The organism is Parahaliea aestuarii (assembly GCF_008064635.1).
GTDB classification, from domain to species: domain Bacteria; phylum Pseudomonadota; class Gammaproteobacteria; order Pseudomonadales; family Halieaceae; genus Parahaliea; species Parahaliea aestuarii.
In genome coordinates this window covers 173,015-230,080 of sequence record NZ_VRYZ01000008.1, presented here as the reverse complement: position 1 = coordinate 230,080, position 57,066 = coordinate 173,015, and the positions used below count along the sequence as shown (strand labels likewise).

Annotated in this window: 52 protein-coding genes (1 of these 52 running past the window's edge); 26 read left to right on the top strand and 26 right to left on the bottom strand. The window is 63.5% G+C overall.

Annotated features, from left to right (window positions below; genetic code table 11):
• Positions 1-1,289: the 5' portion of an ATP translocase gene (locus FVW59_RS17250; protein ID WP_148065608.1), read on the bottom strand. Its footprint begins 352 nt before the window's first position; only the first 1,289 of its 1,641 coding nucleotides appear in the window; its start codon is at positions 1,287-1,289; its stop codon lies off the left edge, out of view.
• An 84-nt stretch (positions 1,290-1,373) separates the two neighbouring features.
• On the opposite strand from FVW59_RS17250, the gene FVW59_RS17245 reads away from it, so the two are divergent.
• Complete coding sequence (locus tag FVW59_RS17245) at positions 1,374-2,345, top strand: quinone oxidoreductase family protein (RefSeq protein ID WP_148065607.1); 972 nt, start codon at positions 1,374-1,376, stop codon at positions 2,343-2,345.
• Positions 2,342-2,938 (top strand): GNAT family N-acetyltransferase, encoded by a 597-nt coding sequence (locus FVW59_RS17240; RefSeq protein ID WP_148065606.1) that lies wholly within the window; start codon positions 2,342-2,344, stop codon positions 2,936-2,938. Before FVW59_RS17245 ends, FVW59_RS17240 begins: the two co-directional genes overlap by 4 nt.
• A 3-nt stretch (positions 2,939-2,941) precedes the next feature.
• Here the strand turns inward: FVW59_RS17240 and cysK are convergent, their stop codons facing one another.
• The 3 genes from cysK to FVW59_RS17225 form a co-directional block, all read right to left on the bottom strand.
• Positions 2,942-3,910, bottom strand: coding sequence for a cysteine synthase A (gene cysK / locus FVW59_RS17235; protein WP_148065605.1), 969 nt, complete (start codon positions 3,908-3,910; stop codon positions 2,942-2,944).
• A gap of 270 nt (positions 3,911-4,180) precedes the next feature.
• The gene (locus tag FVW59_RS17230) at positions 4,181-4,621 is read right to left on the bottom strand and encodes a TlpA family protein disulfide reductase (RefSeq protein WP_148065604.1); all 441 of its coding nucleotides are present in this window, start codon (positions 4,619-4,621) and stop codon (positions 4,181-4,183) included.
• Positions 4,618-5,847 carry a YihY family inner membrane protein gene (locus FVW59_RS17225; protein ID WP_148065603.1) on the bottom strand — a complete coding sequence of 410 codons (1,230 nt, stop codon included), beginning with the start codon at positions 5,845-5,847 and terminating at the stop codon, positions 4,618-4,620. The genes FVW59_RS17230 and FVW59_RS17225 overlap by 4 nt, the downstream gene beginning before the upstream one ends.
• Positions 5,848-5,961: 114 nt before the next feature.
• Here FVW59_RS17225 and arsC point away from each other — a divergent pair, with 114 nt between their 5' ends.
• Genes arsC through sppA form a run of 4 tightly spaced genes read left to right on the top strand, consistent with a single transcriptional unit; the run spans position 5,962 to position 9,198 of the window.
• The gene (gene arsC, locus FVW59_RS17220) at positions 5,962-6,312 is read left to right on the top strand and encodes an arsenate reductase (glutaredoxin) (protein ID WP_148065602.1); all 351 of its coding nucleotides are present in this window, start codon (positions 5,962-5,964) and stop codon (positions 6,310-6,312) included.
• Positions 6,313-6,318: 6 nt separating this feature from the next.
• Complete coding sequence (gene wrbA, locus FVW59_RS17215) at positions 6,319-6,918, top strand: NAD(P)H:quinone oxidoreductase (RefSeq protein ID WP_148065601.1); 600 nt, start codon at positions 6,319-6,321, stop codon at positions 6,916-6,918.
• Positions 6,915-7,289, top strand: a complete 375-nt coding sequence (locus tag FVW59_RS17210) for a DUF2069 domain-containing protein (protein WP_148065600.1) — start codon at positions 6,915-6,917, stop codon at positions 7,287-7,289. The genes wrbA and FVW59_RS17210 overlap by 4 nt, the downstream gene beginning before the upstream one ends.
• A 43-nt stretch (positions 7,290-7,332) precedes the next feature.
• Complete coding sequence (gene sppA, locus FVW59_RS17205) at positions 7,333-9,198, top strand: signal peptide peptidase SppA (protein ID WP_148065599.1); 1,866 nt, start codon at positions 7,333-7,335, stop codon at positions 9,196-9,198.
• A gap of 60 nt (positions 9,199-9,258) precedes the next feature.
• On the opposite strand, the gene FVW59_RS17200 is transcribed toward sppA, so the two are convergent.
• The 8 genes from FVW59_RS17200 to FVW59_RS17165 form a co-directional block, all read right to left on the bottom strand.
• On the bottom strand, positions 9,259-9,975 hold the full coding sequence (locus FVW59_RS17200; RefSeq protein ID WP_148065598.1) for a hypothetical protein: 717 nt from the start codon (positions 9,973-9,975) through the stop codon (positions 9,259-9,261).
• Positions 9,975-10,994: a 5'/3'-nucleotidase SurE gene (gene surE / locus FVW59_RS17195; protein ID WP_148065597.1), complete on the bottom strand. Its 1,020-nt coding sequence runs from the start codon at positions 10,992-10,994 to the stop codon at positions 9,975-9,977. The genes FVW59_RS17200 and surE overlap by 1 nt, the downstream gene beginning before the upstream one ends.
• Before the next feature lie 153 nt (positions 10,995-11,147).
• Positions 11,148-12,224 (bottom strand): helix-turn-helix domain-containing protein, encoded by a 1,077-nt coding sequence (locus FVW59_RS17190; protein WP_148065596.1) that lies wholly within the window; start codon positions 12,222-12,224, stop codon positions 11,148-11,150.
• Between the two features lie 6 nt (positions 12,225-12,230).
• Entirely contained in the window at positions 12,231-15,377 is a 3,147-nt protein-coding gene (locus tag FVW59_RS17185) for an efflux RND transporter permease subunit (protein WP_148065595.1), read from the bottom strand.
• Positions 15,377-16,669, bottom strand: a complete 1,293-nt coding sequence (locus tag FVW59_RS17180) for an efflux RND transporter periplasmic adaptor subunit (RefSeq protein ID WP_148065594.1) — start codon at positions 16,667-16,669, stop codon at positions 15,377-15,379. Before FVW59_RS17180 ends, FVW59_RS17185 begins: the two co-directional genes overlap by 1 nt.
• A 124-nt stretch (positions 16,670-16,793) precedes the next feature.
• On the bottom strand, positions 16,794-17,630 hold the full coding sequence (locus FVW59_RS17175) for a mechanosensitive ion channel family protein (protein ID WP_148065593.1): 837 nt from the start codon (positions 17,628-17,630) through the stop codon (positions 16,794-16,796).
• A gap of 153 nt (positions 17,631-17,783) precedes the next feature.
• Positions 17,784-19,082, bottom strand: a complete 1,299-nt coding sequence (locus FVW59_RS17170) for an efflux RND transporter periplasmic adaptor subunit (protein ID WP_148065592.1) — start codon at positions 19,080-19,082, stop codon at positions 17,784-17,786.
• The gene (locus FVW59_RS17165; RefSeq protein WP_148065591.1) at positions 19,079-22,234 is read right to left on the bottom strand and encodes an efflux RND transporter permease subunit; all 3,156 of its coding nucleotides are present in this window, start codon (positions 22,232-22,234) and stop codon (positions 19,079-19,081) included. Before FVW59_RS17165 ends, FVW59_RS17170 begins: the two co-directional genes overlap by 4 nt.
• A gap of 719 nt (positions 22,235-22,953) precedes the next feature.
• Here FVW59_RS17165 and FVW59_RS17160 point away from each other — a divergent pair.
• From FVW59_RS17160 to FVW59_RS17120, 9 genes are all read left to right on the top strand, one after another.
• Entirely contained in the window at positions 22,954-23,619 is a 666-nt protein-coding gene (locus FVW59_RS17160; RefSeq protein WP_148065590.1) for a hypothetical protein, read from the top strand.
• Positions 23,620-23,693: 74 nt separating this feature from the next.
• The gene (locus tag FVW59_RS17155) at positions 23,694-25,244 is read left to right on the top strand and encodes a hypothetical protein (RefSeq protein WP_148065589.1); all 1,551 of its coding nucleotides are present in this window, start codon (positions 23,694-23,696) and stop codon (positions 25,242-25,244) included.
• A gap of 358 nt (positions 25,245-25,602) precedes the next feature.
• The gene (locus tag FVW59_RS17150) at positions 25,603-27,090 is read left to right on the top strand and encodes a SulP family inorganic anion transporter (RefSeq protein WP_148065588.1); all 1,488 of its coding nucleotides are present in this window, start codon (positions 25,603-25,605) and stop codon (positions 27,088-27,090) included.
• A 19-nt stretch (positions 27,091-27,109) separates the two neighbouring features.
• Positions 27,110-27,964, top strand: a complete 855-nt coding sequence (locus FVW59_RS17145) for a universal stress protein (protein ID WP_148065587.1) — start codon at positions 27,110-27,112, stop codon at positions 27,962-27,964.
• Positions 27,965-28,080: 116 nt separating this feature from the next.
• Positions 28,081-28,533: a MaoC family dehydratase gene (locus FVW59_RS17140; protein ID WP_148065586.1), complete on the top strand. Its 453-nt coding sequence runs from the start codon at positions 28,081-28,083 to the stop codon at positions 28,531-28,533.
• An 18-nt stretch (positions 28,534-28,551) separates the two neighbouring features.
• On the top strand, positions 28,552-29,247 hold the full coding sequence (locus FVW59_RS17135) for an NUDIX hydrolase (RefSeq protein ID WP_148065585.1): 696 nt from the start codon (positions 28,552-28,554) through the stop codon (positions 29,245-29,247).
• A 44-nt stretch (positions 29,248-29,291) separates the two neighbouring features.
• Positions 29,292-30,845 (top strand): FAD-dependent oxidoreductase, encoded by a 1,554-nt coding sequence (locus FVW59_RS17130; RefSeq protein ID WP_148065584.1) that lies wholly within the window; start codon positions 29,292-29,294, stop codon positions 30,843-30,845.
• A complete protein-coding gene (locus FVW59_RS17125; protein WP_187275953.1) occupies positions 30,842-31,318 on the top strand; it encodes a c-type cytochrome in 477 nt (158 codons plus the stop codon). Before FVW59_RS17130 ends, FVW59_RS17125 begins: the two co-directional genes overlap by 4 nt.
• Positions 31,311-32,174 (top strand): HpcH/HpaI aldolase/citrate lyase family protein, encoded by an 864-nt coding sequence (locus FVW59_RS17120; RefSeq protein WP_246139783.1) that lies wholly within the window; start codon positions 31,311-31,313, stop codon positions 32,172-32,174. Before FVW59_RS17125 ends, FVW59_RS17120 begins: the two co-directional genes overlap by 8 nt.
• Before the next feature lie 44 nt (positions 32,175-32,218).
• Here the strand turns inward: FVW59_RS17120 and FVW59_RS17115 are convergent, their stop codons facing one another.
• Together FVW59_RS17115 and FVW59_RS17110 are read right to left on the bottom strand one after the other, a co-directional pair.
• On the bottom strand, positions 32,219-33,406 hold the full coding sequence (locus tag FVW59_RS17115) for a lipid-transfer protein (RefSeq protein WP_148065583.1): 1,188 nt from the start codon (positions 33,404-33,406) through the stop codon (positions 32,219-32,221).
• Between the two features lie 24 nt (positions 33,407-33,430).
• Positions 33,431-33,862: a Zn-ribbon domain-containing OB-fold protein gene (locus tag FVW59_RS17110; protein ID WP_148065582.1), complete on the bottom strand. Its 432-nt coding sequence runs from the start codon at positions 33,860-33,862 to the stop codon at positions 33,431-33,433.
• A 159-nt stretch (positions 33,863-34,021) separates the two neighbouring features.
• Between FVW59_RS17110 and FVW59_RS17105 the strand changes: the two genes are divergently transcribed.
• The 3 genes from FVW59_RS17105 to FVW59_RS17095 all read left to right on the top strand — a co-directional run bounded on the left by FVW59_RS17105 (position 34,022) and on the right by FVW59_RS17095 (position 38,513).
• On the top strand, positions 34,022-34,711 hold the full coding sequence (locus tag FVW59_RS17105; protein ID WP_148065581.1) for a TetR/AcrR family transcriptional regulator: 690 nt from the start codon (positions 34,022-34,024) through the stop codon (positions 34,709-34,711).
• A gap of 151 nt (positions 34,712-34,862) precedes the next feature.
• Positions 34,863-37,367, top strand: a complete 2,505-nt coding sequence (locus FVW59_RS17100) for a TonB-dependent receptor (protein ID WP_148065580.1) — start codon at positions 34,863-34,865, stop codon at positions 37,365-37,367.
• 381 nt (positions 37,368-37,748) lie between these two features.
• A complete protein-coding gene (locus FVW59_RS17095; protein ID WP_148065579.1) occupies positions 37,749-38,513 on the top strand; it encodes an SDR family oxidoreductase in 765 nt (254 codons plus the stop codon).
• On the opposite strand, the gene FVW59_RS17090 is transcribed toward FVW59_RS17095, so the two are convergent.
• From FVW59_RS17090 to FVW59_RS17070, 5 genes are all read right to left on the bottom strand, one after another.
• A complete protein-coding gene (locus tag FVW59_RS17090) occupies positions 38,510-39,097 on the bottom strand; it encodes a PqiC family protein (RefSeq protein WP_148065578.1) in 588 nt (195 codons plus the stop codon). The two genes, FVW59_RS17095 and FVW59_RS17090, sit on opposite strands and share 4 nt — an antisense overlap.
• Positions 39,094-40,062: an MlaD family protein gene (locus FVW59_RS17085; RefSeq protein ID WP_148065577.1), complete on the bottom strand. Its 969-nt coding sequence runs from the start codon at positions 40,060-40,062 to the stop codon at positions 39,094-39,096. The genes FVW59_RS17090 and FVW59_RS17085 overlap by 4 nt, the downstream gene beginning before the upstream one ends.
• On the bottom strand, positions 40,059-40,832 hold the full coding sequence (locus FVW59_RS17080; protein ID WP_246139782.1) for an ABC transporter ATP-binding protein: 774 nt from the start codon (positions 40,830-40,832) through the stop codon (positions 40,059-40,061). Before FVW59_RS17080 ends, FVW59_RS17085 begins: the two co-directional genes overlap by 4 nt.
• Before the next feature lies 1 nt (position 40,833).
• On the bottom strand, positions 40,834-41,964 hold the full coding sequence (locus FVW59_RS17075; RefSeq protein WP_148065576.1) for an MlaE family ABC transporter permease: 1,131 nt from the start codon (positions 41,962-41,964) through the stop codon (positions 40,834-40,836).
• A 67-nt stretch (positions 41,965-42,031) separates the two neighbouring features.
• Complete coding sequence (locus tag FVW59_RS17070) at positions 42,032-42,535, bottom strand: DUF3806 domain-containing protein (RefSeq protein ID WP_148065575.1); 504 nt, start codon at positions 42,533-42,535, stop codon at positions 42,032-42,034.
• A gap of 208 nt (positions 42,536-42,743) precedes the next feature.
• Here FVW59_RS17070 and dapA point away from each other — a divergent pair, with 208 nt between their 5' ends.
• The 3 genes from dapA to FVW59_RS17055 are packed head-to-tail and all read left to right on the top strand — an operon-like array spanning position 42,744 to position 45,437.
• Entirely contained in the window at positions 42,744-43,616 is an 873-nt protein-coding gene (dapA, locus tag FVW59_RS17065) for a 4-hydroxy-tetrahydrodipicolinate synthase (protein WP_148065574.1), read from the top strand.
• A complete protein-coding gene (gene bamC, locus FVW59_RS17060; protein WP_148065573.1) occupies positions 43,617-44,678 on the top strand; it encodes an outer membrane protein assembly factor BamC in 1,062 nt (353 codons plus the stop codon).
• Positions 44,679-45,437 carry an MBL fold metallo-hydrolase gene (locus tag FVW59_RS17055; RefSeq protein ID WP_148065572.1) on the top strand — a complete coding sequence of 253 codons (759 nt, stop codon included), beginning with the start codon at positions 44,679-44,681 and terminating at the stop codon, positions 45,435-45,437.
• A 1-nt stretch (position 45,438) separates the two neighbouring features.
• On the opposite strand, the gene FVW59_RS17050 is transcribed toward FVW59_RS17055, so the two are convergent.
• Both FVW59_RS17050 and FVW59_RS17045 read right to left on the bottom strand, forming a co-directional pair.
• Positions 45,439-46,320 (bottom strand): lysophospholipid acyltransferase family protein, encoded by an 882-nt coding sequence (locus FVW59_RS17050; protein ID WP_148065571.1) that lies wholly within the window; start codon positions 46,318-46,320, stop codon positions 45,439-45,441.
• A 9-nt stretch (positions 46,321-46,329) separates the two neighbouring features.
• Positions 46,330-46,833 (bottom strand): leucine-rich repeat domain-containing protein, encoded by a 504-nt coding sequence (locus FVW59_RS17045; protein ID WP_148065570.1) that lies wholly within the window; start codon positions 46,831-46,833, stop codon positions 46,330-46,332.
• Between the two features lie 134 nt (positions 46,834-46,967).
• Between FVW59_RS17045 and FVW59_RS17040 the strand changes: the two genes are divergently transcribed.
• From FVW59_RS17040 to FVW59_RS17025, 4 genes are read left to right on the top strand one after another with little or no spacing between them, the layout of a single operon-like run.
• Entirely contained in the window at positions 46,968-48,302 is a 1,335-nt protein-coding gene (locus tag FVW59_RS17040) for a hypothetical protein (protein WP_187275952.1), read from the top strand.
• A gap of 1 nt (position 48,303) precedes the next feature.
• The gene (locus FVW59_RS17035) at positions 48,304-49,200 is read left to right on the top strand and encodes a hypothetical protein (RefSeq protein ID WP_148065569.1); all 897 of its coding nucleotides are present in this window, start codon (positions 48,304-48,306) and stop codon (positions 49,198-49,200) included.
• Between the two features lie 3 nt (positions 49,201-49,203).
• A complete protein-coding gene (locus FVW59_RS17030) occupies positions 49,204-49,998 on the top strand; it encodes a class I SAM-dependent methyltransferase (protein ID WP_148065568.1) in 795 nt (264 codons plus the stop codon).
• 33 nt (positions 49,999-50,031) lie between these two features.
• Positions 50,032-50,781 carry an SDR family NAD(P)-dependent oxidoreductase gene (locus FVW59_RS17025; RefSeq protein WP_246139781.1) on the top strand — a complete coding sequence of 250 codons (750 nt, stop codon included), beginning with the start codon at positions 50,032-50,034 and terminating at the stop codon, positions 50,779-50,781.
• Here the strand turns inward: FVW59_RS17025 and dapE are convergent.
• Genes dapE through FVW59_RS17010 form a run of 3 tightly spaced genes read right to left on the bottom strand, consistent with a single transcriptional unit; the run spans position 50,770 to position 53,311 of the window.
• Positions 50,770-51,900: a succinyl-diaminopimelate desuccinylase gene (gene dapE, locus FVW59_RS17020; protein ID WP_148065566.1), complete on the bottom strand. Its 1,131-nt coding sequence runs from the start codon at positions 51,898-51,900 to the stop codon at positions 50,770-50,772. The two genes, FVW59_RS17025 and dapE, sit on opposite strands and share 12 nt — an antisense overlap.
• Positions 51,901-51,912: 12 nt before the next feature.
• Positions 51,913-52,932, bottom strand: coding sequence for a 2,3,4,5-tetrahydropyridine-2,6-dicarboxylate N-succinyltransferase (gene dapD, locus FVW59_RS17015; RefSeq protein ID WP_148065565.1), 1,020 nt, complete (start codon positions 52,930-52,932; stop codon positions 51,913-51,915).
• A gap of 22 nt (positions 52,933-52,954) precedes the next feature.
• Positions 52,955-53,311 carry an ArsC family reductase gene (locus tag FVW59_RS17010; protein ID WP_222711558.1) on the bottom strand — a complete coding sequence of 119 codons (357 nt, stop codon included), beginning with the start codon at positions 53,309-53,311 and terminating at the stop codon, positions 52,955-52,957.
• A gap of 144 nt (positions 53,312-53,455) precedes the next feature.
• Between FVW59_RS17010 and FVW59_RS17005 the strand changes: the two genes are divergently transcribed.
• Positions 53,456-53,887: an MAPEG family protein gene (locus tag FVW59_RS17005; RefSeq protein ID WP_222711557.1), complete on the top strand. Its 432-nt coding sequence runs from the start codon at positions 53,456-53,458 to the stop codon at positions 53,885-53,887.
• Between the two features lie 12 nt (positions 53,888-53,899).
• Here the strand turns inward: FVW59_RS17005 and FVW59_RS17000 are convergent, their stop codons facing one another.
• Both FVW59_RS17000 and FVW59_RS16995 read right to left on the bottom strand, forming a co-directional pair.
• Positions 53,900-54,547 (bottom strand): adenylate/guanylate cyclase domain-containing protein, encoded by a 648-nt coding sequence (locus FVW59_RS17000; protein ID WP_148065563.1) that lies wholly within the window; start codon positions 54,545-54,547, stop codon positions 53,900-53,902.
• 125 nt (positions 54,548-54,672) lie between these two features.
• Positions 54,673-56,661 (bottom strand): sodium-translocating pyrophosphatase, encoded by a 1,989-nt coding sequence (locus FVW59_RS16995; protein ID WP_148065562.1) that lies wholly within the window; start codon positions 56,659-56,661, stop codon positions 54,673-54,675.
• Positions 56,662-57,066 lie beyond the last annotated feature (405 nt).

The window sequence follows — 57,066 nt, the reverse complement described above, 5'->3', positions numbered from 1 at the left end:
TGGCGCCTGCCAATACCGATGGAAACCAGCAGCAGGGCGACAGCCAGAACTGCGTTGATCAGGATAAAGCCCTGCAGGGCGAGACCCACCAGGGCGCTGGCCAGAAACACGAACCCCCCGGACAGGACATCACCCAGGCGGAAGAAAAAGGTGTCTATGGTTTGCTTGCCGACATACTTTTCTTCCCGCCGCACCGGCAGGAACAGGGCGTGGCGCGTGGTGGTTTCCAGTGAGTAATTGACGCTGTTCTCCAGCATCATGGCGGCTCGCACCACCGCCAGTACCGGCACCAGGGCCATCAGGCTGTAGTTGGCGATCATCAGCACCGGCAGTATGTACAGCGCGCCTGCGATACCCACCTTCTTGTAAATGCGCGACACCAGGAAGAGCTGGATCAGAAAGCCGAGGGCAGTGGTGAGGAACAGGTAGCGGGCGTAGAACACGGTCAGGTATTGGTCGGCTTCCGTGCGCCCGAGGGTGCCGCTGTACTCGGTGACAAAACTGGCGAGGATGTACTCGCCGTTGGTGTTGATCAGGTTGAGCAGGATCACCAGGGCGGCAATCAGGCGCAGGGTGGCGCTGTTCCACACTACCAGAAAGCCCTGCGCCAGGGGGTAGGCCGGGCTGGTGGCGGGCTGTGTGTCGGAGATCGCGGCGGAACCGGCGGGCACCAGGCGGGCAGTGGAATCGGCCAGACCGCCGGCCAGTAGCAACAGCACGGCCGCCACCAGCATAACGCCGCCGTGGCCGATGTGCCGGTCCACATCGGCGGAAATGCCGGAGCCGACAAGCGCGCCGAGGGCGCCGGCGGCGGCAATCAGCGGAAAAATACGCTGGCCTGAACGCAGGTTGAAGAGGTCGGCTGAGAAGGCCCAGAACACCGCCAGCATCATCACCGAGGCGATGCCCAGCCATACATAAAAGGTGACGGCAACCGGTAGCCCCGCGCCCCAGGCCGCCGCGAACAATAGCAGGTGGACGGCGAAGAACAGCACTGTGCTGCGGTAGAGAAAATGCTTCTCGCCACTGTCGCGCACCCGACGGTAAAGGGCAGCAAACACCGGCACTATCAACATCAGCAGTACCGCCTGCACGGCAGTGGAGTAGGTCTTCAGCTCGGCCGACCCCTCCGCCAGGATCATCGGTTCGCGGATGACTTTCAGCAGGTAGTAGGCGAACATGATGGCAAACGACTGCAGGCAAAGGCGTTTGGCCGCGTACCCCTCTCCTGGCCGCAGGATGGTAAACAGCGAGAAAAAACGCTCTGTGTGAGTGAAGCGGCGCCGCATGTCGCTTCTCAGCTTGCCGGGGATTGTCTGGCAGTATAACGCGATTCCCCCCGGTCGCAGGGGGAGCAATACAAGGAGCAGGAGATGACCAGAGCTGTACAGATCACCGCCGCTGGCGGGCCGGAGGCAATGACCCTGACCGAGGTGAGCCTGGAAGCGTCGGGTCCCGGCATGGTGCAGGTGGAGAACCGCGCCATTGGCCTCAACTTCATCGATACCTATCACCGCAGCGGGCTTTACCCGATGCCCCTGCCCTCGGGTCTTGGCACGGAGGGTGCCGGCGTGGTCACTGCAGTGGGCGAGGGCGCCGATCTTGCCGTGGGAGACCGGGTGGCCTATTGCTCCGCCGGTATCGGCAGCTACGCCGAGGCCCTCAACCTGCCGGCGGCGCGGCTGGTAAAGATTCCCGAGGGGGTGGACTTCGATACCGCAGCGGCCGTCATGCTCAAGGGCCAGACGGTGGAGTATCTTTTGCAGCGCTGCCGCCCGCTGCTGAGTGGCGAAACCTGCCTGTTTCACGCCGCCGCCGGTGGTGTCGGACTGCTGTTCGGCCAGTGGGCCAGCGCCCTCGGCGCCACCGTGATCGGCACGGTCAGTTCCGCGGCCAAGGCGGAACTGGCGGCTGCCAACGGCTACGCCCACGTCATTAACTACAGCGAGCAGGACGTGGCCGCGGCGGTCGCAGACATCACCGGCGGTGCCGGGGTGCCGGTGGTTTACGATGGCGTGGGGCGCGACACCTTTGCCGCTTCCCTGGCGAGTCTGCAGCCGCGCGGTATGCTGGTGAGTTTCGGCAATGCCTCGGGCGCACCGGAGCCGGTGGACCTGCAGCGGCTGGCCCAGGGGGGCTCCCTGTACGTCACCCGCCCCACGCTGGTGACCTACACCGGCACCACTGATGAATTGCGGGACTCTGCCGCGGCAGTGTTCGAGCGTGTACTGGACGGGCGTCTGCGGGTGGAGATTCAGCAGCGCTATCCCCTGGAGCGTATCGCTGACGCCCACCGCGACCTGGAAGCGCGGCGCACCACCGGTTCCACGGTGATCGTGCCGTGAGCCGCTGGCATACACCGGTCACCCTGCACGGGGAGCGGGTACGCCTGGAGCCGCTGTCCCCGGAGCATGCACAGGGCCTCTATCGACAGGGGCGCAGCGAAGCGGACTGGGCCTATATGCCCAGGGGGCCCTTTGTGGATCTGGCGGATACCCGGCACTGGATCGACGAGGCAGTTACCGGCTCCGCCTACCTGCCTTTTGCCATCGTCGATACCGGCAGTGGCAGGGTGGCGGGAAGCACGCGCTACCTGAATATCCGCCCGGAGCATCGCGGGCTGGAAATCGGCTGGACCTGGCTGGGAGCGGACTGGCAGCGAACCGGGGTCAATACCGAGGCCAAGCTGCTGTTGCTGGAGTACGCCTTCGAGCAGCTGGGTTGTATTCGCGTGGAGTTCAAGACCGACGAGCGCAACCTGCGTTCCCAGCGGGCGCTGGAGCGCATCGGCGCGGTGCGTGAGGGGGTGCTGCGCCAGCACATGGTGGTGCAGCAGGGCTATCTGCGCAATTCGGTGTACTTCAGTGTGCTGGACAGCGAGTGGCCGGCGACGCGGCAGCACTTGCTGGCCCTGCGCGACAGGGCCAGCGGCGCGTAAGTATTACTGCACCAGCTCGTTGTCGCTGAACATGCCCTCGAACAGCGGGCCACTGAGGTAGCGCTCGCCGGAATCGGGCAGGATGGCGACAATGGTTTTGCCGGCATTTTCCGGCCGTCGCGCCAGGCGGTCGGCCACCGCCATCGCAGCGCCGGAGGAAACGCCGGCGAGAATCCCCTCCCGCTGCATCAGCTTGTGGGCCCACTCGAAGGCCTCTTCATTGCCCACCTGTTCCACCGCGTCGACCATGTCCAGGTCGAGGTTGGCGGGCAGGATGCCGGCGCCAATGCCCTGGATCTTATGGGGCGCGTGGCTGGGTTCCTCGCCGGCCCTGGCGGCGGCGATGATGGTGGAACTGGCCGGTTCCACCGCCACGGTGGTGATGGCCTTGCCGCGGGTTTTCTTGATGTAGCGCGAGATGCCGGTGAGGGTGCCGCCGGTGCCGACACCGGACACCAGGATGTCGATACCGCCGTCGGTGTCCTCCCAGATCTCCGGGCCGGTGGTGGCCTCGTGGATGGCCGGGTTGGCCGGGTTTTCGAACTGGTGGGGGCCCCAGTATTTGCCGGGGTCAGAGGCCAGGATTTCCTCGGCTTTGGCGATGGCGGCGGGGATGCCCTTGGCACCCTCGGTGAGGATAATATCGGCCCCCAGGGCCTTCATCAGCTGGCGCCGTTCCAGGCTCATGGTGTTGGGCATCACCAGAGTGCAGCCGTAACCCCGGGCCGCCGCCACGAAGGCCAGGGCGATACCGGTATTGCCGCTGGTGGGTTCGACGATGGTCATGCCGGGTTTCAGGCTGCCGTCTTTCTCGGCGGCGTTGATCATGGCGGCACCGATACGGCACTTCACCGACATCGCCGGATTGCGGTTCTCCAGCTTGACGAAGATGTTGCCCTCGCTGATGCGGTTGATGCGCACCAGCGGGGTTTTGCCGATGGTACCCGCATTGTCATCGTAGATATTGGCCATAGGTCCGTGCTCCTAGTGACAGCCCGGCGCCGCGGGGCGCCGTGAGAGCTGCAAGGTTAGACCCCGGGGATGGTGATGTCCACGGCTGGCGGGGCTGCAAAATCCGCCGGATTTTTTTTGCAACAGGCGGGAACTTCACGGAATCAGGGCCGTCTGAATAACCAGTGGTAAGGCGGTAAACCCCACGCCGGCCCGGGCGAGCGACAGTCCCGGGGCCCCGCGGGAACCCCGTCAGGTCCAAACCCCCTGGAGATAGCTCCTATCTCTGTTCTAACCGGCCCCCTGGGCCGGTTTTTTTATCTCCGCCAAAAGCGATTCACCGGTCTGCGGCCCCACCAGTGTCTTCACCAGGGCACCGTCCGCATCCAGAATCAGCGTGGTCGGCAGCACCACTGGCCGCGGTGTGCCGAGTTCCGCTGCGGGGTCGGGAATGATCGGGAAATCGACCCCGAGTTCGGCCACCTGGGCCGCCAGGGCGTCGTCGGTGAGACCGTCGTAATTCACCCCCAGCACCTGGATGTCAGCGTGTTCTTCATTCAGGCGGTTCAGCTCGGGGATTTCCTCGATGCAGGGCTTGCACCATTTCGCCCAGTAATTCACTACCACCCACTGGCCGCGGTAGCTGGAAAGTCCGCCCGCCGGGCTGTTGTCGCTGTGCTCGCCACAGGCGGTGAGCAGGGTGAATAGCAGTGCCAGTACGCAGGTTCTCATTCTTCAAACAGCTCCACGAGGTTCATGTTCAGGTGCTCGCGCTGGTGGCGACGTTCATCGCGCAGCATTTTGTAGGCCCGCTGCTGCCAGTCCAGCTGGGCTTCGATGTCTTCCCGGTCCAGGGCGTGCTCGGCATTCACCCACTCCTTGACCTGCCAGAAGCTGATGGTGTGCAGGTCGCGGCACAGGAAGTAGTTGCCGCGCTGGTCCTGGGCGATCAGGTTGTGCTGCATGAAAATTTCCCTGAGGTTGCGCCAGGTTTCGCTATCGAGCCCCTGTACCACCTTGATACGGCCGCTCAGCAGTTCCAGCTCGCGCACCGGGCGGCCGCTGCGCTGGCGGCTCCAGAACAGATAGAGCACGTCCAGGGCCTTGAGTGCGGTGGGCCGCGCGGCCTGGTCGGAACTCTGGTAGGAGGACAGGCTGTGCACGAAGATCCCCCCCAGCAGGACGATGATCCAGGACAGGTAGATCCACAGCAGGAACAGGGGAACCGCGGCAAAGGCGCCGTAGATAAAGGTGATGCTGGAGCCCGCCACCAGTTTCGCGAACAGGGTGCGGGAGAGATTGAAGGCGACGGCGGCGAGGAATCCACCGGCCAGGGCGTGGCGGAAAGGCACCCGGCAATTGGGTACGGTGACATAGAGCAGGGTAAAGCCGGCGGCGGTGAGCAACAGGGGGGTCAGCTGCAGCAGCAGATCAGTCACGCCGATCACGTCGTAGTCTTCGACAAACAGCGCCGCCGCCGCCACCATGCCGGGAATACCCAGGGCCAGGCCGATGGTGATCGGCGCGAGGCTGAGCACGGCCCAGTAGATAAGGAAGCTGGACAGCGCGCTGCGATTCTCGCCGGTGCGCCAGATCAGGTTGAAGGCGCGCTCGATATTGCGCAGCATCAGCACCGCGGTGACCACCAGGAAGACAATGCCGAAGCCGGTTAGGTTCTTGGCCTGGCGCGAGAAGTCCTCGAGGTAGGCCTCCAGTTCAGTGCTGGTGTCCGGCAGCAGGTGCTCGAACATCAAATCCTGCATGCGCGCCTCGAGGCCGGTAAACGCGGGCACCGCGGAGGCCATGGTATAGAGCACGGTCATCAGCGGGACCAGCGCAAACAGACTCATGTAGGTCAGCGCCGCGGCGTTGTCGGAGCAGCGATCGGCGCCGAAGCGCTGCGCCACGTAGGGGATGCGCGGCCAGATTTTTTTGAATTTGTCGTTGAGAGCGTCCATGCCGCGCATTATGGCACGGGGCGGGGGGAGCAACGAGCGCGGGCGGCGGGCGAAGGGATTATCAGCGCTGGCCTTTGTTATACTCGCGGCCTCAAGCAACGACCGGAGTCCGACGTGAGCGACACCCAGATATACCACAACCCGCGCTGTTCCAAATCCCGCAACACGCTCGCCCTGCTACAGGACAAGGGCATCGAGCCGGACGTCATCCTGTATCTGGAAACGCCGCCGGACGCCGCCACACTGCGCACCCTGCTGGCGAAGCTGGGCAAGACGCCAGCGCAGCTGGTGCGCAAGGGCGAGGACGCCTACAAGGCGCTGGGGCTCGGGGCCGACAGCAGCGATGAGGAATTGCTGGCGGCGATGGTCAGCGAGCCCCGGCTGATTGAGCGGCCCATCGTGGTGCGCGGCGAGCGCGCCGTGCTGGGACGGCCGCCGGAGAACGTACTGGACCTGTTGGGTTAGCGGGCGGTGACTAGCCCCTATGTGCTGGTGCTGTATTACAGCCGCCATGGCGCCGTTGCTGACATGGCGCGCCAGGCGGCGCGCGGGGTGGCCACGGTGGACGGTATGGAGGCGCGGCTGCGCACTGTGCCGCCGGTGTCCGCCGACTGCGAACAGAGCGCCCCGGACATTCCCGAAGACGGCCCCCTGTACTGCGACCTCGACGACCTGCGTCACTGCGCCGGCCTGCTGCTGGGCAGCCCGACCCGTTTTGGCAACATGGCGGCGCCGCTCAAATATTTCCTGGACGGTACCTCAGGGCTGTGGCTGAGTGGCGCGATGATCGACAAGCCCGCCGCTGTCTTTACCTCTACCTCCAGCCTGCACGGCGGGCAGGAGACCACCCTGTTGAGCATGATGCTGCCGCTGCTGCACCACGGCATGCTGATGGCGGGCCTGCCCTACAGTGAGGCGGGCCTGCTCAGCACCGAATCGGGGGGTACGCCCTACGGCGCTTCCCACTGGGCCGGCAACGACAACAGCCGGGCGCTGGACGACACCGAGGCCAGCCTGTGCCGCGCCCTCGGGCGGCGAGTGGCAAGTCTTGCCGCGAGGCTGGCCAAATGAATAGCGGGCGGCGCCTGGGGCTGTCCCTGCTCAGCTGGCAGATTACCTGGCTGGCCTGGACTGTACTGTTTGCTCAGCAACTGCTGGATGCCTGGCTACAGCAGGTGCCCTGGGTGATCTGGCTGGGCAAGCTGCTGCCGCTTTTGCTGTTCCTGCCCGGCATGCTGGGGGATAGACTGCGCAGCTACATCTGGCTGTGCTTTGTCAGCCTGCTGTACTTTATCGCACTGGTGGAGCGCCTTTTCGCAAATCCCGGCAGCGTGCTGGCAGTCGTTGGTATGCTGGCAGTGGTCAGCCTGTTCTGCGCCGCCATGCTCTACGTGCGGTGGCGTGCGCGGGAACTGCGCGAGCGCGGCGAGAGCAGCGCATAAATGTTGAGGGTGACGCCCCCAACTCATTGATCGGAGACAGAGAATGAGCAAACCCTCGGCCCTGCGGCGCCTGTTTGGCGGCCTGTGGAATTTCATCACCCGGGTGCGCGTGGCGCTGTCCAACATCCTGTTCCTGGCGGTGCTGGTGCTGCTTTACTTCGTCTTCACCGGCGGCGGGCCGACCCCCCTGCCGGACAAGGCGGCGCTGCTTCTCAACCCCACCGGTACGGTGGTGGACCAGCGCAAATCGGTGGATCCGATGCTGGCCCTGGTGGGCGAGCAGAATCCGGCCAGCCACGAGGTGGAACTGCGCGACATCCTGGATGCCATCCGCTACGCCGCGGATGATCCTGCCATCACCGCCCTGGTGCTGGAACTGGACGGCCTGCTGCATGTGGGAATGAGCAAGACCCTGGAGATCCGCGAGGCGCTGGACGCCTTCCGCAGCAGCGGCAAGCCGGTCATCGCCCGCGGTGACTATTTCACCCAGGATCAGTACCTGCTGGCCAGCCAGGCCGACACCGTGATCCTGCACCCCTTTGGCGCGGTGGCCATGGAGGGCTTCGGCAGTTACCGCAACTATTTCCGCGACGCCCTCGACAAACTGTCGGTCAATGTGCACGTATTCAAGGCCGGCGAGCACAAGTCCATCGCCGAGCCCTACCTGCGCAACGATATGTCACCCGGCGAGCGCGAAATCACCGGGCGCTGGCTGGGTGACCTGTGGCAGCGCTACACCGGCGAAGTGGAGCAGCGCCGCAGTCTGGAGGCGGGCGCGGTGAACGCCTACGTCAACGGTTACGCCGATGTCTTGCAGGCCCAGGGGGGCGATACCGCCAAAGCGGCCCTTGAAGCCGGGCTGGTGGACGAGCTGATGGCCCACCACCAGTCCAACGACTACCTGGCCGGGATTGTCGGCGCCCGCGACGAGGAGGAGCGTTTTGAGGCGGTGCCCTTCGAGCACTACGTGGGCCGCAAACGCGGTCCCAACCTGATCCAGCCCGGCGCCGGGCATGTGGCGGTGATTACCGCCGAGGGCAACATACTGCCCGGTGACCAGCCCCCCGGCACCATCGGCGGCGAGAGCCTGTCCCGGCTGATCCGCGACACCGCGGCCGGCGATGGCGTGAAGGCCATTGTGCTGCGGGTCAACAGCGGTGGCGGCAGTGTGTTTGCCTCCGAGGTGATTCGCCAGGCGGTGTTGGCCACCCAGGCTGAAGGGCTGCCCGTAGTGGTATCCATGGGCGCCATGGCCGCCTCCGGCGGCTACTACATCGCCGCCAGCGCCGACCGCATTTTCGCCACGCCGGCCACCATCACCGGCAGCATCGGTGTGTTTGCCGCCATTCCCACCTTTGAAGAGTTGATGGGGCGGCTGGGGGTGAACACTGACGGTGTGGGCACCACCGCGCTGGCGGGTTCCCTCCGCGTGGACCGGCCCCTGAACGAGCAGGTGGCCAGCGCCCTGACCAGTTCGGTGGAGTTCACTTATCGCAACTTCCTGCAACTGGTGGCCGACGGCCGCGACATGAGCGTTGAACAGGTGGATGCTGTGGCCCAGGGGCGGGTATGGAGCGCCGCGGATGCCAAGGCCCACGGCCTGGTGGACGAGCTCGGTTCCCTGCGTGAGGCGATCGCCGCCGCCGCCGACCTGGCGGGGCTGGAGTCGCCACAGGTTGAGTATGTCAGCGAACCGCTGTCGTCGCGGGAGATGCTATTGCAGCAACTGGCTGAGCGCAGTGGCGCACTGGCGCTGGGTCCGGTGAGCTCGACCGGCTCGATGAGGAAGTACAGCGCTGCGCTTGATTTGCTGCTGGCGCCCCTGAACGAGGCGGCGGATCTGGTGGCTTCACTGCGCGACCCGGGGCATCTTTATATGCGCTGCCTGGCCTGCGCCGCGCCGCTGTAGACCTGCAGCTGCTGTTCTGAAATGGCCGCTGACCGGGCTTGCCGGTCAGCGGCCTCGGCCTCAGGGCTGGTAGAGGCGGGTATCCAGGTTGTCGGCGCCGCTCACTGAGAGCAGGGCACCGCCCCCTTCCACACTGCCGACGGATACCAGTGCCTCCCAGTTGAGGCAATCGCTTTCCAGGCTGAGGCGGTAGAGGTTCACCGCGCTGTCCGCCGCGCCCAGTTCGCCGCTGCCGGAGCAGGGGCTACTGAGGGTGACGCTGCCGTCCGCCGCAATGCTCAGTTCGGTGAGGCCTCCGATGCCGTCCTCGCGCGCAAAGGTGCCTTCCGGCGCCCCGCTGGCGACACTGTCTGCAGCCAGTTGCGCACTGGCATCGCCAGACAGCCCGTTCAGGCTGATGGCGGCGCTCAGCACCTCATCCTCGACACTGAAGGTCAGCTCCACACTGCTGCCGTCGCGACCGTCGCTGCCGCTGAAGTGCAGTTCACCGCTGGACTCACTGGTGTCCCCCCACAGCACGATGTCGGCGATTTCGTCATCGTCGCTGTCGATGGCCACCGCGGTGACGCCGTCGCGCGCCAGGCTCACCGTGACCAATGCCAGGTTGTCGTCATCGGTGATGATCTGCCCGCGATAGATGCCGGTGCTGTCGAGGTCGGTGACCGCCGGCGGTGGCGGCGCCGGCGGTTCCGGCGGGGTGTCGGGGCGGCTGTCCCCCGAGTCGCTGCAGGCCGCCAGCAGTACGCAGGCCGCGAGGCCGGGAATCAGGTGCCGCATTATTGACCTCCCGCGCTGAGTTCGCGCAGTTTCAGCTGCATCAGCTCCCGCTTGCGCAGGCCAGCGGTGAAGTCGCCGTCCATGGTGGTGATGGTGACATAGCCCGCTGCCGACATACTGGTTTCATCGGTGATGTCCAGGCCGGCAGCCGCAAAATCTTCCAGGTCCGCTGCCGGATTATTGGCCAGTTCCTCGGCCAGCGCCGCGTCACCGAGCAGGGTGGACAGGGTTACCAGGCCGTTGAAGGACACATCCACACCGCCGCTGTCGTTGGCGGTCGGGCCGAGCAGAATGTCAGAACGGGAACCCAGGGAAGTGTAGGCGATGCCGCGCACCGGTCCTGCCGGATTGTTGATATTGAGCGCGGTCAGCTCGGGCATCAGGGGCTCGCCATCGTTGCGTGCGGCTTCCAGCGTCGCAACAACATCGACCACCAGGTCGGCCAGGGCCTCCCTGCTCATGCCCTCGCTGCCGCTGAAGCGGTTGTGGCTGACCGCAATGGCGGGCACGCCTTCCAGAATGGCGGCGATAGCGGCGCCCACCGTGCCCGAAGAGGTGGCGGTGGTGCCGATATTCTGGCCGTCATTCATACCACTGATGACCAGGTCTGGTGGTGTATCTCCGAGCCGGGCCAGACCGACAAGCATACTGTCCTTTGGCGTGGCGCTAATGGTGATGAACTCATCTTCCGCACCTTCAGCCGGGTTGGCGGCGGGTACACGGACGCAAAACCGGTTGCCGGCGCTGGTGGGTCCGTGAAAGCCCACGTTGCTGATACCGTAGCTCTGGCCGATGTCGGTGGACACGGCTCCACTGCGGCCACTCTGTTCACCGGCCGGGGCGTACATGGTGACGTTGTGACCGGCGGCTTCCAGGGCGTCCATGAGCACGTTGATGCCCTCGGCGTTACAGGAATCGTCGTTGGTCACCAGGATGTCGAGTGACCAGGCCGGCAGGGCGAGACCCATGGCCGCGGTGGCGAGCGCCAGCCGCAGGGGTTTGAGGGTAAATGATGGCATTGTGTAGTCCTCTTTTATTGACTGTTATGAGGTGCGGCGCGCGGTGGCAGGCGGTCGCAACCGGCGCCGCACCAGCCCAACATCGCCGCAAGCGGGGCTCGCCGCCTCCGTTTTTACAAAAGAGGAGTGAAAAACCGGAAAAAAACCGGGAAATCAGCCTTGCTGCTGGTACTGCCTCGGGGTCTGGCCCACCAGCGCGCGAAACTGCTTGTAGAACACCGACTCGGAATTGAAACCGCTGCTAAGGGCGATATCGAGCATGGTGCGCTCACCGGGCTGGCTGCTGCGCAGCAGGGCCTTGGCGGCGTCCACCCGGTAGGCGTTGAGGAAGCTGGCAAAACTCTGGCCACCGACCTGGTTGATCACCTGGCTCAGGTGGTTGGGGGCCACTGCCAGCTGGCCGGCCAGTTCCCCCACCTTGAGTTGGGGTTGCAGGTAGGGCCTGGCGTCGCGCATCAGGTCCTGCAATTGCCGCCACAGCTGCTCGGCCTGGTCGTTGCCGAGGCTGCTGGTTTCATAGCGGCCGCGATGCTTCTTTTCCGCTCGCGCCGCCCGGCTGGCGTGAAACACCGAGGGGTCGAGCACTGCGAAGAAGGCGATCAGGTAGCTCATGCCCACGGTGAGGGTGATGGACCACAGTTGCTGGGGCCAGCCGATAGTATCTGGCAGCCAGCGACCGATGGCGAACAGCAGCCCCGGCAGGGCGAGGGCGCAGCAGCCCCACAGCAGGCTGGCGAGCCAGCGCAGGGTGCCGGGTGGCAGGGCGGCCTCGCGCCGGGCGCGCTGCAACAGTCGCAGGCTGGCGCCGAGGTAGGCCAGCAGGTGAACATAGCAGAGCACACCAACGGTGCGGGGGTAGTGGGCCGCCAGGCCCTCGCGACCAAGCAGTGCACCGAGCAGGAAGTCCAGCACCAGGAGAAGAAAGGGCAGGGCGTGCCGCAGCTGGCGCCATTGCCAGCGGCTGTCATCGGAGATCCGCGCCCGGGTGTAGAGGTAGAGCCCCGGCCCCAGCAGGAAAATCACCAGCCCGAAGAACTGCAACGGGTCCATCCAGCGGATGTCCGGGCTGTGGCGAGCCATGGTGGAGAGCTGGTAAATCGTGACCAGACCCATCAGCGCCGCCAGTTGCTGGTTGGCGGCGGTGTGGCGGTTGGGCGGCAGGGCCAGTGCGAAACCGATAAGCGCGCCCAGCAGGGCGCCGCTGGCGGCGATCAGGCTGGCCAGGTCCATGTCCGGTCAGTGCCCCGTGCTGGCGCCCGCCTCGAGGGCCGCTTGCTCCCGGCGCTGGTTCCACTGCGCCAGATCGTCGAGGATCATGTACAGGCTGGGCACCAGCAGCAGGGTAATGACAGTGGCGAACACAATGCCAAAGGCCAGTGACACCGCCATCGGCACGATCTCCTGGGCCTGGGCGCTGCGCTCCAGCAGCATGGGTGCAAGGCCGAAGAAGGTGGTCAGTGAGGTCAGCAGGATGGCCCGGAAGCGGCGGGTGCCGGCGTCCATTACCGCCTGCAGCGGCGCCACGCCATCGCGCACCGCCTTGTTGATGTAGTCCACCAGGATCAGGCTGTCGTTGACCACCACTCCGGACAAGGCAATCACCCCCATGAGCGACATCATTGACAGGGGGTAGCCGGTGATCCAGTGACCCACCACGGCGCCGATCACGCCAAAGGGAATCACGCCCATGATGATCAGCGGCTGCAGGTAGGACCTGGTGGGCACCGCCAACAGGGCGTAGATGCCGAACAGGGCCAGGCTGAAGCCGATCAACATGCTGCGGCCCATCTTCGCCTCTTCCTCGGCGAGTCCGGAGACGGCCCAGCGCAGGCCCGGGTATTTTTCCACCAGCCCCGGCATCACCCGCTGCTGGATGTCGGCCATGACGCGGCTGGGCTCGACCAGGTCCTTGTTGGCCTCGGCGGTGACTTCGGCAGCCCGCTGGTAGTTGATGTGGGTGGCCTTGAGCAGGCCCTGCTCCACCCGCAGGCGGGCGACCGTGCCGAAGGGCACCTCGCTGCCATCGGGGGTGCGGATGAACATGTCGTGCAGGCTGCTCACGGTTTCCCGGTCGGCCCGGGGGTAGCGCACCATCACCCGGATTTCGTCGATGCCGCGCTGGATACGCTGGGCCTCGGCGCCGTAGAACGCGTGGCGCACCTGGGTGGCCAGGTCAAAGCGGGTCAGGCCCAGGGCCTCGCCCTCGGGGAGTATGTCGATGTGGAATTCGTCCCGGGTGTCGCTGGCGCCGTTGCGGATGTCGTACAGGCCCTCGTAGTGGCGCAGGGCTTCCTCCAGTTCCTGGGAGGCGGCGCGCAGGGTTTCGAAGTTGCTGTGCATCAGGTCGAAGGCGATGCTGGGGCCGAACTCGGGGCCGTCGGCGCTGGAGATGGCCAGCACCTCGGTGCCGTGGATATAGCCGATTTTCTCGCGCCAGCGGCGCTCGATCTCGCGGGTGCTGATGGAGCGCTGGTTCTCTTTGGTCAGCTCCACATCGATGCCGCCGGAGACGCGGCTGGCGCCGTAGGCGAAGATATGTTTCACCAGCTCTTCACCGCCGTGGCTGCGCTTGTGCTCCGCCTCCACCTCTTCCAGCGCCTTGACCACCGTCTGGATGGCCTCCAGGGTGCGCTCCTCCGGACTGCCTTCGGACATGGTGACATCGGCGTGCAGGAATTCGCCGGGCACATCCGGCGCCAGAACTGTGCGCACCACGCCGCCCGCCAGCAGGCCGGCGCACAGGATCAGGCCGGAGATGAAGGTGGCCAGCGTGAGATAGCGGTTGCGTACACAGCGGGCGACAAAGGGCGTATAGCGCTGGTCGATGAAGGTCTTGAGCCAGCCGTTGATGGCTTCCTGGCGGTGGTCGATGTACAGCAGCAGCCGGTTGCGGGTCGGTTTGCTGTGGGCCAGGTGGGCGGGGAGTATCCACTTCGATTCCACCAGCGAGAACACCAGGCACAGGATCACTACCCAGCCACAGGCGGCCGGCATGGCGGCGAACATGCCGTCGACGAACAGGGTGGGTGCAAAGGCCACGATGGTGGTGAGTACGCCGAAAGTGGCGGGGGTCGCCACCTGGTAGACCCCGCGTATCACATTGTCGACGCTGTGGCCGTGGCGCTCGGTTTCCGCGTAGGCGCTCTCGCCCATGATGATGGCGTCGTCCACCACAATCCCCAGCACCAGGATAAAGCCAAAGATGCTGATCATGTTCAGGCTGGCGTGGATGTAGGGCGTATTGATCATCGCCATGGCGCCGAGGAAGCACACCGGGATGCCCAGCATCACCCAGAAGGCCAGTTTGATCTCCAGGAACAGGGCCAGCACCAGGAACACCAGCAGGGCGCCCATGGCGAGGTTGCTGAACATCATGCCCAGCCGGCCCTCGAGGTAGAAGGTGATGTCGGACCAGGGCTCCAGCGTCACATTGTCGGCCAGGGTGCGGTTTTTCTCTTCCAGATATTCCCTGGTGACCCGGGCGGTGTCAATGATGTCCTGCTCGCCCATGGCGTAGACCTGTATGCCCAGGGAGTAGCGATTGTTGAACAGGGCGAAGCCCTCGGCTTCCTCGAACTCGTCTTTCACTGTGGCGATGTCGCCCAGCATAAGGCGAGTGCCGTCGGCATTGGTGCGCAGGACGATGTCTTCGAAGTCCTGTTGCACATAGGCCTGGCCGAGGGTGCGCAGGGCAATATCGCCGTGCTCGGTGCGCACCGAACCGGCGGGCAGGTCAAGGGAGGAGGAGGAGATAATATCCGCCACTTCACCCAGGCTCAGGTGATACTCGCGCAGCAGTTGCTCGGAGATTTCGATGGAAATTTCGTATTCCCGGGCGCCTACGATGGTCGCCGCTGACACCTCGGGGTAGGTCAGTAGCTCGCGCCGCACTTCCTCCGCCAGGGTTTTCATGCTGCGCTCGCCCAGTTCGCCGGACAGTTGCAGGGTGACCGCCGGAAACAGCAGCTCGGGCTGGCTGATAATCGGCTTTTCCGCCTCTTCCGGGAAAAACAGGATGGCGTCGATGCGGTTCTTGACGTCGTCCATCAGCTTGTTGAGGTCGGTGCCCTCCAGCGGCTCGATCATCACCCGGGCGTGGGATTCCAGTGCGTCGGATTCCACCCGCTTGATGCCGTCGACGTCGTTGATGGCCTCCTCGATCTTGAGCACGATGCCCTGCTCCACTTCCTCCGGCGGCGCCCCGGGGTAGGACATGTTGATGAACACCACCTCCAGGTCGAAGGCTGGAAACATGGCACGCTGGATGGTGAAGGCGCTGCCCAGGCCCACCACCATGATGATGATCATCAACAGGTTGGCGGCCACCGGGTTGCGGGCGAACCAGGCGATGATGCCCTGGGGCACGGGTTGGCTGTCCTGCATCAGGCCTCCGCGCCGGGCGTTGCGGCGTCTTCCTGCGCGGTCGCTGGCGCGTTGCTCTGGGCCGCCTCCACCGCGGCCCCGGGTGGTGCTTCACCCTGGTATTCGCGGCGCAAATCCACCGAGCTGCGGCTGGAAACGACGTCGACTTTGGAGCCGGCGAGGGAACTGTCCAGGCTGGTAAGGGAGACGAGGTCGCCGTTTTCCAGTCCGGCGGAGACATAAATCAGGTCGCCGCCAGTGCGCAGGATGCTCACCTCACGGTCGCGCAGGCGGTTGTCGGCGTCCACTACCCACAGGTGGTTGCCGGCGCGCAGCACGTAGCGGGGCAGCGCCACCAGCTCGGGCAGGGCGCGGCCGCGGATGTTGGCGTTGACGAAGGTGCCGACCCGCAGCGGTGCGCGCCGGGGATCTTTCAGGGCGTAGGGGTCCTCGATGCGGGCCACGGTGTACAGGACTCGCGAGCGCTCGTCGAACACGCCCTCGCTGCGATGCAGCTGTGCCGTCCAGTGGTTGACCTCGCCGCCGACATCGGTATAGAGGTCGATGTCTGCACCCTGCGGGTAGGCGCCGAGGCCGGGCAGGTCCAGGTATTCCAGCTTGCCCTGGGGTATCGGCAGGCGCACTTCAGCCACATCCACGGAAATGATGTCGGCCAGCGCGGTGCCGGGGCTGACGTATTGCCCCAACTCCGCCGACTTGGCGTTGATCAGGGCATCGTAGGGGGCGCGGATGATACTGCGTTCGAGATTGTCGCGGGCGGTGCTGAGGTCCGCCTGGGCCGCCAGCAGTTCCGCTTCGGCCTGTTCCAGTTGCGGCTTGCGCAGGTACAGGGCTTTGGCCTCCTCGCTGCGCTGGCTGCCGGCGGGCAGTTTTTTCCACTCCCGCTCGGCCACCTGGGCGCGGCCCTTCTCCTGGGCCAGCAGGCTCTCGGCCGAGGCCACGGCGGACTGGGCGCGCAGCAGGGCGGTCTGGTAGTCGCGCGGGTCGATGCGCAGCAGCACATCGCCGGCAGCGACAAATCCCCCGACATTGAAGGCATCGGATACCTCGGTGATGCGCCCGCCGACTTCCGTAATCAGGCGGGTGCTGCGCAGGGGGGTGACAGTGCCCTGGGCCTGAACGGGGATGCGGATGGTTTCCTTCACCGCCTCCGCCACGTCTACGGTGACCGGCACATAGGCGGGTTCGGCGATTTCCGTGGAGGGGCGCGAGGCGTACAGCAGCAGTGTGACCGCAAAAGCGGCGGCGAGCATGACGAGGGAAAGGAGAACTTGTTTTTTGCTCAGAGCCACAGGAAATACCGATAAGCAAACCCCCGCCGAAGCGGGGATTGAAAAGAAAGCAGTTTTATACCACAGGCGGGCGGCAGCGGCTGTGAAAAACTTGTAATGCTGCGCGGCTTGCGCCGCGCACTATTCAGGCTTCTTCGGCCTCTTTTTCTTCCGGCTGGGGCAAATGCAGGTTCATCTGCGGGAAGGGGATGGTAATGCCCTCGTCATCGAAGCGGGTCTTGACGGCTTCATTGGTGTCCCACAGCACCGCCCAGTAATCGGCTGCCTTCACCCAGGGCCGGACCAGGAAGTTGACCGAGGAGTCGGCCAGCTCGCCCAGCGCGACCACCGGCGCCGGATCGGCCAGTACGCGGCTGTCGTTGGCGAGGATGTTCTCCAGGATCTCCTTGGCCTTGCGGATGTCGTCCTCGTAGGAAATGCCGAACACCATATCCACCCGGCGCGTATCGCGGGCGGAGTAGTTGGTGATGTTGTTGGACAGGATCGAACCATTGGGCACGATCACTTCCTTATTGTCCGGGGTGGTCATGGTGGTGGTGAAGATGCTGATGCTTTCGATCACGCCCATGGCGCCGCCCGCCTCCACAAAATCGCCCTTGGTGAAGGGGCGGAAAACAATCAGCATCACGCCCGCGGCGAAGTTGGACAGGGACCCCTGCAACGCCAGGCCGATGGCCAGGCCGGCGGCACCGAGCAGGGCGATCAGCGAGGTGGTATCCACCCCGAGCTGGCTGAGGGCCGCGATGACCACAAACAGCAACAGCACCCAGCGCATAATGGAGGAGAGGAAGCGCACCAGGACATCGTCCATGCGGCGCCTTTCCATGAATTTTTCCACCGCCCCGACCAGAATGCCGACAACGATACGACCCACGATGAATATGATCAGGGCCAGTGCGATCTTGATTCCCCAGGGAATGATGTAGGTTTCCAGCAGTGTGTTCGGGTCGATATTGTCCATTGGATGGGCTCCAGGCAGAGAATGACAAACTGTGCCATGAATATAGCCAATTTGCCTGCCGCTGCCCAACCCTGAACGACGAACAGTTTCCGGTGGTATGCCGGCGGGCCTGCAAAAGGAACCCGCCGACACCGCGCTCGAAGCTAACGCTGGTTAACGCGCGGCCACTGCCGGCGCTACCGTTTCCACCCGCAGGCCATCGGCGGCCCGTGGCAGGCTGGTGGCCAGTATCTGGCTTTGCGCGCTCAGCGCATCTGCCTGCACCAGGATTTCCAGGCTGCCGTCCTCGCGGCTGCGCTGGCCTACCGGGGTCACTTCCAGTGCCCGCAGGCGCTGATTCTCGATCAGGTAGATGCGGCGGTTGTCGTACAGGCTCTGTACAGGCAGTGCCACGGTCTGTGGTACGGGCGGCAGCACCAGGCGCAGGTCAATGGCGCGGCCGAGTTCCGGGTGGTCGGCGCCGGCGGGCAGGTGGAACAGGCCGTCGATGCCACTGTGCCCCTTGCCAACCGCGGCGGCCAGCGTTTCCAGTGGCAGGGCGGTGTCGCTGCCGTTGATGTAGGCATGTAGCGTCTGGCCGCTGGCCAAAGCCCGCTTGATCGGCTCCAGCTGGCTCTCCGGCAGGGCCGCCCGCACGCGCATGGCGTCGGTGTCGTACAGGCTGAGCAGGGGTGAACCCGGGTCCACCCGGTCGCCGGGCGCGGCGTCTACCACCGAAATGCGGCCATCGAAGGGGGCTTCCACCCGGGTGTCCGCCAGGCGCAGGGCGCGGTCGTCGCGCTGGGCCCGGGCCCGGTTCAGGGCCGCTTCGGCACTGGCCAGACGCTGCGGGTGTTTTTCCACCCGGGCCTGCTGGCGGGCCAGTTCAATGCCCTGGCGGGCGACATCCTGCAGGGTGTTTTCCATGTGCTCGGTGGCGATCAGCTGGCGCTCGTTCAGCCCCTTGAGACGCTCTGCCTTGGCGCTGGTCAGGGCGTACAGGTCCTCCATGTGTTCGAGTACCCGTCGCTCCGCGCGGATATCGGCCTGCAGGGAGGCCAGTGCCGATTCTGCGTCGGCGAGATCGGCCTCGGCCTGCTCCAGCGCCAGTGCGGCGTGGGCCGGGTCCAGGCTGACCAGCAACTGGCCGCGGCTGACCCGCTCGCCCTCGCGGACATGGACGGCGAGCACGTCGCCACTGCTGTCACTGCGCAGCGCGGCGTGGTTGGGGCTTTCCACCCGTCCGAACAGCATCAGCTCCGGTGACAGGCTCTCGCTGCGGGCCGACACCGCGCTCACCGGCCAGATTTTTTCCGTCACCTCGGGCAGTGGCGGCTGTGGCGCCGTGGCCAGCAGGGCGGTGCTGCCCAGAATGGCGGCGCCGAGGATGACCAGCAATACGCGGTTTTTGCCGCTTATTCTGCCGGCCAGACCTTGGCGGGCATGTTGCAGTCGCTGTGTCAGGGCGATCATGGGGTAACTCCTGCAATGTCAGAGGACGGGGAAATACGGGTGCCGCGGCGGCGCTGCAAACGCAGCGACAGACTCTCTAGCAGCGACAGCACCGCCGGAATGGTGAACAGGATCAGGGTAGAGCCGTACAGCAGGCCGAAGCAGATAACCACCGCCAGCGGCGCCATCACCTGGCCGATGGGGGAGCTTTCCAGCATCATCGGCGCCAGCCCGAAGGCGGTGGTCAGCGAGGTCAGCAGCACCGGGCGCAGGCGGCTGCGGCAGGCCCTGAGCAGGGCTTCGTTCACCTGCTGGCCGGCGTCGCGCGCCGCCTTGTAGGCGTTGATCAGGATGATGGAGTCGTTGACGATTACCCCGGTGAGGGTGAACAGCCCCATGATGGCCATGGCGCCGAGGTTGAGGTCCATCAGTTGCAGGCCCGCCAGGGCGCCGGTGAGGCCCAGGGGTATGGCCAGCATCACCGCCAGCGGCCAGCTCCATGAGGCGAAGATCCAGGCCAGGATGAGATAGATCAGCAGCAGGCCGATCACCGCCCCCAGCAGCATGTCGTGGAAGGTTGCCGCTTCCTCGGCGGAGCGTTCGCCGAGGCCGTAGGTGACGCCGTAGCGACGGGTAATCTCGGGAATCACACTCTCCTCCAGCTCGGCGATCACCGCCATGGGGGTGTTCTGTTTGCGATCTACACTGCCGTAGACATTGATCACCTGGCGGGCGTCGCGATGGTTGATACGCTCGATCCCGCGACGGGTGCCGACCTCGGCCACGCTGGACAGGGGCAGCACGGTGCCGGCGGGCGTGCTGATGGGCAGCTGCCCGATGCTGGCGAGATCGAAGCGCTCCCGGGCCGGCAGGGACAGCCGCACCTCCAGCTCCACCCGGTCCTCGGTGAATATCTGCAGGCGGTAACCCTCGTAGGCGGCGCGCAGCTGGCGGCCGATATCGGCACTGGTCAGTCCCGCGGCGCGGCCCTCGGTGGTCAGGCTGAATACCCACTGCTCTTTGCCGTAGGGCAGGTCGTCGAACACGTTGTTGACGCCCGGCATCCGGGCCAGGTGGCCTGCCAACTCTTCGGCGGCGGCCTTCAGGCTGGTGACGTCGGCGCCGCTGAAGTACAGCTGCAGGTCCGGCCAGTTGTCCTCACCATTGCTGAAATGCAGGGTTTCCACGTAGGGGCTGGGCGTAACGCGCTCTTGCCAGGCGGCGGAAAACTCGGCCAGCGATACCTCGCGCTCGTTGGGTGGCACCAGTTCCACCCAGAGGGCGGCGTACTGCGGGCCGGTGCGGGGCTGTTGTTCGAGCATGGCCCAGTTGCGCTGGGGTACGTGGGTGACAATCACGTTGCCGCCGAAGGCCTCGTTGGTGGCCAGCAGGGTGCGCTCCATTTCCTCCAGCACCGCCTGCTTGTCGGCCTCGCTGGCGCCGGCAGAAAACTGCAGGTAGGCGTCGGCAAACTCGAAGTTCAGGCTGATATTCAGCTCCGGCTTGACCCGACCGCTGGCCAGCAGGGTCAGGGCGACGACAAAGGCGCCCAGCGACAGCGCCAGCACCGCGCGTCGATTGTCCAGGGCGCGCAGCAGCAGGGGGCTGAAAATGGCATCGCGGAAGTGGTTGAAGCGGCGCTCGAAGCCAGTGCGGAAGCGCGAAGGTTTAGGCTGCTTCTGCATCGCCTGGAAGCTGTGGCGCAGGTGGCCGGGCATGATCAGGAAGCACTCGATCAGCGAGGCGATGATCACGCAGACCATCAGCAGTGGTATTTCGCGGATAAAGGGCTCGTCCAGCACGATCAGCGGCAGGAAGGCCGCCAGGGTGGTCAGCGATGAAGCCATCACCGGGGCGAACATGTGCTGGGCACCCTGGGCGGCGGCTTGCTCGGGGCTGGCGCCGGCCTCGAAGCGCGACAGGGCGTGCTCGCCCACCACGATGGCGTCGTCCACCACGATGCCCAGGGCCATCACCGCCCCCACCAGGCTGATGAAGTTGATGGAACCGCCGAGGAAGTGGAACACCGCCAGCGCCCCGAGGAAGGACACCGGGATACCGGCCGTGACCCAGCCCGCCACGCGGGCGTTGAGGAACAGGTACAGCGTGGCAACCACCAGCAGCAGGCCGCCGATGCCGTTGTTGACCACCAGCATCAGCGTCTCTTTGGCGAAGCGCCAGGCTTCCAGCCAGATGACGCTTTGTACGCCCTGCTGCTCCAGGGAGGCGCGGTTCTCGGCGTACCACTGATGCAGAATGTCGGCCTCGCCCATGATGTCGGAGCCGGCGGCGCGGCGCAGGATCAGGGTAATGGCGGGCTTGCCCTGGTATTGCAGGTGGCGCTGGTGGTCGCGTTCGCGGCGCTCGATGTCGGCGATGTCCCCCAGGCGCACCAGTTGCTCGCCGTCGCCGGTGCTGAGCGGCAGCTCGGCGAAGCCCTGGGCGCTGCGGCGCTGTTCCAGGCTGCGCAGCTTGCGTTCCAGCTGGCCACTGCCGGCGCTACCGGCGGGGACATCGGCGCTGTTGTCGAGAATGCGACGGGCGATTTCCCCCAGCGGCAGGCCGAGGGTGTAGAGGGTCTTGCTGTCCACCTGGATGGCGATTTCCTCTTCCGGCACGCCGCGAAACTCCACCTGGTCGATGCCGCGCGCCAGCAACTGGCTTTCAATGTCCCGCGCCAGCGGCGCCAGTTCACTCAGCGAGCCGGTGCCCGCCAGCAGCAGGGCGGCGACCGTCTCCATGGGCTCGTGGATGCTGACCACCGGCGTTTCCATATCGGCGGGCAGGTCGCGGGTCTGGGCCACCTGCTGCTTGACGCGGTCGCTGGCGAGGCCCATGTCGGTGCCGCGTTCGAATTCCAGGCGGATACTGCTGTGGCTTTCCAGCGTGGTGGAGGTCAGGCTTTTCAGGTGCTGCAGGCTGCGCAGCTGGTATTCCACCGGCTGGGTGATCAGCAATTCCACATCCTCCGCGGCAGCCCCCGGCCAGCTGATGTCCACGCTGACACTGTGGCTGGGCTGGGGTGGATTGAGCTGCACCGTGAGCTGGCGCAGGCCCCAGATGCCCGCCAGCACCAGCATCATCATCAACAGGTTGGCGGCCAGCGGGTGCCGGGTGAAAGTGTCGATCAGGTAGTGCGCGCGGGTCTCGCTGCCGGGCGACGAACTGGACATGTTGGTGTTCCCCCGAAGGTGTTATACAGGTGTATATCACCCCATCACCTGGGGCCTTTCAAGGCGCCTGCGGGGAGTTGAGTGCTTTGTGCGATGAATGGTGGGGATGCGGTCGATAGGGGCTCGGGAATCGGCCCTGACGCATGTGGAAATTGTTAACTGCGTCACATTGGCGGCCTGCGCCGCGGGGGTTGCACGGAGTATGGGCTAACATTGTTCGATCAACAAAAACAACGATATGGGTTTATTACGGGGATCAGATAATGAAAAAAGTGACTTTGGTGCTCGCGCTTCTTATTGCCAGCAATCTTGCCTTTGCACATGGTGGAGGCTGCCGCAAGAGCTCACCGCCCGGGCAGTGCTGCCATATGGAAAAGAAGACAGGGAAGGTGCATTGCCATAAATAGCACTTGTGCGCCGTGCGCTATCGTAAATCTGAATCCGACAGTCGCATTGTAACCACCATCGCTGGAGTCGGTGGGGACGTGCCCGGGTAATGCGCCGCGACACAGCGAATGAGTTTGGCCTGGCCCTGGCCCACTGAGTGAATCAGCAGCTATTGGCTGCGTGTACAGATATAAATACGAGTTACGAAACATGACTAGTCTATATTTGGATATTGTTGAGTAGCTATGGACACAAATGCCCAGTACTAGCCACAGTATGCGGATATGCACATACTCCGGATTTAACTGTTATGTGCCTAAGGTAGAACAGAGATGGTAGCAATAACAGCATTTTTAAATATGGATATAAACTATCCTGGGATTGGAATAAAGCCAGAACTCTCAATGCTTCGAGACTATCTTGGTATCATGGAAATCAGCATTGAAAGAGTTGGTTCAGAGTACATTGCAAAAGAAGAAGAGAAGAATAGAGGTGCTGACCAAGACGAATACCGATACTGCTATCTTATAGCTGAAGAAGAAATTCCTAGAGTTATTAGAAATCCGGCTTTTGTATCTATTTATTCACTTCTAGAAAGTTCAATAAGTGCTTTATTGAAATATGCCCAAGAAAAGGAAAATAAAACTCTCTCTTTTCGTGAGGTAGGCAGAGGGTCTTTGTTGTCTCGCGCGAATAAATATATGAAAAATATTCTAAACTACGAATTCGAGTTCAAAAATATACAATTGGAAAAGGTAGCGGATATCTACAAAGTTAGAAATTTTATCGTACATTCCAATGGGAGCTTGGACGATATGACGAATGATGTAGATAAGCCTCTGATGAAATGTGATGAAAAATTTTATATAACGAGCACATATTTTGGGCGGGCAGGTGTCACGAGCGAATATCTAATAGATTCATTCGATTTTGTTGAATCCTCGATAAGAGATTTAATGAGCTACATGGAGCAAAAGTATTTTGAAACCGGCACATAACAAACGCGTCAAAGGCGACGCTCGTACCTCGCGCGCTTTGCGCGGGCATTAGCATTCATTTGCGAGACCAGCATATGAGATTCCTGATACTGGCAGTGATTCAGGTAGCTCTCGTGCTGCTTTCCTTGGGGCAGGATTTAAATGAGATTGCCCCATGGCTCCTCGGGATTAATTTCACTAGCGCATTTTTCTCAATAAATTTCACCTTGTTCGGTTATCAGCTATCAAGGTACAAGCCAATTTTGGACAGGCCATCGCAGCGTCAATGGATCAATATATATCTGCTTATGACGATGCCGTTTGTTCCGTTAATTTGTTTCTTAATCAGCCCAGACGTCTATGCGCATCTGGCCCTTTGGCTGTTGCCAATTATAGTCTGGGCATCCTTTGATAACGCAAAATTGACTATTAGCTATCTCGATCCAATGAGGTACGCAAAAAAAATCTTCACCGAAGCGAATATAAGGAAGTACAACGACAAGCTATATGCAGCAGTATCTAAAGAGGTTGAGGCCCACGAAAAATATATAGCGAATCGTAATAGATTTCAGATTCCAGCTCACGAGTGGTCATTCTCTCCGGATACACTCGGAGTAACTGAGGGCGACCTGTGGGACAAGGCTATTGTCATTGCAAAGCAGGCACTCTCAAATAATGACTATCCTGTGTTTATGGAAAGCATTGAAGTTATGGTGCCCTTAGCGACTGCATCTTACTCTTTGGAATCACATTCAAAAAATGACTATCGAGAGATAGGAGGCGTGGCATCAATCACGCACAAACGCTTCCGCGGGTTAATAAACTGGATCACTCAGGAAGACAAAGAGGGTGCATATATAGAGGCACTTACAAATCGTCTTTGCGCACTTCTCCGCACGCCAGAGGTTGTTTCGGACCCTTTGGGGAAGATGACGGAAAATATAATGTCGGATGTTACCTATTTGGGCTCAGTCATGCTGACATCAAAGCAATGTGGTGCTCCGATGAAAGTTTTGAATGCTATTCATTCCGTATTAGAGCTAGCTGTCCATCAGATTGAAGAGGATTCTGTCAATGGAAAAGATCGGACATTGGACCGGTGGAACATAGCTGGGTATGCCCATCTTATCAAATCTTTAGGAATTGACGCGATCCATTCTGGTGATGATCATTTTGTTTATCGGTGCATGGAAACTCTGTCGTACCTTGGCTGTAACGCAGCAAAGATAGGGTCAAGACAAACTGTTGTCGCTTCTTTTCAGTGCCTGGTTCAATTGGGGAGGAAAAGCAGGAAAGAAGGTAGGGGGTGTTTCTGGACTAGGTGCATAATACCTCTGCATAAGCACGCTGAGGAGTTTATGGGCCACATTCTTACTTGGCTCATCCGCGATTTGGCAGATGACGGTTCATTCACACTGAAAGCCTGTGTAGAGCAAGCATACTCGCGAATCCGAGGATTTAAATGTGAGATTCAACCAAAACCCAACTTGAATCCGGCATTCTGGATCCATGAAATAGAGCAAGGGGATTCACCTGTTAAGATCGCACATATAGAGACTCTGTGCGGAATGCATGGGTACAATGGAAGCGTTGATTACTCTGATCATGAGGATGAAACTGAGTACACACTTATGGACTTTGATTAATGCTAACCAATGGCAGCACGGTGACCGATTTTCCGCCGCGATGCGGCTCCAAGCCGGCACGTGTGCCAAACGTTAAGAGCACTACATAGCCAGGCCCGGGCGATAACGCCCAGGAGCAGGCATCTCCGCCTTGTTCCCGGTCGGGAATCCGGTATAATCCCCCGCTTTTGTCGCCCCCGAGTCTTCTGTTGCCCACGCCGCCGTAACATCCCCTCCCGTCTTTTTTGCACTCTCCTGCTGATCAGGAAAGGGCAAGCTTCGAGGTGTCCGCAATGCCGGGTGCCCTGTGCAATTCTCACGTTCTGATTTTCCGCACCCGGCACATGCACGGCATGGGTGACGCGAGTATAGGTACACAATGATCGAATCCATCAAACACGACTGGGTCTCCAATATCCGTGGTGACCTGCTGGCCGGCCTTGTGGTGGCGCTGGCGCTGATTCCCGAGGCTATCGCCTTTTCCATTATTGCCGGTGTCGACCCCCAGGTAGGGCTTTACGCCTCGTTCTGTATCGCGGTGGTGATTGCCTTTGTCGGCGGGCGGCCGGGCATGATCAGCGCCGCTACCGGCGCCATGGCCTTGCTCATGGTGACGCTGGTCAAGGAACACGGCCTGGAATACCTGCTGGCGGCCACGCTCCTTACGGGCGTACTGCAGATTGTGGCGGGCTTCCTGCGGCTGGGAGACCTGATGCGCTTTGTGTCCCGCTCGGTGGTGACCGGTTTCGTCAATGCGCTGGCCATACTGATTTTTGCCGCCCAGTTGCCGGAACTGATCGACGTCACCTGGCACGTCTACGCCATGACGGCCGCGGGCCTGGCGATCATCTATCTTTTTCCCCTTGTTCCCCGGGTCGGCAAGTCGCTGCCTTCTCCGTTGTTGTGCATCCTGGTACTCACCGCTGTGAGCCTGTTCCTGCAGCTGGATATTCGCACTGTCGGCGATATGGGGCAGCTGCCCGATACCCTGCCTGTCTTTCTCTGGCCGGATGTTCCGCTGACCTGGCAAACGCTGCAGATCATTCTGCCCTATTCACTGGGGCTGGCCGTGGTCGGCTTGCTGGAATCCATGATGACGGCCACCATTGTCGATGACCTCACCGATACCAAAAGTGACAAGAACCGTGAGTGCAAGGGCCAGGGTATTGCCAATATCGGCGCCGGCCTGATGGGCGGCATGGCTGGCTGTGCGATGATCGGGCAGTCGGTGATCAATGTGAAATCCGGCGGCCGGGGGCGGCTGTCGACACTGACCGCGGGTGTATTGCTGCTGATCATGGTCGTGTTTCTCGACGAATGGATAAAGCTCATTCCCATGGCCGCCCTGGTCGCGGTGATGATCATGGTGTCTATCGGTACCTTCTCCTGGGATTCCCTGGTCAACCTGAAGAAGCACCCCCTGTCCTCGAATATTGTGATGATCAGCACGGTGGTCGTTGTGGTGGCCACCCACAACCTGGCAATCGGGGTGTTCGTGGGCGTACTGCTGGCGGCGCTGTTCTTTGCCAACAAGATTGGCCGTTTCATGGGCGTCAGGAGTGAGCTGGTCGAGGAGGGGCACCGCCGCTATGCGGTGATTGGCCAGGTGTTTTTCGCCTCTTCCGAGCACTTTGCGGACTCCTTCGATTTCAAGGAGGTGGTCGACCGTGTGACGATAGATTTGAGCCAGGCGCATTTCTGGGATATCACTTCCGTGGCGGCCCTGGACAAAATCGTGATCCGGTTCCGGCGCGAGGGTACAGTGGTTGATATCGTGGGTATGAACGAGGCCACGCGCACCGTGGTGGACCGCTTCGGCGTCTACGACAAACCGGAAGAAGTTGAGAAGCTGATGGCCGGTCACTAGGAAGGAGGCAGTGAAACGCATGAAAGCCCGTATAACCGCCTGTATCGACGGCTCCGTCATTTCATCCGCTGTCGCTGACGCGGCCGCCTGGTCCAGCAGGCTTCTGGATGCCCCGGTGAAGCTACTCCATGTGCTGGAGAAATCGATATCACCCGCCACGGAAGACCTCTCCGGCGCCATTGGCCTGGGCAGCCGCGAGCACCTGCTCGCCGAACTGACCGAACTGGATGAGCGCCGCAACAAGCTGGCGGTAGAACATGGCAAGCACATTCTCGAGGCCGCAAGGCAGCGCTGCAGCGACCATGGCGCTACCCATGTCGAGGTGGAGCAGCGCCACGATCATCTGCTGGACGCGCTGCTGGAATGCGAGGCGGATACGCGCCTGTATGTTGTCGGCCGGCTGGGCGAGGATCATTCCCTCGAGAAGCAGGTGATTGGCTCGCACATCGAGAATGTGGTCAGGGCCATCCACACGCCGATCCTGATGGCGACCGAGCCTTTTCACGCCCCCGGTAATTACATGCTGGCTTACGACGGCAGCAAAACCGCCGACGCCGCCATCGAGCGCATCAGCACAAGCCCGCTGCTGGCGAACATCCCCGGGCACATCGTGATGGTGGGCGATGACAGCGCTGACCATCGACAGCAACTGGAACGCGTTTGCGGCATTCTCTCGGGTCAGGGGCACAGCGTTCAGCCGCACCTGATACAGGGCAAGGTGATCGACGCGCTGATGGCGTTTCAGCAGGAGCACGGCATCGAGCTGAAGGTGATGGGGGCCTACGGGCACTCCCGCATTCGGGAATTCCTTGTCGGCAGCAATACCTCGCGCATGCTGGCGGCGAGCACCGTGCCTGTACTGATCCTGCGCTGAAGGCCACCCCCGGAATTGGTGCGCAGTGAACACAGTTAAACCGCGACGGCTGCCGGGGGTCGGTGCCGGTGCTATAGTCCCCCGCACGTTTTTTGCAACGACGATGGACAACAGTCATGACAAGCTTTGCCAACCCCGCCGCCCTGCTCGGTAGCGAGGGCACCCAACTCGGTCACAGTGAGTGGGTGGAAGTCACCCAGGAGCGCATCAACCAGTTTGCCGATGCCACCGGCGATCACCAGTGGATTCACGTCGACCCGGTCAAGGCCGCCGATGGCCCCTTCGGTAAAACCGTCGCCCACGGCTATCTCACCCTGTCCCTGGCCAACCTGTTCCTGCCGCAAGTCCTGCAGGTGGAAAGCTTCTCCATGGGCGTGAACTACGGCTGCGAGAAGGTACGCTTCCCGGCGCCGGTCCCGGTGGGCAGCCGCCTGCGCGGTGTGGGCGAGGTGGTGAGCGCCGAAGAGGTGAAAGGCGGGGTGCAGGTGGTGGTGCGCATGACCATCGAGGTCGAGGGTGGCGAGCGCCCGGCCTGTGTGGTCGATACCATCAGTCGTTTCTTTCCCTGATGACGGGGGAGAATAGCCGTGATTGAAACCAGCGACGAGGTGACGCCGATCTATCCCGCCGCCACCGTGATCCTGATGCGCGATGCGCCCGCCGGCCCGGAAGTGCTGCTGGTGCAGCGCAGCACGGCGGTGCGCCACATGGGCGGGCAGTGGGTATTCCCCGGCGGCCGTGTCGACCCGGCGGATATCACCGTGCCCGGCGATGATTACAACAGCGCCGTGAATGCGGCGATTCGCGAAACCCGCGAGGAGGCGGGGCTGGTCATTACCGAAGACCAGCTCGAGTACCTGTCACACTGGACCACCCCGGAGGGCGCCAAAAAGCGCTTTGCCACCTGGTTCTTCCTCGCGGTGCTGGAAGACGACCAGGAAGTACAGGTGGACGGCGGCGAGATTGCCCTGCACCGCTGGGTGTCGCCAGCACAGGCACTGGCCGAGATCGACGACCCGGACAACCCCTTCAACCTGATGCCACCCACCTTTGTCAGCCTGGTGGACCTGGCAGCGCACATCGATTGCAACGCCGCGCGCTGCGTGGTGCGCGATCGCCAGGCGATGATCTACGCGCCCAACATGGTGTTTATCGAGGGCGGTATCTGTTTTCTTTACGAGGGCGATGCGGGTTACGCCAGTGGCGACGAGCAGGCCGGTGGGCCGCGCCACCGCACCTACATGGTCAACCAGAAGCTGAAGTACATCTGCGAACTGGATTGAGCGCTGGCTGAGCTCAAGCAATAACAACAGGCAGGGGGCAAGGCATGGACAAAAAACGGGAGGGGGCGGGCATCGGCCGGCGCCGGGTGTTGCAGGGGCTGGCGGGCGCCGCCGGCTTCGGCCTTGCGACAGCAGGGGCCGCGGCGGCACCTGCGCTGCTGCCCCGCGGCGAGGTAAAGAGCTGGGATATCACCACCGAGGTACTGGTGGCGGGCTCCGGTTCCGCCGGGGTCAGCGCCGCGCTGGAGGCGCGTCGCGCCGGCGCCGGGGTATTACTGGTTGAGTCGCTGCCCAAGCTGGGCGGCTCCTCGGCCATGTCCGGTGGTGTGGTATACGCCGGTGGCGGCACCGCCCTGCAGCGCTCCCTGAAAGTCGAAGACAGCGCCGAGGCGATGTACAACTTCATCGTCTCCGCCGGCACCCTCCATCCACAGCTTGATAAAATCCAGCTGTACTGCGAATCCAGCCCCGAGCATTTCGACTGGCTGGTGCAGCAGGGCGTGCCCTACAAGAAGAAAATGACCTCGGCCAAGGGCCTGCCCTTTGGCGATGAGTCCCTCTATTACTCCGGCAACGAACAGGCCTGGCCGGCAACGGAGGCGGCGCGCCCCGCGCCCCGCGGTCACGTGCCGGGCGTACCGGGCATGAACGGGGGGCGCAGCCTGATGGAAGCGCTGCTGGCCCGCCTCGCCGAATCCGGTGTGGCCACCCGGGCCGGGCTGGCCGGGCGTCAGTTGGTGGTGGAAAGCGACGGGCGTATCGCGGGCATGGTGGTGGAAAATGAAGCCGGCCAGCGCCTGCGGATTCGCGCCAGTCGCGGGGTAGTGCTGGCCTGCGGCGGTTTTATTCACAACCGCGAGATGCTCAAGCGCTATGCGCCGGAGCTGTACGATTGCTCGGTGCCCTGGGGCAATGCCGGCGATCTCGGTGCCGGAATCAACATGGGCATCGCCGCGGGCGCCGAGGCCCTGCGCATGCACCAGGGCTTTGCCATCGCCCCCATGTACCCGCCGGAGAATGTGCTGTCGGGTATCGTGGTCAACCAGTTCGGCCAGCGCTTTATTTCCGAGGAGTCCTATCACGGGGTACTGGGCGACGCCATCGCCTTCCACCAGCAGGGCCGCGCCTACCTGATCACCGACGACCAGAGCGCCTACCAGATGCACCAGGACAACTTTCCCCTGGTGGCGGAGAGCGCCACCATCGGCGACCTCGCCACCCTGGCCGGCTTCCCCCAGGGGGCTTTGCAGCACACGGTGGCCTACTACAACCGTTTCGCCAGTGTCGGGCGCGACCCCCTGTTCCACAAGAGCCACCACTACCTGCGCCCGCTGCAGGGGCCGCCCTACCGGGTGTGGGACCTGTCGGTGAATCGCGCCTTTTTCCCGGCCCATACCTTTGGCGGCCTGCACACCGACGTGGATGGCCGCGTAATCAACAGCTTTGGCGATGCCATACCCGGGCTTTACGCCGCCGGTCGCACGGTGGCGGGCCTGCCCACGGCACCCTATGCAGCGAGCGGCCTGTCGGTGGGGGACTGCACCTTCTTTGGCCGTCGCGCCGGTCGCAGTGTCGCCCGTCAGGAGGTGAGCGCATGAAATACTATCAAGGCTGCCTGGCACTACTTTGCCTGCTGAGCGTTGGCTGCCTCGCCCAGCCGGAGGAGCAGGCCGGCCCCGCGGTGACCAGTGCCGGTACCGCGCTGACCGGAGATGTGGAACGCGGGCGCCTGGTGTTCGGCCCCTGCCGTACCTGCCATTACCCCGACCCGGCCCTGGGGCACAACAACGGCCCCAACCTGTACCGGATCTTTGGCAAAGTGGCGGGCAAGCAGCCGGGCTTTGACTATTATTCAGAAACTTTCAAAAATGCCGAATTCGTGTGGACCCCGCAGTTGCTGGATCTGTGGCTGGCCGATCCCCGCGCCATGTTCCCGGGTTCCACCATGATGAGCCTTGGCGTACCCGATCCACAGCGTCGCGCCGACCTCATCGCCTACCTGAAGCAGGCCAGTGTGCGCGGCAGCGATGCCGATGGCAACAGTGAAAACAAAGAGGACGCCCGTGACTGAACTAGCCCTGCGCTCGGTACTGTATATGCCGGGCGCCAACCAGCGAGCCATGGACAAGGCCCGCGACCTGCCCTGCGATGCGGTGGTCTTTGACCTGGAAGACGCCGTGGCGCCGGACGCCAAGGCCGCTGCCCGCGACGCGGTGGTAGCGCAACTGGCCGCCGGTGGTTACGGCAAGCGCCAGCTGGTGGTGCGCTGCAATGGCCTGAACACGCCCTGGGGGCGGGACGACTTGCAGGCGATGGCCGCTACCGGCGTGGATACCCTGTGCCTGCCCAAGGTGGAAAGCGACGAGGCACTGGACAGCGTGGGCACACTGCTGGCGCAGCTCGGGCGCCGGGATATCCGCCTGTGGGCCATGCTGGAAACCCCGGCGGGGATCGCCGCCGCCGATACCATCGCCCGCCATGCCGCCGTGTCGGTGCTGGTGATGGGCACTACCGATCTCGCCGCCGAATTGCGTGTGCCGCACCGTCCCGATCGCCTGGGCCTGCAGTACGCCCTGGGGCGCGCGGTGATGGCGGCTCGCCTGGCGGGCGTGGCAGTGCTGGACGGTGTCTACCTGGATTTGCAGGATGCCGACGGCTACCGCGCTATCTGCGAGCAGGGGAGGGCGCTGGGCTTTGACGGCAAGACCCTGATCCACCCGAGCCAGATTGAAGCCGCCAACGCCGTGTTTGGCCCCGACGCCGGAGCGGTAAGCTGGGCGGAAAGGGTGCTGGAGGCCTGGGCCGCGGCAGAGAAAGCGGGCAAGGGCCTGGCGGTGCTGGACGGCAAGCTGGTGGAGACCATGCACGTGGACGAGGCGCGGCGAGTGCTGGCCATGGCACGGCAGATCGAAGAAAGTCGCAATTAAAACCGGGGGCCGGTTCCGGCCCCCGATCAGGACAGTTGCTGTAGTCAGCGCTTGATAATCACCGAACTGCCGTGGCCGAACAGGCCCTGGTTGGCGGTGATGCCCACTCTGGCACCTTCTACCTGGCGTTCGCCGCTCTGGCCGCGCAGTTGCCAGGTCAGTTCGCAGACCTGGGCCAGGGCCTGGGCCGGCACCGCCTCGCCAAAGCAGGCCAGGCCGCCGGAGGGGTTCACCGGAATGCGGCCGCCAATGCGGGTGTCGCCGCCGCGCAGCAGTTTGGCGGCGTCGCCGCGCTCGCACAGGCGCAGGTCTTCAATCCAGTCCAGTTCCAGCGCGGTGGAGAGGTCGTAGACCTCCGCCACGTCCACATCCTCGGGGCCGATGCCGGCTTCCTCGTAGGCCTTGATCGGCAGGGCGGCGCGGAAGCTCTGGGCCTCGATGCCCTCGGCCGCCGCAGAGTCGGTGGCGATATCGGGCATTTCCACCACACCGCTGGCAAAGCTCGGGGTGACCGTGGAGATGGCGGCGATGCGCGGGGCGTCGCCCTTGCCAATGCGTTTGGCGTAGTCGACGCTGGACACAATCAACGCCGCGCCGCCGTCGGAGGTGGCGCAGATATCCATCAGGCGCAGCGGGTCAGCCACCATGGCGGAGGCGGCCACGTCCTCTTCGGTAAAGCACTTGGTATAGCGGGCACGCGGGTTCTTGCTGCCGGCGGCGGCGTTTTTCACTTTCACCTTGGCGAAGTCCGCCTGGGTGTCGCCGTAGAGGTCCATGCGGCGCCGCGCGTACAGGGCGAAGTAGGTCGGGTTGGTGATGCCGAGGTAGAAGCGCACCCAGTCCGGATCTTCCGGGCGGTAACCGCCGGCCGGCGCCAGGAAGCCCTTGGGAGTGGTGTCGGCGCCGATCACCAGCGCCACTTCGCACTCGCCGGCCAGGATTTTGTTGCGCGCCGCGGCCAGGGCCTGGGAACCGGAGGCGCAGGCGGCGTAGGAGGTGTTGACCTCGGCGCCCTGCCAGCCCAGCGCCTGGGCGAAGGTGGCGCCGGCCACGTAACCGGGATAGCCACAGCGCACGGTGGCGCCGCCGGACACGAAGCGCACATCGCGCCAGGGCACTCCGGCGTCGGCCAGGGCCTCGCGGGCCGCGGCCACGCCGTATTCGACAAAATTGCGGCCCCACTTGCCCCAGGGGTGCATGCCGGCGCCGAGGATGGCGATTTCATTGGACATAGTATTCTCCTGCCTTGGGCGCCCTCAGGCGACCGGCTTCCATTTCCAGGTAACTTTGATGTCGTCCTCTGCCTCGTGCAGGGTCTCCAGCACCAGTTCCATCGGCATGCCGACTTTCAGGTCGGCGGTCGAGACGCCTGCCACCACCTGGCCGAGCACCGTCATCTGCTCCTTTTCCAGCTGCACCGCGGCGATGGTGTAGGGCTCGAAGGGTTCCGCCGCAACGAAGGGCGCAGGCGGCTTGTAGCAGGCGTTGGTGTAGCTCCACACGGTGCCGGTGCGGCTCAATTCCACTTCCTCGAACTCGTTGCTGTCACAGTCGGGGTTCTTGCAGTAGTGGGTCTGTTTGGGGAAGAAGTAAGTGCCGCAGCCACAGCAGCGTGTGCCGATCAGGTGCGGCTGCTCACCCAGGGTATGCCAGCCGTCAATGGCGGCGGCGAGGGGTTTGTCGCTCATCGGATTGCCTCCTGAAAAATCGCGGCACAGAGTACTACTGGCCATGTCCCGGCGGAAGGCGGCGCCGGAGGCCCTGAGCCGGGGGTTTATCAATGCAGACCTGGCGCTGTCATCTCGCCGGTGCTTGCGCACCCGGGAGCTTCGCGGCACAGTGCGGCTATGTCAGAAACCTCAATCAAGTCCGAACAGGGCGGCCGCCAGCGTCGGGCAGAGGGCCGCCAGCGTCGAGCAGAAGGCCGCCTGCGCCACCAGCAGATTCTCGAGGCCACCCTGCGCCTGATTGCGCGGGAGGGCATTCGCGCGGTGCGCCACCGGGCGGTGGCGAAGGAAGCCGGGGTGCCACTGGCGGCCACCACTTACTACTTCAGCGACATCGGTCAGTTGCTCAGCGAGGCCTTTACCTGGTTCGCCGAGCAGCGCGCCGGCGCGGTGCTGGCCCTGCAGCAACAACTACTGGACTGCCTGCAGCGGGCCGAGGCGGACAACGGAGACCGGGGGCAGCTGGTGCAGGAAATTGCGACGGTGCTGGCCGATCACGTCATCGGCCAGTCTGCCGCGGTGGAGGATCGCAGTATTGAACTGGCCTTCAAGCACGAGGCCCGCCGCGATGCCGGCCTGCGCGCCCTCAACGAGGCCCAGGAGCGGCAGTTTGCCGCCGAGGTGGGCGCCTTGCTGGAGCGTGCGGGTAGCGACGATCCGTTTTCCGATACCCAGATCGGGCTGGGGCTGATTTACCGCCTGGAGGCGGAATTGACCTTCGGCGAGTTGAGCGAGTCCGAGGCGCGGCGGATATTGCTGCGCCACGTCGACCTGCAACTCGGCACCGGGGCGGCTCACTCGCAAAAGTAGTACCAACGTACCAATTCCTGTTGCCGCGGCGCCCGCCTCTGGGGCAAACTGAGATAGTAGTCGGCTGCCCAGATGGCCACTGCAGCTGGCCGCCGTGCCGGCGATGAACTAAAAACAAGCGTCACCAAGGGCGCATTGCCAGGGGGTTGTCATGTCTGTATCCGTCCGTGGAAGCCGGCAGCGTACGCTGCTCGCCACCGCTGTTTTTGCCACTGTGTACTCCACATTGGCCACCACCCAGAGCGCCTGGGCCCAGGGCCTGGAAGAGGTGCTGGTCACCGCCCAGAAACGCGAGGAGGGGCTGCAGGATGTGCCGATTTCCGTCGAGGCCTTCGGCGAGGAGCGCATCGATAATCTTGCCGCCCGGGACATCGGCGATCTGGGCGCCTTTACCCCCAACGTGACGATTTCAGGCGGTGCCAACCAGCCCAACTACGCGATACGGGGCATCGGCACCGACGATTTCGGCGTCGGCGCCGACCCGGCGGTGGGCGTCTATGTAGACGGCGTCTACGTGGGCCGCTCCGGTGGCTCCAAGGTGGCCTTCAACGATATCGCCCGGGTGGAAATTCTCAATGGCCCCCAGGGCACACTGTTCGGACGCAACGCCGCGGCTGGCGCCATCCAGTACGTGACCAACAAGCCGGTCAACGAAACCGAGGGCTGGACCCGCGCCACCCTCGGCAACTACGACCGCCGCCAGCTGGAGGGTGTATTCAACCTGCCCCTGACTGACAATCTCTACTTCCGCACCGGCCTGCTCTACGACAAGCGCGATGGCTGGGTGGACAACGTGTTCAACGGCGACGACCTGGCGCGGCGCTACAACAAGTCGATCAACGCCCAGTTGCGCTGGCTGCCCACCGACAGCCTCGACATCATCCTGCGCGCCGAGTACGACGAGGTGGACCAGGATTCGCGCCCGGCCTCCAGCGCCGTGTGGGGGCCGCGCGACAACGGCGCGGGCTTCACCAAGGTGGAGAGCGAGGAGCGCCTGGCGGAAACCCGCTACCTGTTCGGCAGCTCCCTGCACGTCACCTGGGATCTCGATGCCGCGACTCTCACCTCCATCACCGCCTGGCGCAAGTACAGCACCTTCAACCCCGAGGAGAAGGACGGCTCCGCCGAGCTGCTGTACCGCTTCAACGACCTCAACCGCGAGCGCAACAAGCAGTTCAGCCAGGAATTCCGCCTGGACGGCGAACTCGGCGAGCGCTGGCGCTGGACCACCGGCGTCAACTACACCTGGGAGCACGCCAAACAGCAGAGCGGCATCACCCTGGGGCCGGAGTCTCTCGATAAACTGATCGCCGAGCGTGAAATCGGTGTGCCCTACAGTGCCCTGACACCGGGGCAACCGCTGGACATCGCTTTCCAGGTTATCCCCGATCCCTTCGGCCGGCGCGCCTTCAGCAGCGGTGCCGAAGCCATTGCCGCCGGCGCCGATTTCGTCGAAAACATCTTCATCGATGGCGAATACGAATCCTACGCTGCCTTTGCCGATGCCACCTTCGACCTCACCGATACCCTCTCCCTGACCGCGGGCCTGCGCTACACCGAGGACACCAAGGAGTTCGGGCGTTATACCGAGTTCAACGATTACGTACTGGCCTTCGGCTTTCCCACCGAGACCCGCATCGACGCCAATGGCAACTATGACCCCAACGGCGAGCTGGGCTACCTGGTGTCCGAGGAGAGCTGGTCCCAGGTGACCCCGCGTTTCGTGGTGGACTGGGCGGTGGCCGACGACGTGCTGCTGTACGCCTCCTACTCCGAGGGTTACAAGGCCGGGGGCTTTAACAGTGCCGGCGAAATCCTGGCGCCGGCCTTTGACCCGGAGGAGGTCACCAACTACGAAATCGGCGTGAAATCCAGCTGGTTCGACAACACCCTGCGGGTCAATGCCGCGGTCTTCCAGTATGAATACGACAACCTGCAGCAACTGCGCTTTATTGAGGGCGCCTGCCTGAACTCCACCACCGGGGCCTACCTGTTCGAGACCTCCGACGTGGAGGGCGACGGCGCAGAAATCAGTGTGAGCTGGCTGCCCATTCCGTCCCTCGAGCTGTTCTTCAATACCGGCCTGCTGGACGCTGAGTACACCCGCCGCGCCGATCGCACGGTGGTGGACGGCGCCTGCCAGGTGATCGACCGTTCCGGCGAAGACTTCGCCCAGTCCCCCGACCTGAACTTCAGTGTCGGCGGCAATTACACCTGGGACTTCGACAGCGGGGCACGGATGGTGCTCTCGGCGGCCTACAGTTACAGCGACGGTGTCGAGCGCGACAGCTGTACCTTTGTGGTGAACAATGCCGCGGAGGGTCTGCCATCCGAGATTTATCGCTTTACGGAGATCGATGGCGAGCTGGTGCTGTCGGATGATTCTGCCACCGGCGACCTGGATGCGCCGCCCTTCAGCAGCTGCCCGGATTCGGATGAGAAGGAGCAGCTTAATGCGCGCGTCACTTACTACAGCCCGAGTGAGAGCTGGGAAGTGGGAGCGTTTGTGGTGAACGCGACGGACTGGGAGCCGGAGAATGTGGATCCGGGTGGCCTGGGTGGCGAAACCGCGTCGGCCTTTTCCGATGGTTCACCGTCCTGGGATCGCCGCAGCGAGCCGCGCATGTACGGGGTGGAGTTGCGGTATAACTTTTAAGCTCTGGATGACTCTGTTCTAGCTGAGTGGCGGCCCCCTCTCCCCGAGGGCCCCTCCGCGACACGCTACAAGCACGTCCATGTGAGCTCGGCAGCGGCCATGGATGGCCGTTGAAGAGCGCGACATGGAGAGCCTGCCCCTCTTTTTGGGTATGTCATGCTTTTAGCGTGTTTCGTAAGGGTGCTGCCTGATCGGGTGCCGCCACCGAAACCGCTTAGAGCCACCCCCCAAGAAAGCTAACATCTCCAGCCAAAGCCAAGAGTGCGGTACAACCACTTAAGCCACCGTCCTACCGCCTCGTCACAGCAGCTGAACCCCCTTCATCCCCCGCCGCGAATAGGCAACAATCCAGCTCCCAAATCAGCATTCAGGAGCAACACCATGGCCATCTACGCAATGACAGGCGGCGCCACCGGGATTGGTGGCGAACTGCGCCAGCAGCTGACCGGGGCCGGTCACCAGGTGATTTCCGTCGACATCAAAGAGGGCGACGTCATCGCCGATCTGTCCACTGCCGAAGGGCGCAAGGCTGCCGTGGATGGCGTGCGCGAACGGGCGCCGGATGGGCTGGATGGCCTCATCGCCTGCGCCGGCCTGCCGCCGGTGGCGCGGCCGCTGTCGCTAATTGCGCAGGTGAATTACTTCGCCGTGGTGGCCGTTGTTGAGGGGCTCAAGGATCTGGTGGCGCAGCGTCGCGGCACTGTGCTGATTGTGTCATCCAACTCCGCGCCGATGATTCCGGCGGACGACGCCTATGTGCAGGCCTGTCTTTCCGGGGATGAGGCGGCGGCCTGCGCCCTGGTGGAGGAGCGCGACGGCCATGTGGCCTACGCCGGTTCCAAGCGCGCGGTCGCCACCTGGATGCGCCGCAATACGGTGCCCTACGCGAAAGCCGGAGTGCGCCTGAACGCGGTGGCGCCGGGCATTACCCAGACGCCCCTGACCGACCAGGTCTTTGCCGATGAGCAGCTGGGCCAGACCATGCGCGATTTCCAGGCCAGTGTGCCCTGGGGCGGCATGGCCAGCCCGGCCCATATCGCCAATGTAATGCGCTTTATGTTGAGTGAAGAGGCGAGCTTTATCTGCGGCGCGATGTTCTTTGTAGACGGCGGCTCGGACGCCATGCTGCGCCCGGACCATTTCTAGCGCTTGGCAGTCATCTCGGCGCGCACGGCGGCGGCGATGTCGTCGCTGAGGCGTTGCAGCAGGCGGCTGTAGGCGGCGGCCAGGGCGGCGCCGTCCTCGCTGCCGCTGTCTTCATAGCGCCCCATGCGGCGCACAATCTCGCGCTGCTCCCTGGGGTCATGTAAACGCCACTCGGCAACCAGTGTGGTGCGCTCGGCGCTGGCATCCAGTTCCAGCAGCCAGACCTGTACCGCGTAGGCGGGGCGGTCGCTGGCGGCCCAGGGAAAGGGGCGGATGTTCTGGGTGTCCAGCGCGCCGGAAAGGTTGAGCCCCAGTACCCGGCTGACGCCCTTGCCCAGGGGTTCGGCCCAGCGCTGGTAGCTGGCGATGTGCAACTGGTTGTCGCCGCGCGCGAACACCATGCTGTTGCGATCCAGGTACTCGGGAATGGCGATCGGCCCAATGCCCAGCGAGGGAGCGTCCCCGCTGCCGCCCTTGCCGCTGGCGCTGAGGCGGTAGTAGTCGCTTTGCGGGGTGCTGCCGCAGGCGGTGAGCAGTAACGTCAGCAGCAGCGCGGCGGGCAGGCGTTGAGTGGCAGCGATCATGGGGCGTCCTCGTTCTTGCCGCGCAGCAGCGCTTCGGGTTGTTCTTCCAGGGTTTTCGCCAGCAGCTGCAGGGCGCGGCCGGCCTCGGCCAGTTCGGTCAGGGCCCGGTTCAGCTCGTAGGTGGTGGGTGAGTCCTCGGCGATCAGGTTGTCCACCCCTTTGAGCGTCTGGTCGAAGTTCTGCAGGGTGGATTCCACCACCGCCAGCTTCTCCTCTACCAGGGTCACCAGCCGCGGCAGGTTGTCGTCCACGGTGCCTAGCGTGTTGTTGGCATTGGCCAGCAGCTGGTTTACGCCGGGTTCCAGGCGCCCGAGGGTGGAGCGGATATCCTCGCTCAGCGCGGTGATTGAGTGGAAGGTGGCGTTGACTTCGCCCGGCAGGGTCTGGAACTTCTCGTCGGTGATCACCGACTTGAGGCCGGTGGCGATGTCGCTGAGATCGGATGCCACCTGGGCGAAATCAATCTCGTCAATCTGCCGGCTGAGCTTTTCCAGGTTGGTGGGAATGGTGGGGATCTGCAGGTAGGGCGAGTCGATCTCGGGCAGCTCGATGACGGTGTCCGGGTGAAAGTCCAGCTGTACATACAGCAGGCCGGTGAGCAGACTCTGGGTGTTGAGCTGGGCGCGCATACCGCGCTCAATCAGCATCTCGGTCAGTTCCTGGGGATTGGACCCGCGCTTCTGCACATTGTCGGCATCCAGGTCAGCCTCCACCAGCATGATCAATTCGTCGTTGTCGCTGTCCAGGATCAGGTTGATATGGGTTACCTGGCCGATTTGCACACCGCGCAGGGCCACCGGCGCACCGACCGACAAACCCTTGACCGAACCGTCGAACACCATCACCACCCGCTCATGCCCGCTGCCGATACCGCTGCCGACAATGAAAATGATGGTGGTAACCGCGATCAGCAGGGCCCCGAGGATAAAGGCGCCGATGGCGACGCTGTGGCTGTTCTCACTCATTGCGCATTCTCCGCCGCTGCGCTGGCCTCTCTGGCCAGGAATTGTCGCACAACGGGCTGGTCACTGTGGTCGCGCAGCTCGCGCGGGTTGCCGTAGGCGATCATGGTTTTGCTGTTGGCGTCCAGGTACACGGAATTGTTGGCGATACTGAAGATGCTGGGCAGTTCGTGGGTCACCATCACCACGGTGGCGCCGATGGATTCTTTCAGCTGCACGATCAGTTCGTCCAGCAGGCTGGAGCTGATCGGGTCGAGGCCGGCGGACGGTTCGTCGAAAAACAGGATGTCCGGGTCCAGGGCGATGGCGCGGGCCAGCGCTGCCCGCTTGCGCATGCCGCCGCTGATTTCCGAGGGATAGTAGGACTGGTATCCGGCGAGCCCGACCAGGGCCAGCTTGTAGTTCACCACATCGCGGATTTCCGCCTCGCTGTAGCGGGTGTAGAGCTGCATCGGCAGGGTGACGTTTTCGCCCACCGTCATGGAGCTGAACAACCCGCCGGACTGGTAGGTGATACCCCAGCCGCGGCGCATGGCGTCGCGACTGGCCGGGTCGGCGCGGGTGAAACTCTTGCCGTTGTAGAGAATGTCACCGGCGGCCGGCTGAATCAGCCCCAGCATGTGCTTGAGCAGGGTGCTCTTGCCGCAGCCGGAACCGCCCATGATGACGAAGATATCGCCGCGGTTGACATCGAAACTGAGGTCGCGCTGTATCAGCCGCGGCCCGTAGGCCATGGTGACGCCGCGGATGCTGATGTGGGGTTGCTCACTCACCTCAGATCCCCAGCTGCTGATAGAAGATATTCATCGCCGCGTCGGCCACGATCAGGTAGACGATAGCAGTGACCACCGCGTCCGTGGCGGCGTTACCCACCGCCGCCGAACCGCGCCCGGACTGCATGCCGGAGCGGCAGCCGGCGACCGCGATCAGAACGGCGAATACCAGGCTCTTGGACAGGCCCACCATAAAGTGGGTAAGGGAGATGGCATCCTGTATCTGGGCGCTGTACTGCAGCATGGTGATGCCCATGCCGCCGGCGACGATGGCGCCGCCGATTACCCCCAGCAGGTCGGCGTAGATGGTGAGCAGGGGCAGCATGACCAGCAGGGCCAGCACCCGCGGCAGCACCAGGAACTCGACCGGCGATACCCCCATGGTGGTGATGGCGTCGATCTCCTCGTTGGTCTGCATGGTGCCGAGCTGGGCGGCGTAGGCGGCGCCGGTGCGGCCGGCCATCACCACCGCCGTCATCAGCACGCCCATCTCCCGCAGCATGCCGATCAGTACCAGGTCGGCCACGTAAATTTCCGCCCCGAACAGCTTCAGCTGCACCGCCCCGAGATAGGCGAGGATCATGCCCACCAGGATGCTGGTAAGGCTGATAATGGCGAAGGCATCGGGGCCGGCCTGGTAGCAGAAGTGGCGGAAATCACTGAAACGGGTGTTGGCGCGCCCGCTCACCAGACGCGCCAGGCCGATGCCCAGGTCGCCGAGGAAGGCGACAGATTCGCGCAGGTCAGCCCACAGGGAGCGCAGGGCCACAAGCGGGTTGAGCCGTTCCAGCAGGGGCGGGCGCACTTCCTGCGGGCGCTGGTGGGAGGGCACGGCGGTGGCGACTTCCAGCAGGCGGTTGGCACTGCCCGGCAGGTTGTGGGCCGCAAAGGGTATCTGCTCGGCGCTGCAAAAGCTGTGGCACTGGAGCAGGAAGGCCATCAGCAGCGAATCCCACTCTCCCAGGCTGCTGCCGTCGACAGCCAGTTGCTCTGGCGACAGGGCCAGCAATTCGCTGCGCAGGGCGGGAAAGTCGGGAATGGCCTGGGCCTGGACCCAGTCACCGCTGAGGGTCAACCGCAGGGCATGGGGCGCGTCTTCGATCAACTCATAGGCAGGCGCTTGGGGATTCATGCCGTCGCTGTGACTCACTGGGAGAAAGGGCAGTCTACTGGCTGGCGCGCGGCGCTGGCAACCGCCGCTAGCGGAAGGGAAGCTCTTCGCGCAGCGGGTCGATGATGTCGTAGGCCTTCTGGTAGATCTCTGTCACCGGCAGGGTGTTTCCCGCTTCCCGTCGCCGCGACACCATGGTCATCGGGAACAGGTAGTTGTCGCTGTCGCGGTAGCGCAGGGCGCGACTGCGACCAAGGTTGTCCTCGTAGACCACCCAGTGCATGTCCAGTTCATCGGCCAGCAGGTCGCCCATCACCAGGCCCATGGCCTGCAGCTGTGCGGTGTCCTGTGAGCCGACGACACCGTCGTCCAGCAGGCGCTGCAACAGGGTAAGGTCCTGTTCGCGCTCGCCGCTGAAGCCCTGGCCGAAGTGGCGGCGGGCGAGGTCTTCCAGATTCTGGCGCTGCTGGGTCATGAACTGGCGGTCGAGAAAGGAGAGCTCTTCGATGCGGGGCGGCTCCTGGGCCAGTGTGGCTGCGCAGGCCAGCAGCCCGGCGAGCAGTACTGGCAGCGCGAATCGCGCGAGTGTCATAATGTCCTCCACTGTCTTGCTGACCCGGGAATGGTCAAGGGTCCGGGATGTTCTTCCAGTTTAGCGTAATCAGGTTGTCATCCGGCCCCCTACATGGATAATTGCCCACTTTCCCGCCGGCATGCCCGCCCGGTGCCCCTGGCGCCAGGCCAGCTCCGGCCGGTCCCCGCGAGCGCCGGGGCCAACCCTGCAAATCTGGAGAACACGCATGATAACCGGCAGTATTGTCGCCCTGGTCACCCCGATGCAGCCCGACGGCCGCCTGGACTGGGAGGGTTTGGCGCGACTGCTCGACCTGCATATAGAAGCCGGTACCAGCGCCATCGGCGCGGTGGGCACCACCGGCGAGAGTGCGACCCTGAGCGTTCCCGAGCACTGTGAAGTGATTCGCTACTGCGTGGATTACGTCAAGGGGCGCATCCCGGTAATCGCCGGCACCGGTGCCAACTCTACCCGCGAGGCGATTGAGCTGACCGCCGCTGCGGCGGACAACGGCGCCGATGCCTGCCTGCTGGTTACTCCCTATTACAATCGCCCCACCCAGCGCGGCCTGCTGCAGCACTTCAGCGCCGTTGCCGCGGCGGTGGATGTGCCCCAGATTCTCTACAACGTGCCCGGCCGCACCGCGGTGGATATGCACAACGACGTGGTTGTGGCACTGTCGGCCCTCGACAATGTGATCGGTCTCAAGGACGCCACCGGCGACCTGGAACGCCTGCCCGACCTGAAGGCGCGCTGCCCGGCGGACTTCGCTCTGTACTCGGGGGACGACCCCACTGCGCTGGAGTTTATTCTCGGCGGCGGCCACGGCAATATCTCGGTGACCGCCAATGTGGCGCCGAAGATTGTCGCGGATCTGTGCCGCCTGGCCCTGGCCGGCGACCGCGAGTCTGCCGCCGCCGAAGATGCCAGGCTGGCCGCCCTCAATGCGGCCCTGTTCCTGGAGGCAAACCCCATACCGGTCAAGTGGGCCCTGCAACAGCGTGGCCTGATCCAGAGCGGCATTCGCCTGCCTCTGACCGAACTCGATGCCCAGTACCATCCCCAGGTACTGGCAGCCATGGAATCAGCGGGAGTCTGAATGAGCAAGTTCCTGACCAACACAGCAAAAGCCGGCCTCTGCGCTGCGCTGCTGGCCAGCGCCGGCTGTAGCTACCTGTTCGGCGACGGCGGCGCCTTCCGCGACAAATCCGAAGACTACAAGGACGCGCGGGAAACCCCGCAAATCCGGGTGCCCGAGGGGCACGAAGTGGGTGCTCTGGAGGAGATCTACCCGATCCCGCCGGTAAACGAGGAACTGGTGCTGTCGGGGGAGTTTGAAGTGCCCCGGCCGACGCCGCTGGTGGCCGGTGCCGCCGATGAGGTGGTGCGCATCCAGTCCCTGGCCGACAACAGCTGGGCTCTGATCGCCATTCCCCCCGGCCAGCTCTGGCCGCAGGTACGCGGTTTCCTGTCGGCCGCCGGCATCCAGGTAGGGCGCATGGATGCCCGCGCCGGCATTATGGAGAGCAACTGGGTGGAGCTGGAAGGCCAGCCGGTGCCCTCGCGTTTTCGCTACCGCATCGAGCAGGGTGTACAGCGCGGTACCAGCGAGCTGCACGTCAAGCAGATGAACCAGCGCGGCGCCGATCCGGGCGACAACAACTGGCCCGCGCAGTCCGACAACGTGCCCCAGGAGCGGGAGATGCTGAAGGCAGTGGCACAGTACATCGCCAACAGCGCGGACTCGGCGCCGGTGTCGATGATTGCCGACCAGGCCATGAGCGCTTCCGGCAAGATAGCCATGCAGGAATCGCCGGAAGGCTATACCTACATCCATCTCGGCCTGCCCTTTGATCGCGCCTGGGCCTCGCTGGCCAAGGCGCTGGAGGACTCGAGTTTCGAGATTACCGATCGCGATCGCAGCGCCGGTACCTATTACGTCACCTTCCTCGGCCCCCAGGGCGAGCAGGAGGATGGCTGGTTTGACTGGCTGTTTGGCGACGATGAACACCCCCTGGCCGGCCAGGCCTTCGAAGTGCTGGCAACGGCGGACGGTGACAGCGCGGTCAATATCCGCCTGATTCCGCAGGGTGAACGGGCCGCTTACGACAAGCGCCAGGAGCAATCGCTGCTGGCCATCATTAAAGGAAACATCAGCTAGGTGCGCTTCGCCTCCATCGGCAGCGGCAGCAAGGGCAATGCGACCCTGGTGGCGGTTGCCGATACCCTGCTGCTGGTGGACTGTGGCTTCTCGGTGCGTGAAACCGAGCGCCGGCTGAGTCGCCTCGGTGTTGCCGCGGGCGACATCGACGCCATTCTGGTGACCCACGAACACAGCGACCACAGCGCCGGGGTGGCGCGGCTGTCGCGCCGTCACCGCATCCCCGTCTACCTCACCCACGGTACTCTCGGCAGCGGCCGGCTGGAGGACTGCTTTGAAACGCGCTGTATTCACAGCGAAGCCCGGTTCCGGGTGGGCGCTATCGAGGTGCAGCCGGTGGCGGTGCCCCACGATGCGCGGGAACCCTGCCAGTACCGCTTTTCCCACGGCGGGCGTTCACTGGGTGTGCTGACCGATCTGGGCAGCATCACGCCCCATGTGGTGCGCCACTACCGCGGATGCGACGGCCTGGTGTTGGAATTCAATCACGACCTGGACCTGTTGCAGGCCGGCGCCTATCCGGCGTCGCTGAAACGGCGGGTGGCCGGTGACTGGGGGCATCTCAACAACCGCCAGGCGGCGGCCCTGCTGGCGGAGATCGGGCACAGCGCGCTGCGCTACCTGGTGGTGGCCCATATCAGCGAGAACAACAACTGCCGGGAGCGGGCCGCGTCCGCACTGACCGAGGTCTACGGCGAACTGGACGAGCGGGTAGTGTGGGCCGACCAGCAGGGCGGCTTCGGCTGGCTGGAACTTTAATTCAGCCGGCCAGTTCTTCCGCCGCCGCGGCGTCTTCTTTGCGCCTGTCCCGCTTCCAGCGACGGTTGCTCCACAGCCAGCTTTCCGGCTCCTCGCGAATGGCCTGTTCGGCCAGCTCGACATAGCGGTCGATGACGTTGTGGCTGCCCTTGTCATAGGGCGGCTCCCCCACCTCGTGGAAGATGACCTCGTAGTGGCCCCGGCGCTGGCGCCGGCACTGGGCAAACAGCACGGGGAAGCCGGTGAGTTGGGCCAGGCTTTCGCTGCCCTGGTAAAAGGCCGCCTCGCGATTGAGGAAGGTGGTCCAGTAGCTGCGCTCGCTGCGAATGGGCGACTGATCCGCCACCATCACAAAGATCCGGAACTCCCTGCGCCGGCGTAAAATATCCCGGGTGGACTCGTCCATGGCCAGGGGGCGGGAACCAAACTGGCTGCGAATGGAGTAGATGAGCCGGTCTACCGTGCGGTTGTGCAGTGGCTTGTAAACCGGGTCGATGGGAATGCCCAGGGCAGTGGTGGCGCCGTGCAGCATCCACTCCCAGTTGCCCTGGTGAATGGTGAGCACAATCACCGAGCGAGTCTGATCCAGGCTCTTTTCCAGCAGCAGTTCGGGATTGCGCAGTTGCACACGCTCGCGGAAGTCCCGCGGCCGCATGCGCTGCGCTTTTACGATTTCAAAGGCTGTCTGGCTCAGCTGGCGATAGAACTTTTTTGCCAGAACTGTGATTTCACTCGCGTTTCTCTCCGGAAAGGCGTGCTGCAGGTTCTGGTAGACGACGGCTTTGCGATAGCCTGCTATGTAATAGAGGATGAGGTATGCCAGCCACGCCACTGCGTAGAGCAGGGGAAAGGGCAGGTAGGCGATAGCGCGATAAAAAAACACGAAGCGCTGCTAGTTGTCGCAGTGAACGGGCAGGCGCAGGTGGCTCACTCGCAACAGGGCCTGGCGATCCGGGCAGCGCAGGCTGCGGTTACCGGCCAGGTCGACACTGTTCAGGGCCTGCAGCTCGGCCAGGGGCAGGGGGTCGACAATCTGGTTGTCGCTGAGATAAAGCGATTCCAGGTTGAACACGTCGGCGAGGACAGTGATGTTGTCGATCTGGTTGCCACTGAGATCGAGGCTGCGCAGGCTGCTGAAGGTGGCCAGCCCCTCCAGGCTGCGGATGCCGGCGTTGCGGCAGGACAGTTCCTGCAGCTGGCTCGCGCTGGAGATTTTGTGGCTGTCGATGGTGCTCTCCAGGCAGCGCTGCAGTGATGGATCGGCAGCGCTGTAGTCGGTGAACAGGGGCAGCGGCGTGTAGACCCGGCGCTCATTGACAGTGACGTCGTACTGCTGGCAGGCGCCGAGCAGGCAGGAAACAAGCAAGACCAGTACGCCAGGGATGGGGTGTCGCATGAGGATACTCTTATTAACAGCGTTGTACGTGGTACCCGGAATGATGCCGCCTGGAGTGATCGGGGCGGAATGCTGCTGTGGCGGGTCGCTACGGCCAGTCGCCGCCGTGACGTCGCTGCTGGCCGGGTAATATAATGCTAGCTCTTCAGACGGCCAATTACGAGCACCCCATGGACGAACAATCCGGAAAGCACAGGGAAGGTGAGGCGCCGCGGAAGGACGGTGCAACCGTCATCAGCCTGGTCCAGCGCGGTAACCTCAAATCGCTGGAATCCACTCTGCGCAAGCAGTGGCGGCTGGGTCAGAACATCGTACTGTGCTGGAGCGCCGACGAGCGCGGCCTGCTGGTGCTGTTTGTCCCCCACTATTTTCTCGGCAACTACTGCGCTCACCCCGGTGATGATGGCAGCGACAACGAGCACTTCGTGCGCGAGCTGATTTCCGGCAGCCGGCGCAAGTCGCGGGAAGATCTGTTCGCCATTGCCGCGCGACTGGATGTGGCCCCCAGTTTTATCAAGCTGGAAACCGCCCTGGCTGAAGAACCCGCGGTACAGGGCGCCGTGGAGCAACTGATCAAGCGCTATGGCATCAGCTATGTCGACTGCCGCGGCGTGCTGCTGTTCGATATTGCGGAATTTTCCCTGTTCACCCCGTTTGAACAGGCCAGTCAGCTCAACAGCCTCTCTTACTCCATGAACTCGGCCTACAACAAGTTGCAGGGCAAGGGTGTGGATATCAACTTCGCCCGCACCACCACCGGCGACGGCTACTACGTGTGGAACCGCGACAACAGCCCGACCGCCAACCAGGACCTGTTCACCTTTCTGCTGCTGGTAGTGGCGGACAACGCGGTGGCCAGGGCGGCGTCCCGCGGCAATACCGTGCCGGTGATTCGCTGCGCCTACCACGCCGGCAGTCACTACGAGCTCTATCAGGCCGAAGGCGTCAACCCCACCGTATTCAGCTACATCGTGGGTGATGTCACCATCGACCTCGCCCGCATGGTGGATCTTGCCAGGCCCCACCAGGTGCTGGTGGGAAACTTCAGCGCGCAGGTGCGCCGCGATGACGGCAGTGTGGAGTCGATGCGGGCGCCGGCCTTCGTCAAGCATTGCAGCAGGGCCCTGGGCACGGTGGAGGGTATCCAGCTCTCCGGAAAATCCATCGTCAGCATGCGCTGCGGCCTGACCGGTGAAAACGAGGTCGGGGAGCGCCGCGCGGCCCGCCGCTTTCGCGTGATCGACAAGCACGGCCTGTCGCGCACCGCCTACAACCTGGAACTGGATATCGAGTTTGCCGATGGTGCTCTGAAGCTGGGCCTCGAGGGGGCGAACCTGGATTTTGACGAGGAAGCGGATGATATGGCCCCGGATGCCCGCCAGCAGCCGGCGGCTTCGATCGACAAATCCATAGAAGATCTTGCCAGCCTGCTGCGCAACCTGCCGCGAGACCGGGGGCCGAAAGAATAGAATGCCAAAGCGCCGCCTCGCACATCTCGATGTGACCGCGACCGTGGATGTAACCAGCGCAGACGCGGTGACTGCCGAGATTTGCCGGTTGTTCAGCCGGCATTATCCCGACCTCTCCCGGGATACGATAGCGGGGCTGGTGGAGGATTTCGTCCGCCTGTACCGCGGAGATTACCCCGGCTTTCACGCCTGCGATGTGGGTTATCACGACATCCAGCACGTGCTTGATGTCACCCTGGCCATGGTGCGACTCATCGACGGTCACGAGCACAGCGTCCCGGAAAAGGAGCGGCTGGGCGCAGACCTGGCGCTGGCCGGACTGTGTGCGGCGTTGTTTCACGATTCCGGCTATATCCGCCGTACGCACGATACCCGGCATCAAAACGGCGCCGCCTACACCCGAGTTCACGTCAGCCGCAGCGCCCGCTGGTTGCAGGACTACCTGCCCACGGTTGGCCTGCGGCGCCTGGTCGGGCCGGCCTCCAGGGCGGTGCAATTCACCAATTGTTCACGCCACCCGGACTCGCTACCGGCTCGCAGTGCCGCCGAAAGAAGGCTGGGTGAACTGATGGGCACCGCCGATCTTATCGCCCAGCTGTCCGATGCCAACTACGTTGAAAAGTGCCGCGATCGTCTGTTCGCCGAGTTTGTCGAAGGTGGCCTCGCCGGTGTGCAGGCAGAGGGTTATCTCGGTGCCACCTACCGCACACCGGATGACCTGCTGGATTCCACCCCGGCCTTTATCCGCTGGGTCATCCGTGAACGCCTGGAAGAGGGCTTCAACGGGGCCTACCACTACGCAGCCCGCCACTTCGGTGACGGCAATCCCTACATGGAGGCCATCGCCGCCAACTACGCCCGCTTGGAGTCGCGTCAGTCCCGCGGCGAACACGCCTGATCGATGGATACGCCGCGCCTGGCTGTCGTTTGTGACAACGACGAGGACAGGGAGCGTCTGCAGGCGCTGGCCGGTGAGCTGGGATTGCCCCTGATAGAATCCCTTGCACCGACGCCCCCCGATTTGCTGCTGAGCCTGCAACAGGGGCGCCTCGCCCTCGTGCAGAGCGGACCCGGGGCGCCGGGGCCGGTCAGTGTCGATTTTGGCGGCGGGCGTATGCGTCAGCGCCGCCGCGGTGGCCAGAATGAATTGCTCGGCAAGGCAATAGGCGTGGGGCGCAAATCGCCGCTGCGGGTACTGGACGCCACGGCTGGTCTTGGTCGCGATAGCTTTGTACTGGCGGATCTCGGCTGCGAGGTCACGCTCTGTGAGCGCCACGCGGTGGTGGCTGCCTTGCTGGCATCGGGCCTGGAGCAGGCCCGCTGCAGCGACGACGAGTGGTTGCGGGCAACCGCCCGGCGCATGCAGCTGGCAGCGGGTGATGCCCGGCAGTTGCCCGGCCCATCGCTGGCGGCTGTCGATGTGATCTACCTCGATCCCATGTTTCCTCACCGCGGCAAGAGTGCCGCCGTGAAGAAAGAGATGGCGCTGTTCCAGCGCCTGATCGGTATTCCCGAAGACGAAGGCGACAGCGAGGTGCTGCTGCGCTGGGCACTGCAACAGCCGGTTGCCAGGGTGGTGGTCAAACGCCCGCTGAAGGCCCCGCCACTGGATGCGCACAAGCCCTCCCACGCGATCCGCGGCAAGGCGGTGCGCTTTGATGTGCACGTGCTCGCGACGCTCGGCGCTAAGGGGTAAGCTGGGCGCTTTTCACTGCGGGGAACAATCATCATGGAACGAACCTGTGCACTGGTAACGGGCGCTTCTTCTGGCATTGGCGAGCAGTACTGCCGGGTACTGGCCGCACGCTGCGACCGCATTATCGCGGTGGCGCGCCGCGCTGAACGGCTCGAAGCACTGGCGGCAGAACTGGCCGGGCAGTGTGAAATAATCCCGGTGATCGCCGACCTCACCAGCGTGGAAGGGGTGGCTCGCACGATTGAGGCGCTGCGCCAGAAGGGCCCGGTGACCTACCTGATCAACAATGCCGGTTTCAGCACACTGGGCCCCTTTGCCAGTTCCTCCATCGAGGACGAGATGGCGATGATCCGGGTGCATGTGGATGCCAGCGTTCAGCTGTGCCGGGCGGCGTTGCCCTTCATGCTGGAGGCGGGGCAGGGCACAGTGATCAATGTGGCCTCGATCGGCGGCCTGCTGCCGATGCGCAATACCGCCGTCTACGGTGCCTGCAAGGCCTTCCTGGCCAGTTTTTCCCGCTCTCTGCAGGAGGAAGTGTCCGGGCAGGGCGTCCGTGTGCAGTGCCTGTGCCCGGGCTTTACCCACACTGAAATCCACCACACAGAGCACTTTGCCGGCTTTGACAAATCGCGCTTCCCCGAGGAGATGTGGATGACCGTGGAAGAGGTGGTGGCCATCAGCCTCGACCGCCTGGACAGCGGCGAGGTGGTGGTCGTGCCGGGTGAGATGAACGTGAACCTGGTGCGCGGTGCCCTGCAGCAGCAGGTGGACTCAGTCCAGTAGCAAGCGCTCCAGGATGCCCCGGTACATGGCCGCCAGCCGGGGCAGGTCATCGGCGCGTACGCACTCGTCAATTTTGTGGATGGTGGCGTTGACCGGACCCAGTTCCAGTACCTGTGCACCGGTGGGCGCGATGAAGCGCCCATCGGAGGTGCCGCCGGCGGTGGACAGCTCGGTGTCGACGCCGGCAACCTCTCGAATACTCTGTACTGCCGCCTCCACCAGTGCCCCGCTGGGGGTGAGAAAGGCCTGGCCACTCAGATTCCAGTCGATGGCGTAATCCAGGCCGTGGGCGTCGAGAATGGCCTCGGTGCGCTGGCGCAGTTCGCTGTCAGTGACCTCGGTGGAAAAGCGGAAGTTGAACAGAACGGTCAGTTCGCCCGGAATGACATTGGTGGCGCCGGTGCCGCCGTTGATGTTGGAGATCTGGAAGCTGGTGGCGGGGAAGAAGGCATTGCCCTGGTCCCACACTTCCCTGGCCAGCGCGTCCAGCGCCGGCAGCGCCCGGTGGATCGGGTTTTCCGCCAGGTGGGGGTAGGCGATATGGCCCTGTACGCCCTTGACCGTGAGGGTCGCACCCAGCGACCCGCGGCGCCCGTTCTTGACCACGTCGCCCAGCTCGGTGGTGCTGGAGGGTTCCCCCACAATGCACCAGTCAATGGCTTTGCCCTGCGCCTGCAGTGACTCCATTACCTTCACAGTGCCGTTGACCGCCGGTCCCTCTTCGTCGGAGGTAATAAGAAAGCCGATGCGGCCTTTGTGATCCGGGTGGGCTGCGACGAAGTCCTCGCAGGCCACGATCATCGCCGCCAGGCTGCCCTTCATATCGGCCGCACCGCGGCCGTACAGTAAACCGTCGCGCAGCGTCGGCTCGAAGGGCGGAGACTGCCACTGGCCTTCCGGCCCGGTGGGCACCACGTCGGTGTGGCCGGCGAAGACCACAATGGGGCCTTCGCTACCGCGTTCTGACCACAGGTTTTGAACTTCGCCAAAGGGCATATCGGTGCAGGTAAAGCCAATGGCGGCCAGGCGCTCGCTCATCAGTTGCTGACAGTCTGCGTCCTCGGGGGTCACCGAGGGGCGACGGATCAGTTCACAGGCCAGGGCCAGGGTTTTTTCCACGGTATCGTTCGCTCAGTTGTGGGCGTGTAGTTCGTGATTGAGTTCAATGGCACTGCGGTTGGTCAGGCATTCCACTGCGCCGTTGGTCGAGTTGCGGCGGAACAGCAGGTCGGACTTGCCCGCCAGGTCGCGCGCCTTGGCGGTTTCCACTACCTTGCCATCGGCGTCCAGCATCAGCACCTTGGTGCCGGCGGTCAGGTAGAGTCCGGCCTCCACGGTGCAGCGGTCCCCCAGGGGAATGCCGATGCCGGCATTGGCGCCCAGCAGGCACTCCTTGCCCACGGAGATGATCACATTGCCGCCGCCGGACAGGGTGCCCATGGTGGAGCAGCCGCCGCCGAGGTCGGAGCCCGCGCCCACGCTGACGCCGGCGGAGATGCGACCCTCGATCATGCCGGGGCCCTCGGTGCCGGCGTTAAAGTTGACGAAGCCCTCGTGCATGATGGTGGTGCCCTCGCCGAGGTAGGCGCCCAGGCGCACCCGCGCGGTGTGGGCGATACGCACGCCGGTGGGCACCACGTAGTTGGTCATCTTGGGGAATTTGTCCACGCAGCTGACTTCCAGGGTTTCGCCGCGCAGGCGCGCGGCCAGCTGGCGCGCCGGCAGTTCGTCCACGGCGACGGCGCCCTCGCTGGTCCAGGCCACATTCGGCAGTATCCCGAACATGCCGTCCAGCACGGTGCCGTGGGGCTTGACCAGGCGGTGGGACAGCAGGTGCAGCTTGAGGTAGGCCTCCGGCACCGAGGTAGGGGCGGTATCGCCAGATAACAACACTGCCACCACTGGCGACTGGCTGTCGGCAAGCTGGCCAACCAGCGCCGCTTCGGCGGCCTCACCGGCGGCGCCCAGTTTGTCCTTCAGGGCCGTCAGTGCACCGCCGTCAAGGGCGCTCTGGTTGTCGCAGCCGGCCAGTGCTTCGGCCAGGGCCGGGGAGGGATTGAGCAGGGGCCGGGGGAAATAGACTTCCAGCCATTCGCCCTTGCTGTTGTGGGTACCGATGCCGAGTCCATAGGCGAATGCCGCGTCTGTCATGGTGCAAATTCCTGTGCTGTATTCAGAGGGTATGGCGGCTGAAAAGCGCCTGGTAATCGGTGGCCTTGAAGCCGGTGCGCCGCTCCTTGCCGGTGTCCAGCAGGGGGCGCTTGATCAGGGTGGGTTGTTCCAGCACCGCGCCTGTGGCGCTGCGCTCATCCATCGAATCGCGCTGCTCCGGAGGCAGTGCCTTCCAGCTGGTGCTGCGCTTGTTCAGCAGGTTTTCCCAGCCCAGTTCGGCAATCCAGCCCTCCACTTGTGCCTTGCTCAGGCCGTCCTCGCGGAAATCGTGGAAGCGGTAGTCGATACCGTGTTCGTCCAGCCAGCGCCGGGCTTTCTTCACGGTGTCGCAGTTCTTGATGCCGTAGAGAGTAATCACCGGGGCGCTCCTGCGAAATGGATATGAAGGGGGTGTTGCAGAGGGCGCGTAGCATAGCAAATCGGCAGGATCGGTTGTAGCGCACGAATGCGCTGCTTTGCTATCGTGGTGCTTCCAAATCATAACCAGAATAAGGATGACCCGATGAATGCTTCCCTGCAGGGCCTGGCGGCCCCCGTAATGATCATGTTCCTGCTGACGATGGTGGTGTGGCTGGTCATGTTCGTTCGCCGCATGGCCTATCTCGGCGCCAACAACATCGATGCGGAACAATTGAAAGCGCCGGGGGATGTGGAATCGCTGTTGCCGGCCCCGGTACAGGCGCCGGCCAACAACCTGCGCAACCTGGTGGAACTGCCGGTCGTCTTTTACGCCCTGTGCCTGTATCTCACCGTCTACACCCAGGTGGACAGTTTCTACGTCACCTGCGCCTGGGTATTTGTGGTGTTTCGCTGCCTGCACAGTCTGGTGCACTGTTCGTACAACAAGGTCATGCACCGCTTCCTGGTTTACCTGGTGGCTTCCCTGGCGCTGTGGGTGATGGTGATCAGGGCGGCCCTGGCGCTGTTTTTCTGATTGCCAGGCAGATTAGCGACCGGCTCGAACTTCCCGCACACCCGGTGACTCCGGCTGGAAGCAGTAGCGGTAGTAACTCAGGCTGATACCGGATATCTCGACCTTGCAGGGCTGGAGGTCCTGCGGCATCACCTCGCTGGCGGCGCGATAGACTGCTTCCGAGATCAGCACTTCATCGCCACAGGCAACGTCTTCACCCAATTTGGAGGCAATGTTCATTTCTTCTCCGAAATAGCCCTCCAGGGTCTCGGAGTAGAGCAGTCTGCCATAGCCGATGCCGGCGCTGATCCGGAAACGCTCCTGTTCATTCAGCATGAGGCCGGAGCGGTATACAGCCCTTTGCAGGGTGAGTGCCGCGCGCACAGCATCAGCGGCGCTATTGAACGTGGCGAAGGCGTTGTCGGCTTCAAAGTGCAGGCGTTTGCAGTGGTGCTGCTGCATGATGGCTTCGCAGATCTGCCGCAGCTGCATCAGGCGGGTCAGAAAATGGACAATACCGTGGCGCTGTGAGGTGCGGGAAAAACCGGACGAATCGATAATGAGGATGGCGACGGTTTCGCCGTAGCGATCCCAGAGCAGTTGTTCGTTCTCTGTGGGTTCGCAACCCTCGGCGATCATCCGCGACATGCACTGAAACAGGTTGTCACCGTCCACGATCATACTTACCCCCGGTGCCCCTTTATTATTCAAGGCTAGTTCAAAACCCCCATTCTAGACAGCTGCGGGGGTTCCGCTCCGGATCGTGCCAGTCCGGGGCGGACTTCTGCCCAGGGTTGTGAACCCGGTCACAGTAAGGGGGCGATCACCAGGCTGACGATGGCCATGACGTTGATCAGGATGTTCATGGAGGGGCCCGAGGTGTCCTTGAAGGGATCGCCCACGGTATCGCCGACCACCGCCGCGGCGTGAGTGCTGGAACCCTTGCCGCCGAGATTGCCTTTCTCGATGTACTTCTTGGCGTTGTCCCAGGCGCCACCGGCATTGGCCATCATCAGCGCCATCAGCACGCAGCCCAGCAGGGCGCCGCCGAGCATGCCACCGAGTGATGCTGCGCCCAGACCGAAACCCACCAGCACCGGCGCGGCCACCGCGATACTGCCGGGCAGGATCATGCGCCGCAGGGCGGCGGTGGTGGCGATGTCCACGCAGCGAGCGGTATCCGGTTCGGCCTTGCCCTCCAGCAGGCCGGGAATTTCCCGAAACTGGCGGCGGATTTCGTTAATCATGTCGAAGGCCGCGTCGCCCACAGCCGTCATGGTGATAGAGGCGATCAGGAAGGGAATGGTGCCGCCGATGAACATGCCCACCAGTACCACCGGGTTGGAAAGCTCCAGGGAGAAGTCCGGGTTGTGAACCTGCACCGTCTCGACGAAGGCGGCGATGATGGCCAGTGCGGCCAGGGCCGCGGCGCCGATGGCAAAGCCCTTGCCGATGGCGGCGGTGGTGTTGCCCACTTCGTCCAGGCTATCGGTGATCTTGCGTGTTTCCTCGCCCATGCCCGCCATTTCCGCAATGCCGCCGGCGTTGTCCGCCACCGGGCCGTAGGCGTCGATAGCCATGGTGATGCCCACCGTCGACAGCATGCCGACCGCGGCAATCCCTACGCCGTACAGGCCGGAGAGGTGGGTGGAGATGAAGATGATGGCGGCCAGAAACAGCACTGGAAGAACCACCGACTGCATACCCACCGCGAGCCCGGTGATCATTACCGTGGCGGCCCCGGTTTCCCCCGAGCGGGCGATCTTGCGCACCGGTGACGAGCCGGTGTAGTACTCCGTGATCAGCCCGATCAGCACGCCACCCACTGCGCCGCACAGCACCGACCACCAGACATGGGTGCCAACGCCGATGTTGTCTATCAGCACCCAGGCCATGATCACAAACACCACCGGTGCAAAAATCGTCCCGGTGCGCAGGGCCGCCTCTGGTGCGGAGCTGCAGCGCAACCGAACCAGGGCAATACCGGCAAAGCTCGCCAGCAGCCCGAGGGATGCCAGCGCCAGTGGCAGGAACATCAACTCGTTGCTGTGGGCCACCTGCATGGTGGAAGCGATGGCAATACAGGCGATCATCGCGCCACAGTAGGACTCGAAAATATCCGAGCCCATGCCGGCAATATCCCCGACATTATCCCCGACATTGTCGGCAATCACCCCGGGGTTGCGCGGATCATCTTCCGGGATGCCCGCTTCCAGCTTGCCCACCAGGTCCGCTCCGACGTCCGCACTCTTGGTAAAGATGCCGCCGCCAACGCGGGAAAACAGCGCCACGGTAGAGGCGCCCATGCCAAAACCGTGAATGGCGTGTGCCGTGGCCGGGTCGCCGCCGAAGTACCAGTACAGCCCGCCGAGCCCCACCAGACCCAGTGAGGCCACGCAAAGGCCCATCACCGAACCGCCGTAGAAACTGATGGTCAGCGCCAGTGGCGCGCCGTGGTTGTGCGCCGCCATCGCCGTGCGTACGTTGGCCTTGGTGGCGGCGAACATACCGAGGAAGCCGGCAGTGGCAGAGGCCAGGGCGCCGACCAGGAAGGACAGGGCTGTGTTGAAGCCCAGGGGGGATACGTACAGGCAGATAAGCAGCACAAGCGCGAATAACCCGAGCATTCGGTATTCGCGCTTCATGAAGACCATGGCGCCGAGATGAATCTGGTCGCCGATCTTTTTGACTTGCCCCTCGCCGTGGTTGTGTCGGGTCATTACGTGATAAATCACGAATGCCACTACCAGTCCCACGACGCCCAGTACCACGGGTATTGCAAGATACTCCGTCATAGCTGACACCCATTGTTATTTAGTTGGGAGGCTCACCGCATGCTAACCGGGTTGGTTGGGGGGTTACAAGTGTTGGTTTTGGCGGCGCCAGTGCTTTCCGCTTTGGGTTTGCAAAGACTCTTTGCTTCTCCTGTTGACCAGGTTGGTGGCGGGCCGCCATCGGAGAGACCCTTTGCGGACACGCTGTGAATACGTCCGTGTACGCTTCTACTCGGCATCCATGCCTCGTAGAGTCCGCCAAGGGCCTCTCCGACGACGTCCCTTCGATTTAAGCATCGGAGGATCTGGCCAGAACCGCCGGCGGTGGTGCGGCAGGATATTGAAGAAAGCAGAAAGAGCGGGTGCCGGCTTACTTGATTGGTAGATAGCCAGAATCGAAGGCATTCCCGGTGGCCGCGCCGCCAC

Bases quoted from the DNA above. Each gene is read 5' to 3' on its own strand.
- FVW59_RS17245 (WP_148065607.1), top strand. From the start codon at position 1,374: ATGACCAGAGCTGTACAGATCACCGCCGCTGGCGGGCCGGAGGCAATG.
- cysK (WP_148065605.1), bottom strand. From the start codon at position 3,910: ATGGCCAATATCTACGATGACAATGCGGGTACCATCGGCAAAACCCCG.
- FVW59_RS17230 (WP_148065604.1), bottom strand. From the start codon at position 4,621: ATGAGAACCTGCGTACTGGCACTGCTATTCACCCTGCTCACCGCCTGT.
- FVW59_RS17225 (WP_148065603.1), bottom strand. From the start codon at position 5,847: ATGGACGCTCTCAACGACAAATTCAAAAAAATCTGGCCGCGCATCCCC.
- FVW59_RS17210 (WP_148065600.1), top strand. From the start codon at position 6,915: ATGAATAGCGGGCGGCGCCTGGGGCTGTCCCTGCTCAGCTGGCAGATT.
- sppA (WP_148065599.1), top strand. From the start codon at position 7,333: ATGAGCAAACCCTCGGCCCTGCGGCGCCTGTTTGGCGGCCTGTGGAAT.
- FVW59_RS17200 (WP_148065598.1), bottom strand. From the start codon at position 9,975: ATGCGGCACCTGATTCCCGGCCTCGCGGCCTGCGTACTGCTGGCGGCC.
- surE (WP_148065597.1), bottom strand. From the start codon at position 10,994: ATGCCATCATTTACCCTCAAACCCCTGCGGCTGGCGCTCGCCACCGCG.
- FVW59_RS17190 (WP_148065596.1), bottom strand. From the start codon at position 12,224: ATGGACCTGGCCAGCCTGATCGCCGCCAGCGGCGCCCTGCTGGGCGCG.
- FVW59_RS17185 (WP_148065595.1), bottom strand. From the start codon at position 15,377: ATGCAGGACAGCCAACCCGTGCCCCAGGGCATCATCGCCTGGTTCGCC.
- FVW59_RS17175 (WP_148065593.1), bottom strand. From the start codon at position 17,630: ATGGACAATATCGACCCGAACACACTGCTGGAAACCTACATCATTCCC.
- FVW59_RS17170 (WP_148065592.1), bottom strand. From the start codon at position 19,082: ATGATCGCCCTGACACAGCGACTGCAACATGCCCGCCAAGGTCTGGCC.
- FVW59_RS17165 (WP_148065591.1), bottom strand. From the start codon at position 22,234: ATGTCCAGTTCGTCGCCCGGCAGCGAGACCCGCGCGCACTACCTGATC.
- FVW59_RS17160 (WP_148065590.1), top strand. From the start codon at position 22,954: ATGGTAGCAATAACAGCATTTTTAAATATGGATATAAACTATCCTGGG.
- FVW59_RS17155 (WP_148065589.1), top strand. From the start codon at position 23,694: ATGAGATTCCTGATACTGGCAGTGATTCAGGTAGCTCTCGTGCTGCTT.
- FVW59_RS17150 (WP_148065588.1), top strand. From the start codon at position 25,603: ATGATCGAATCCATCAAACACGACTGGGTCTCCAATATCCGTGGTGAC.
- FVW59_RS17145 (WP_148065587.1), top strand. From the start codon at position 27,110: ATGAAAGCCCGTATAACCGCCTGTATCGACGGCTCCGTCATTTCATCC.
- FVW59_RS17140 (WP_148065586.1), top strand. From the start codon at position 28,081: ATGACAAGCTTTGCCAACCCCGCCGCCCTGCTCGGTAGCGAGGGCACC.
- FVW59_RS17130 (WP_148065584.1), top strand. From the start codon at position 29,292: ATGGACAAAAAACGGGAGGGGGCGGGCATCGGCCGGCGCCGGGTGTTG.
- FVW59_RS17125 (WP_187275953.1), top strand. From the start codon at position 30,842: ATGAAATACTATCAAGGCTGCCTGGCACTACTTTGCCTGCTGAGCGTT.
- FVW59_RS17115 (WP_148065583.1), bottom strand. From the start codon at position 33,406: ATGTCCAATGAAATCGCCATCCTCGGCGCCGGCATGCACCCCTGGGGC.
- FVW59_RS17110 (WP_148065582.1), bottom strand. From the start codon at position 33,862: ATGAGCGACAAACCCCTCGCCGCCGCCATTGACGGCTGGCATACCCTG.
- FVW59_RS17105 (WP_148065581.1), top strand. From the start codon at position 34,022: ATGTCAGAAACCTCAATCAAGTCCGAACAGGGCGGCCGCCAGCGTCGG.
- FVW59_RS17100 (WP_148065580.1), top strand. From the start codon at position 34,863: ATGTCTGTATCCGTCCGTGGAAGCCGGCAGCGTACGCTGCTCGCCACC.
- FVW59_RS17095 (WP_148065579.1), top strand. From the start codon at position 37,749: ATGGCCATCTACGCAATGACAGGCGGCGCCACCGGGATTGGTGGCGAA.
- FVW59_RS17090 (WP_148065578.1), bottom strand. From the start codon at position 39,097: ATGATCGCTGCCACTCAACGCCTGCCCGCCGCGCTGCTGCTGACGTTA.
- FVW59_RS17085 (WP_148065577.1), bottom strand. From the start codon at position 40,062: ATGAGTGAGAACAGCCACAGCGTCGCCATCGGCGCCTTTATCCTCGGG.
- FVW59_RS17075 (WP_148065576.1), bottom strand. From the start codon at position 41,964: ATGAATCCCCAAGCGCCTGCCTATGAGTTGATCGAAGACGCGCCCCAT.
- FVW59_RS17070 (WP_148065575.1), bottom strand. From the start codon at position 42,535: ATGACACTCGCGCGATTCGCGCTGCCAGTACTGCTCGCCGGGCTGCTG.
- dapA (WP_148065574.1), top strand. From the start codon at position 42,744: ATGATAACCGGCAGTATTGTCGCCCTGGTCACCCCGATGCAGCCCGAC.
- bamC (WP_148065573.1), top strand. From the start codon at position 43,617: ATGAGCAAGTTCCTGACCAACACAGCAAAAGCCGGCCTCTGCGCTGCG.
- FVW59_RS17045 (WP_148065570.1), bottom strand. From the start codon at position 46,833: ATGCGACACCCCATCCCTGGCGTACTGGTCTTGCTTGTTTCCTGCCTG.
- FVW59_RS17040 (WP_187275952.1), top strand. From the start codon at position 46,968: ATGCTAGCTCTTCAGACGGCCAATTACGAGCACCCCATGGACGAACAA.
- FVW59_RS17035 (WP_148065569.1), top strand. From the start codon at position 48,304: ATGCCAAAGCGCCGCCTCGCACATCTCGATGTGACCGCGACCGTGGAT.
- FVW59_RS17030 (WP_148065568.1), top strand. From the start codon at position 49,204: ATGGATACGCCGCGCCTGGCTGTCGTTTGTGACAACGACGAGGACAGG.
- FVW59_RS17025 (WP_246139781.1), top strand. From the start codon at position 50,032: ATGGAACGAACCTGTGCACTGGTAACGGGCGCTTCTTCTGGCATTGGC.
- dapD (WP_148065565.1), bottom strand. From the start codon at position 52,932: ATGACAGACGCGGCATTCGCCTATGGACTCGGCATCGGTACCCACAAC.
- FVW59_RS17005 (WP_222711557.1), top strand. From the start codon at position 53,456: ATGAATGCTTCCCTGCAGGGCCTGGCGGCCCCCGTAATGATCATGTTC.
- FVW59_RS17000 (WP_148065563.1), bottom strand. From the start codon at position 54,547: ATGATCGTGGACGGTGACAACCTGTTTCAGTGCATGTCGCGGATGATC.
- FVW59_RS16995 (WP_148065562.1), bottom strand. From the start codon at position 56,661: ATGACGGAGTATCTTGCAATACCCGTGGTACTGGGCGTCGTGGGACTG.